Source organism: Shewanella sediminis HAW-EB3, assembly GCF_000018025.1.
In the GTDB taxonomy this organism is placed as follows: Bacteria; Pseudomonadota; Gammaproteobacteria; order Enterobacterales; family Shewanellaceae; genus Shewanella; species Shewanella sediminis.
The window spans coordinates 634,386-692,056 of record NC_009831.1 but is presented as its reverse complement, the minus strand read 5'-3'; the positions used below and the strand labels follow the sequence as shown (position 1 = coordinate 692,056).

Sequence of the window (57,671 nt, the reverse complement as noted above, 5' to 3'; positions counted from 1 at the left end):
AGGTAGTCATGCCGACTCTGAGATCGGGAATCGTCTTCACGGGACGAAGCTCCATCTCGAAGGTGCGCATATCGAAATCATGGCCGCTCTCGGTGGCACGCCAGGTGGCGAACTCTCCCATCACACTGATATGAGTTACCGAGAATTCGTACTCTCCTCCGAGGGCCGGGATAAAGATGAGATGTTTTTGACCCATCTTAAACTCTTTTAGCTGATCTTCACGCACCTGAAACACGGCCCAGGCATCATCCATATCGATGATACTTACCACTGGGAATCCACTTGGCGCGAGTTCACCAGGCTGTAGCAGCACTTCGCTTATCTCACCTGACTTAGGGGCGCGCATCTGGCTATCGGCCAATATTGCACTGACCTCATTCACCGCACCTTCCGCCATGCGGGCATTACCTGCAGCGGCAGCTTTTGTCTCTTCACGCGCACCTTCATTTGCCATCTCATACATGGCCAGGGCAGCTTGTTCCGTATACTTGGCAGCTTGCCATTGAGTGAACGCCTCATCGCGTTTCTGTCTTGCCAGCACACCTTCGACAAACAGAACTTCGACGCGGTCGTATGTGGTCTTGGCCAGTGTGGCCGCCGCTTTCGCCTTCAGCCACTGCTCTTTCGACGCCATCACCTGCTGCTTTCGGGCACCGGTATCGGCTTCAAGCTGCATCGCCTGAGCCGCATCTCTGCCACCTTCGGCCTGCATTAACTTTGCACTCAACTCGGGACTGTCGATGGCAAATAACAGATCGCCCGCTTCAACTTTATCCCCACGACGCACTAACACCTGCTCGACCCTACCCGGTACCTTTGAGGAGATATTGTATTCTCTCGCCTCAATCTGACCCTGTATGCGTTCATCCTGAGGTGTATAGGCCAGTTTTAAGCCGTACCCTAACGCTCCAACCAGGCCAATAATTGCCACAACCCCAATAATACGATTAGCCTGCATTGTTACTCTCCTGCATCGCGACATTAGTATGATGACTAACGCTGCGACCTAAAAATTCTTCCAATTGGCCACTGATGGCCATGAGTCTGGCATACGCCTGAATATAACGATATTTAGCACCCAGCTGCTGTGTTTCTACCGCAGTAAGCTTCAGTTCTGCATCGACCTTTTCGATCGAGGTCGATAGCCCCTGACGAAAAGCCAGGTCTCTCAGGCGCTTATTCTCTTGTGCCAAACTAAGAGAGGTCTCCAGCGATAATACCTCCTCTTGGGCTTGTAACAGCTGACGGTAACTTTGATCCAGTAGCAGGCTGAGATCTTGCCGGGTCTGTGCCTTGGTATATCTTGCCTGAAGCAATGCACTCTTAGCCGCCTGTACCTTGCCACTGCGTCCGTCTCGACTCAGTAACGGCACTTTAACTCCGACGCCCAGCATCCAATCAGGCTCCATCTTAGAAAACAGGCTATCGTCTTCATACAGGGTGTAATTACCATAGAGAAATACCGTAGGGTGATACTTACCTTTTTCCAGGTCGATCAATCCATTGGCCTGCTCCTCTTTCGCTTCGAGCAGTTTCAGCGCAGGATGTTGAACCAGAGTCAGTTGACTCAGGTGCGGCAGAGAGGGGGCGTCGGCGAGCATAAACAGCGCGGATGTGGTATCCACTTCATGTTCATGGAGCATACGTGATAGGGCGATAACTGCCATTTCAGCTTGACGCACGGCACTGGCAAAGTTCACCTTGGCATTTTCCAGTGCAACTTGCGCATTGAGCCGTTCGACTTTCGCTATCTGTCCCTGCTCTTCGAGTTTCTGTGCATGACTGGCATGCTCTTCGAGGGAGGAGACTAATTCACCACGGGTCTGCGCTAATGACTGAGTCACCGCAACGCCATAGTAGCGATCCACCAGTTGAATAAAGAGATCACGGGTAGAGAGCTGTAACTGCTGCTCCTTTTCTATCACATGTGCGGCATGGATCCCCTGAGCCGCAGAGATCTTGCCTCCCGTATAGATAGGCCACATCGCCTGGAGACTGGAACGAAAGATATCTTGTTCGGTAAATTGGGTGACAAACATAGAGCTTGGTATACCGGCAAGGGCACCACCGATAGACGGCGGGAGTGTGCTGGGATCCATAGAGGCGAGAGGGTTAAGATCGTTAAGATCTAACTCGATCGGCTTTTCGAGTCGTGTATAGCTTCCGTTGAGACTAATTGAGGGAAGATAAAGATCCTTTCCGGCTTCATGCTCGGCCTCGGCGCGGTTAACTTCCTGAGCACCGGCTTGCAACTTATCGCTTACCGTTAACAGCTGTTGCCAAGCTTGAGAGAACCCCATCTCTTTCGCCCCAGCCGTGAAAGGCCCTAGTGCCGCTAACGACAATAAGGCTATATGTGAAAACTTCATCCCCTTTCCTCTACACTCGACCTAGAGTGTTTACTCTAAATTCCATGCCGAATGTTAACATTTTTTGCACAGCAAGAGTAGGAGCCAGATCCTAAAAGCTACAACCTGGCACTTACATAGTGAGAAAGATTAAGCGGTTCCACCTACCGTCAGGCTATCGAGCTTCAATGAGGGTTGACCTACACCAACCGGAACGCTCTGACCATCTTTACCACAGACACCGACACCTTGATCTAATGCCAGATCGTTACCCACCATAGAGATCTGCCCCATAGCCTCTGGTCCATTTCCTATCAGGGTTGCTCCCTTAATCGCCTGAGTCACTTCACCATTTTCAATCAGGTAAGCTTCAGATGCAGAGAAGACAAACTTGCCCGAGGTAATATCCACCTGCCCTCCTCCGAAGTTAGGCGCATAGACCCCCTTCTTTACCGACTTAATAATGTCTTGAGGATCACTCTCTCCCGCTTCCATATAGGTGTTGGTCATTCTTGGCATAGGCAGGTGCGCATAGGATTCCCGGCGTCCGTTACCTGTGGGCAATTCACCCATCAAGCGTGCATTGAGCTTATCTTGCATATAGCCCTTTAAGATCCCATCTTCAATCAAGACCGTCTTTTGGGTTGCAACGCCTTCGTCATCGATGCTCAGAGAGCCGCGACGGTTTGGTATGGAGCCATCATCGACGACGGTGACTAATTTTGAGGCAACCTGCTGACCGACGAGCCCACTGAATGCACTGCTCCCTTTACGGTTAAAGTCAGCCTCCAGTCCGTGACCCACGGCCTCATGGAGCAAGACTCCGGGCCATCCAGCACCGAGAACAACCGGCATCTGTCCGGCAGGGGCATCGATTGCATGTAGATTTACCGATGCCTGACGGACCGCTTCACGGGCAAAAGAGAAACAAGCAGGCAAGCCGGTATCATCGTTATCCATCAAGACTTCATAACCATGGCGTCCACCACCACCACTGGCGCCACGCTCACGCTTATCATTTTCTTCTAAGATCACACTACAGTTGAATCGCACAAGAGGGCGAATATCGGCGGCAAGCGTGCCATCACTCGCCGCAATCAATATCTCTTCATGGACACCTGAGAGGCTGATAACCACTTGAATGATACGGCTATCGAGGCTACGTATATAAGCATCCGCCTCTTTCAGCAGCGCTATCTTTTTCACCTCTTCCATCGCCGCAATCGGATCTGCACTCTGGTAGAGCGCTTTCACCTCTTGTTGCTTCCAGGCTTGTACCGTTTCGCTCTTGCCTGCAACGGCAATGCTACGCGCCGCTTCGGCAGAGGCTTTGAGCGCCGCTGGGGTTATCTCATCGGCATAGGCAAACCCGGTTTTTTCACCGGTAATGGCACGCACGCCGACGCCACGTTCGATGTGGAAACTACCCTCTTTTACTATGCCATCTTCTAATACCCAAGATTCATGGCGGCTTCCCTGAAAATAGAGATCGGAAAAATCGACATTATGCTGATGAATGGAATTAAGGTAGCCCTGTAGATCATTCAGTGACTGTCCATCTTGCAGTAAGCTTGCTTCTACTTGAGTTAAAAATGGCATTAATAGTTCTCTCTTCTTGCTCATTTGAGCTTAATCACGCTTAATCTTTATAAAAATCTCTCAGGAATCTGGCCCTAAGATCTTATTTAATTTGTTGTAATTGTGGCGGTGAAAACCGGTTATGCTGCTCTACCGGCATCTGTTGTCTGATTTGTGCAAGTTCACTCTTGTCCAGTGACGCTTGAACCCAGCCACAACCTGTCATTTTTTCCGCCTTAATCCGTCCCCAGGGATCGACTATCATACTCTGCCCCCAAGTTTCCCGGCTGCCTTTGTTATGTTGCCCCCATTGAGCGGCGGCTAAAATAAAGCATTGTGTCTCTATCGCCCGGGCCTGAATCAAGGGCTGCCAATGTGCGGCGCCAGTCACCTTAGTAAAGGCGGCTGGTAGGGCGATTATCTCGGCTCCGGCCAGTCTCATCGCCCTAAACAGATCCGGAAAGCGCAGATCGTAACATATTGCTAATCCTAACTTACCAAAGGGAGTATCGATTACACTAATTTTCTCACCGGGACAGAAAGTATCGCTCTCACGATACTCCTTGGTGCCGTCGGAAACATCGACATCGAACAGATGCAGCTTATCGTATTCACCCAGGACTTTACCCGCACAGTCGAACAGATAAGTACGGCTATAAACCCGCTTATCGTCTGCAAGCACAGGGATAGTACCGGCGACAAGGTAGACATCAAATTTTCTGGCCAGATCCGACATCGCTGTTTTTAGCGGGTTCTCTTCTGAGCAAGAATTAAGTGCATACTCTCCTTGCTGACTCTCATGGCCACCAAACAGTAAGCAGCACTCGGGTAACACGACCAGTTGCTCCTCACCCGACACTCTGGGCAGAAGACTAAGCTGCGACTCGATAAACTGCAGGTTTTGGGCTATATCTCGACTGCTTTGGCACTGTAACAGGCTGATCTGCATCTATTGCTTCCTTCGGTGGGCTGATCTTATCTTCATTGCTGGCTGGGGGATAAGAGTTGGTCTCCCTAAAGTCTGGCATCTCAATCACTTTTGGTGCAAGAATTTCGACTCCGGATTCGTTAATTTTAGCAGGAGCAGAGGACTCCCGAGAATCGGCTCCTTGACTCTTCTCTTCTTGCTTCTCAACCCCTTGAGTCTCGGCCCCCTTTTTAGCAGGCTGTTTATTATCAGGCTGACCCTCTTTAGTGCGAGGCAGTGCAGACTCGGGGATCTCGATCTCTTTACTCTTGCGCTCTAACTCTTCGAGTTTAGGCTCTGACATGGTTCCCGTCAGCCTGAACCTTAGCTCGGTGATCACCTCGATGACAGGTTCGAGCACTTTCGTCAGGGCAAAAGCCCCGATCCCCAGCGTCCAACCGCCTGTGGTGAGCAGTACAACCGTAGGAACACTGGAGGCGAGTTGAGGTACGAAGCGAATATCGTAATTCAGGCTTTCGGTAACTAAGTCAGTGTAACCTCTGACCTTCATATTTCCCGCAACGGCATCCATCTCGGTATCACGGGTTTTAATGACACCGTTATCTATCTCCAGAGTACCGGTAAACGAATTAAAATAGAGGCCTTTGCCGAATACATCGGAGAAATCGAGTGAAAGTTTTCTTAGCAGGGAATCTAAGCTGAATAGCGAGAAAATTCTGGCTCCTTTATCACTGACTTCAGACAGGTGCCCTTTCCCCAGCTCGAAGTTTATCTTGCCATTGAGCGACTCGAGAGAGAACGCGTAGGGGGCTCCCTGCCAGGAGATATTGGCATCTATTTCAACCGGCGCATCTTTTAAGCCGGGATCCATATCGAGGATAGAGGATAATGCATCAAATTTTGTCGCATCTAACTTCACGTCAAACTCGGTGACATTTTCGCCCTCGCTGTTCTTCCATGCCCCCTTGCCGCTCAGTTTCACCTCGGGCGTGGTCAAAGAGAGAGTTTGTATCTGATAGTGCCCCTCTTTGGGCGTCCCCTGTAGTACCAGGTGGCCCAAAGGCTTTCCATATAGACGAAAGTCATCGACATCTAATGCCAGTGGCGGCAAATTATTCAGCACTGTACCGGACTTAAAATCAGCCTTAGCTTCCTCCTTTACCGCTGGTGCAATATGAAACTTTTTGGCGACCATCTTCAGACCCTGAGTCGACCAATCCGGGTAAAAATCTATCCTTCCATCAAACTCTTTAGACTGAGCCTCGAAGCGCCATAACTCCTCAAAAGGGGCCGCCGTCATGGTCAATTCAGAGAGGGTTTGTCCCATCAGATTCAGATCGCCAATATCAGCATCGATGCTGATAAGGGGAGGAAAGAAGCCCCTGGTTTGTTCTTGTTGCACCGATGCCTTCTCGCCTGGATTTAACTCAGGAGCAGACACTGCCTCAGTTTCAGGCACTGATTGAGGCTCGGGCACAATCGGGGCAAGGTTAATCTCAGAAGTGGCTGCCGAGGTGAAACTAGTAATAATGGGTAACCAAGGGGAAAACTCTGTTTGAGCAATATCTAACTGCAGATGCCCCTGGTCTCGTTTCAGTTGATCGCCCGGTTTAAACAGGCGTCCCAGCAGAAGATCGAAGTGGCTTAATTGATCACCCGACTCGAGATCGAATCCCCCCCAGAACTCCATCTGATTGCCCAGCTTGATCCCCAGCGAGGACTGTTTATTGTCACCGATGAGCTCGGCAGATAGCCTTCGCTTCTCATCTGTGGCTTTAGAAAATGGTGGAGGAAGCGTTAACTCGGTACCAAGCAGATCGCTATTGACCTGAGCCTGAATGCGGTAGCCCGTCTGATCGAAAATAAGTGTCATGGCACCATTCCAGTTTACCTCACCGGAATAGAAATCCATCAAGGGATTATCGAGCTCGGCCGGAAGCTCGTCGAGCTGCCAAACTCCCTTAAGATCCAGATTCAATCCATAATTGTCTCGTACCTGCTCGGTATCGAAAGTCAATGAAACTGGTTGTTGATATAACAGAGCGGAGATATCTTTACCCTTCACCACCTCGTTAACGAAGCTCACCTGCCCCGTCACGCCATCGAGCTGCACCCCAGGTTCGGTGATATATATAGGTGTGTTATCGAGATTCACTAAGCCACGGATCTGCTCCTCTTCACCATCATAAAGAGGAATTGAAAGATCCAAAGTGGCGGTAACGTCACCCTGCACCTGAACCACCGCCAACGTGGAACCGACAGACTCGGCCAGTGGTGAGGCTTGAATCACCTCTGTCGCTGCAACACCTTGGGTTGCCAGCTCGGCATCAATCTCCAGCAGGGAGCGCGCGCCCAATTCAGGAATACTGATACGAGCCCCATCGACGACGACATCTAAGAGATCACCGCTATCGATAGTGAGATCCATTCGAGCGTTCTCAAACAGAGCGGATAGCTCAAGAGAGGTTACCGCGGGCCAATCGGGCTGAAACTTGAACTCAGCATCACTCAGGGTGAAAGCCGCCTGAAAGATCCCGGAATGATCCTTGTATGGGTATTGATTTAATGGACCATGCCATACCACTCTAGCATCTTGGGTATTACCCGCAACGAGCCCGGCCTCAAGATAGTCGACTAACCCGGCATCCATACCATGTAGCGGAAAGTAATTACCCACATCGACGACATCATTGATCTTCACATCTGCAAGTAGCGCAAGATGAGTGTCACCTGCAAACCCCATTTTCACGGAAGCGTCTATGCCGATATCTTTATTGCTAAATTGAAGGCGAGGAAGCGTTAATTCACTATATTGGGTATTAAACCGGGCATCGAAAGCGGCGCCATTTAGCACGATAGGCGCCTTGAAAGCCGTACTAAAATCTAAGGTGTAGGCTTGCTCCGGGGCATTGAAATAGAGTGAATCATCATACCAGGCGACCTGCAAGTCTAATGCTTTACTGCCCGGGATACTCTCAAAGTTTCGCCATTGCAACTGATTAATATCCAGCGAAACTTGCGGGCCCAGATCTCCATTAAGAGAGAATTTGATATTATCCAGATAACCTTGGGGGTTTATCGACTGCCAGGTTTTCAGAGCAAGCAGATCGACCTTTGGCGCTAAGGGTAGCAGGGGTAACAGGGTACTGGTGTCTAATCGATTCAGATAGGCCGATAGCTGCTCGCCTCGTTGCTGTGCAACAAAGTTGAGCTCAGACCATGGTCGATCATTGGTTTCAAATTCAAGCGATCTGCTACTTAACTGCCAACCCTTATCAATCGGTAGCCACTCGAACTGCCCACCTTTGATTTCAAAATGTTGCACTTCTTCATTTAACTGCCACTCGAGCCAGCTAGGCTCAAACTGGATGAGTCCGGATTCGATCGACCGATTCCCCAGGCTCAACCAGGCCTGCAGATTCACTACACCTTCAAGAGGCAGTTTGCTTTTCTCATCATATGGATTCGCCTGTCTGGAGGCCCACTCGCCCAGATCCAAAGAGCTGGCCGCGAGATAAACTTGCCCTTTAAGGGTATCGGGCCTGAAACCATTACCATCAATCTCCAGCGACAGAGAGAGCTGCTCGACCTCAGAGGCTTTTTCATCGAGGTAGAGTTTTCCCTGGCCCTGATGTTTGTTGTTCCTGTTTTGCCATCTCAAGTCTTTGACATAGATAGGTCTGAAATCATGACTCTTGCTGAGTAACTGTAAGCTGGCCTCCGTTATCGAGAAGTGTTCTAACTGCTCTAGTAGTAGACGATATAGCCAGTCGGTATCGGTTTCTGCAGATACTGTTGAGGGGCCAGCCTGATTGAGTTTATCGAGATCGAGCCCAACCTGGACCCCTTCGAAAATAACATTTTCAATCTGGGGGCTGGTCGTCATCAAGCTCTCCCAGAAATCGAGCTTGACATGGACATCACGAATTATCAGGGTAAAAGGCAAGCGTTCCTGAGGGGGGAGTACTAAGTTTTTTACCGTTAAGGCGGGGCCAAAGGCCTGCCACTCGGCGTTGAGCTCTCCTACGTTAACCTGAACCTGATACTGCTCTTCGACATATTTGACCAGCTCTTGCCTTACCTCTGCGAGCTGAGGCAAGAGCCCCCGAAAGAGACTCACAGCCAAGGCAAACAGCACCAATATAATCGCTAATATTTGCCAGCAGAAACGGCTAAACTTAAAGGGACAGAATTGACGAGGCACTACATTATTACCACATCAAATTTATTTTGTGCATACATAGGTTCATTTTGAAAACGAACACGTTTTCCTATATACACACCCAACTCAGCAACCAAATGTCCCTCTTCCCCCGTCAGGCTGTTAAAGACGCCGGGAGCACAATAGACTAAGAATTCGTCGGCATCGTAGCTACGATCTAATCGAATGATCTCTCTGAATATTTCATAAGAGACTGTTTCAACGGTTTTCAAACTGCCGGTGCCATAACAGGCAGGGCACTCTCCACATAGCACGTGCTCTATACTCTCTCGAGTTCGTTTACGCGTCATCTCCACTAAGCCAAGACCTGAGAAACCACTAATATTGGTCTTAACCCTGTCGGCGGACAAGGCAAGTTCCAAACTGGCAAGGACACGCTTCTGGTGCTCAGATCTCAACATATCGATGAAGTCGATAATGATAATGCCACCCAGATTACGCAACCTGAGTTGACGCGCGATAGCCTGTGTCGCTTCGAGGTTGGTATTGAAGATAGTCTCTTCGAGATTTCTGTGACCCACGAAAGCACCGGTATTGATATCTACAGTGGTCATAGCTTCGGTTTGATCGATAATCAAATAACCACCGGATTTCAGCTCGACTTTTCTGCCAAGGGCGCGCTGGACTTCATTTTCAACATCATACAGGTCAAAGATGGGAACCGGGCCGTTGTAATGTTCTATCTTCTCGGCAATCTCAGGCATAAATTCTTCAGAAAATGCCTGTAACTCTTCGAATGTCTGACTCGAATCAACTTGGATCTGATCTAATTCTGTACCGACAAAATCACGCACGATACGAACAGGTAGTGCCAGGTCTTGGTAAAGCAGCGACACACCTTTGAGTTTACGACGCTCACTCACCCTTCCCCAAACACGACGTAAAAAAGCGGCATCCTGGACCAACTCCTGCTCGCCGGCGCTCTCCGCGGCGGTACGAATAATAAATCCACCATCTTCATCGACAAAGGGTTCTGTCAATCCCTTAAGACGAGAGCGCACCTCTTCAGATTCGATTCTCTGAGACACACCAACATGGCTTGAACCGGGCATAAAGACCAGGTAGCGAGATGGAAGCGTTATATCGGTTGTCAGTCGGGCGCCTTTGGTTCCCAGAGGGTCTTTCACCACCTGAACCATGATATCCTGCCCTTGACGCACTAACTCATTGATATCACGAACGATGAAGTTGCCTTTCTCTACATCGGCAACACATTCAGTATGAGGAACTATGTCTGAGGCATGCAAAAATGCCGCCTTATCCAGGCCAATATCGACAAACGCCGCCTGCATACCCGGCAGTACCCGGCTAACCTTTCCCTTATAGATATTGCCGACTAAGCCACGTTTCATCCGCCTTTCAATGTGGATTTCCTGCAGAACGCCATGTTCAACCAAAGCGACACGAGCTTCAGTCGGCGTCACATTGATCAATAGTTCAGAACCAATTTTTTTCTGTACTCTGTTTCTGACGATGCGACTCATATTCATACTCACTTTAAATTGGGTTCTAAGCTACGGACTTCGAGCTACAGATCAGTTCTCTTTACTCGCCACTTTCTTCGCAGTATCTTTAGCTCGCTGCTGCCGTTAACTAAATAATTTTCATCTCTTTGAGCAGTTCACGGGTCTCTACCAGAGGCAAGCCCACTACGGCAGAATAACTGCCCTCGATACGCTCAACAAAGCTTCCGCCTAATGCCTGGATCCCGTAGGCTCCCGCCTTATCCATAGGCTCACCGGTGGTGATATAGGCCAGGATATCTTGCTCATTGAGATCACAAAACTGTACTTTGGTCTCAACCAGACGCGTCAGTGTCTTCTTGCCATCGGTCAGAGCCACCGCCGTCATCACGCTGTGAATATGTCCCGACAGATCGGTTAACATCTTCAGCGCATCGGCTTCATCGACCGGCTTACCCAGTATCTGTTCACCTAATACAACTATAGTATCAGAACCTAATACCACGGGAGTTGTCAGGTTATCACACAGGGCTAATCCAGCCTCGGCTTTCTCTACCGCAAGGCGAGAAACAAACACTTGTGGCGATTCACCCGTCTGATGAGTTTCATCGATATCTGCAGACAGGGTATCAAAGCTAAATCCGGCCTTTGAAAAACCAAGCTGCGTCAGCAACTCTTTGCGGCGCGGAGAGGCTGATGCCAATACTAATCGAGCTGAACCATTCATTCTTATCTCACCTTATATAAACGCCTGACACGACGTAAGATCCAAAATACCCAAGGCCAGATAATGAGGCTGGAGATGGCGGGTAAAAATAGGCGCACATCAAATGTGGCCGTATCAACGACAAATTGAACCCAGAAGATGACCAGGTGATATAAGCATATCAAACTGGAGATCATCAGTGCCTGCTGCCACATGGGGAAGTTACGTAACCGCTGAAAATGCAGCACCACCACATAGACGACCAGAGAGATCGATAACGCTCGAATACCCAGATGTGCCCCAAGCATGATGTCGAGCAGCACGCCTAAGACCCAGGCCGATAAAATATTATATCGGTGGGGCAACGCCATGGCCCAATAGATGATAACCAGCAGTAACCAGTCCGGGCGCCACGGCTCGACAAGATCCGGCAGAGGCATTATCTGAAATAACATGGCGACCAGGAAACTCAACCATACCACCCAGCGTCCATTAGCAATATGCATACTCATTGGCTCACCTCAGCGGTTTGCTTTGTAGATTCTGAGGTATTTTCAATGTTCAAAAGCTCATCTTTACTCAAACTTTCATCCTGCTCATCGGGCCAGATCAGCAAAAGGTAACGAATTCTATCGAGCGCGGCTAACGGCTGGGCGATCACATTGGCATAGCTTTGCCCGTCATCTTTGACCACGCTCATCACACGGGCAACGGGATAACCTTCGGGAAAACGGTTTCCCAAACCCGAGGAGACCAAGAGATCGCCGACCCTGATATCTGTACTCTTAGACACATAACTGAGCTCGAGTTCATCGAGCACTCCCGTGCCTTTAACGACCAGACGCACGTCGTTACGCGTGACTCTTACCGGGATACCATGGGTTGCATCGGAGATCAGAAGTACCCTGCTGGTTAGCTCATTGACCTGCACCACCTGCCCTACTACGCCTTGGGCATCGACCACAGGCTGGCCGACAAACACGCCGCTCATGGCACCATGATTTAGTACCACATATTGATGATAGGGATCGCTGGCAACTTCCATCACCTCGGCAACGACCTTCTTCGAGTCCATATGCACGGGAGAGCCCAGTAGTGCACGTAACCGGTCATTTTCCTGCCTGAGGTGTTCGAAGCGCTGTAGTCGCTCGCTCATCAGAAGTTGCTGCCTCAATAGCTCCTTGTTCTGCTTTGTCAGCATATTTCGAGTCGCGAGACTCTCGGCCGACCAGTCTAAGAGTGCACCGGGAACATTAGCAACGTATTGAAGAGGACTTAGAACAGATGAGACAGATTTACGAACGGGGTCGAGTCGGTTGTTAGCCACGATGAGGATCACCGACAAAATAATTGCTAGTGTCAGCCTGAATTGGTTTGAAATACCACGTGCAAAAATGGGCTTCATAAAAAACTATAAAATGGTTTCGTAATGCTAATCAGCATTTAAAGGGGTGATAAAACAATATCAGGTCTTCACAACCTGCAACGATAATGAGGAATAGAAAAAAACAAGGCGGTTAAACACCGCCTTGTTCATACCAAATTAGCTTTCTTCGGAGAAGAGGTCACCACCATGCATGTCGATCATCTCCAGCGCCTTACCGCCGCCTCGAGCAACACAAGTTAATGGGTCATCGGCAACCATCACAGGAATGCCCGTCTCTTGCATCAACAGACGGTCCAGATCGCGAATTAATGCGCCACCACCGGTTAATACCATACCGCGCTCAGAGATATCTGACGCCAGCTCCGGTGGAGATTGCTCGAGTGCGACCATAACGGCACTGACAATACCCGATAACGGCTCTTGCAGCGCTTCGAGGATCTCGTTGCTGTTGAGTGTAAAGCTACGAGGGACACCTTCGGCTAAGTTACGGCCGCGCACTTCAATTTCAAGCACTTCGTCACCCGGATAAGCGGTACCAATAGTGTGCTTGATACGCTCGGCAGTCGCTTCACCGATCAGGCTGCCGTAGTTACGGCGGACATAGTTGATGATCGCATCATCGAACTTATCACCACCGATACGAACAGAAGATGAATACACCACACCGTTAAGTGAGATAATTGCCACTTCGGTAGTACCACCACCGATGTCGACAACCATAGAACCTGTCGCCTCAGATACAGGCAGACCCGCACCGATCGCAGCAGCCATTGGCTCTTCAATCAGGTAAACCTCACGAGCGCCGGCGCCCATTGCAGATTCACGAATTGCACGACGCTCGACCTGAGTTGCACCTACAGGCACACAAACCAGTACTCTGGGGCTTGGACGGAACACGCTGTTGTTGTGCACTTGCTTAATAAAGTGCTGCAGCATCTTCTCTGTCACGTAGAAGTCGGCGATAACACCGTCTTTCATCGGACGGATAGCCTGGATATTGCCCGGAGTACGACCCAACATCTGCTTAGCTTCTGTACCTACAGCCGCCACGGACTTCTGTCCGCCACTACCTCGTTCGCCACGAATTGCGACAACAGAAGGTTCGTTAAGTACGATCCCCTCTTCGCGAACGTAAATTAAGGTGTTAGCCGTACCCAAATCGATCGAAAGATCGTTAGAAAAAATGCCACGCAGCTTCTTGAACATGTAACCAGCCTGTCTCTGTGGAGTCGGAAAAAGAAAAATCAGGTAACTCTATCAACGACACCCTGATGACACAAGGGCGATGAGGTTAACATTTGCTAATGAAGCGTTTTTTTTTTAATTATCATGCCAAAGGAGAGATTTAATCACTCTTTTCACGAAATTCATCCCCAAAAGCAAATGGACATCCACAGTTCCTAGAACCTAGGTTCTAATTGACTTCATGCCAGTAGATCACCTTGTCGTGGCCGCGATAGGTACCGAAGAAGGCCGAAGCTCGCGGATCATAGAGAGCGTTAGGTTTGTTGCCATCATAATTCCAATACCACTTGAGCCAAGGCTCGACATGTTGCTTGAGCCGAACTTCCCCAGGCGTATTCGGAGCGGTAAAATAGATATGATTAACACCTTGTAAGGCAGTTCCGCTTTGCGAAGTTAATTCGTCATTACTGTGAGCCGTTATCGCCGGGAAACCTGCTGGCAAGGTCATATTCATCCCTGTTGTCACTGCCTCTGTGGTATCCGTCGAGGTTACCGTGTTATACACAGAGCAGCTATCATCACCGTTGGTTACCCAGGTCGGGACATTAGCCGCATCAACCGCGCTGACATACTCGGTTCGCAAAGGCAGACGCAGGCTTTCCGACTGAGGGCTATAACCGTTGTCCAACTGCAAACGGCCGTACCTTAGCTCAAATGAGGCGCCATCGGCAATATCTTCGAAAGAGAAAGGCTGGCAGCTACCGGACGAGTCGGCTTGATAGCAGATACCATCCTCATCGGTGAGATCTGTTACTGCTAACTTAAGATCAAATTTAGCATCGAACGGTACCATTGGGGTAGGCAAACGCACATACTCGACTTTAGCACCTGTTAATGTAGCTGTATTAGCGTTATTGGCGTAGCTCACACTGCCCGATAAACCCGGATATTCACTATCTTGAACTTGTAGCTCACCGGTTTTATCTTCATAACCTCTTCCAAGCCACTGATTTCTGCTTGCCTCCTCTTTATGCTTGTATCGCCACCAGTCACCAAGCTGATAGTTTCTTGCTTCACTATCATCACTGGCCATGCCTCTTACCTGAATGATTGGTTCTCCGCCTCCTGAAAAACCAAAGGGTTGATCTATATAGGTAAAGCTGCCGCAGCTATGAGTCAGTGAGGGAGAGTTTCCGGATATATCCAGATAAGCCGGAGTGAAACGGCCAAACAGTTCACTGCTGGCATTATCTTTTGAGATGGTGACCCCCAGATAGCTGATATCTTGAGTGAGTTTTGCCGTGAGAGTCCCCACTTCAGTCCAACTTTGACTGATAAGTTGTGAACTCTCACTACCCGATAAATTGAAATCTACCGCAGAAGTGCTAAAGCTGCCATTGGTGCCTCCATCGGCTAGCGATGGTGCCTCTACCGCTGCCTGTATCTGAATATTACTATGCTTAAAATTTTGCAGAACAGGGTTATCGCTGAAATCGCTGTCTTCGTCTGAGGTCCAGCCTGCGGCTTTCAGGCGCATATCGAAACTTTCTCCAGCCTTAGCTAGTACTTTGCAGTCTGCATCATAGGGATCGGAGCTGGCGCATCGATTGTTAGCTGATTCATTGAAAAAGTGGAAGCCTGCCGGTTTAGCGACGAAGCTATCTTGATGCTCGAGCACTAACTCCTCTGAGCCATTTGGTGTATTCACCGTATGGGTATGGGATGCCTTGAGTGTCACCTCGCCGGCTTCAGGGTAGTTCACCGTTAACAGTGCTTTTCCTTCTGCGTCAAATTTCACACTCACACTCTCGGTATCACCACCTGCAATTACTTTACTCTGAGTGGGCGCCGTCAGCATTAATGATGCGGGGTTATTCACCGGGTTTGGGTCTTTATAGTTAAACGAAAAATCTACAGACTTGGTTTGATTCTTAAAGAGAGACTCACACTTCTGAGTAACAGGGTCTTTGGTGGCAGCAAACAGTTCAAACTGACCGCTATCTTTATAAGATATCGTATCCGGTGCATCAAAATAGAAACCAGTGTCTTCAAAGGTTAATTGACAGTCGGCAATATTGGCGACTTCAAGGCCATCGATGAAGCAGCGATAAGGAGCTGACGGAGCGGTAGCTCCAAGACCAACTAAAACTGTTCCCCCGTCCGCATGCCAGAGCTCTGCAGCCGGAACTGTATGCCCTGCGAAGTTAACCGTACTGTATACGCCACCGTTTTTGGTCAAATCGACACTCGATAAAACTGATGTTTCCGTAGCACAATATTCATCAGCACAAGCACGAATAAGGATATCTTTTGCCTTACAGCTCAATGCCCCAGACGAAAACTCAAGACGGTAATGGTTTAAGTCTGGCTTAGGCCCAGGGATACACATACCACCAAAGTCGGCATTGTCGATAGCCTCTTCATCGAAGACGAAATCACCGTTACCACCCACTCCGGCACTGCCACCAGCCGCTAAGCCGCCCGTTACAGAGCCGTTTCCGGTTAGCGAAACATTTCCAACCACATAGATAATGCCATTAATGTGGTTGTGGCCGGCAATCGTAAGATCTTCACGTACATAGATAATTAAATCTTCGGCTTTACCATAGGTATTTAAGCTAACACCACTCAAAGACACCCGATCAAAATAGAGCCTAGCGGTGGTGCCGTTAGTGGTAATGTGATTGACGAGAGAAGGACCGCCTCCATGAAAATTTCCTTCACTAAAGCTGTAGTCTCCGGGTAAAAAATAGCCAGATGTGCTGTTGTCACAGCCCCTCTTTCTAGTACAGTTTAGATCCCCAAGAGGAGGACCGATATTGGCTGGCGGTGTTAAGCCATTTTCACCATGATCCCCTGTCGGTGGGTCGGTAAAGATATCACTACAATAGGGAACGGCTATCGCCAAGGCCGGGAACAGCAACGCGAGACTGAGCACTATTTTAAACATTCTAATCACGGGCTTCTACCTCCACCTGGCGATTGACTCGCAGGCAACTGCTGTCATTACCACTACAGTTTCCCGTCTCGCAGGTCGCCGTGCTGGTGATCCGGTAACTGTTTACGCTATCTACAGTATTAGTCACACAGGTCAAGACGACGCTGCAGCCATGGAAGCCCGGCACGCTCGGTAGGTTCTTCCACTCCTTCACATTGGTACAAGATGCTGCGCTAGCGTCGGTCGCCGTTAGCGGGAACAGTTGAGCGAGAGCACGATCGGCGCCGGAGTTGGCGGCAAAGAGGGCGCGGGTGCCCCACACCTCGAGACTAACTTGCTCATCGGCATCTTCAAGTACATTAATTAGCGCAGCCGACATCAGGAACATCACCGTGATGACGAAGATACCTATGACCAGCGCACTACCCTGCTGCTTCGCCCGGCAGTGAGAGAATCCTCGAAATGGCCTGTTAGCTCTGTGACTCATATTAGGGGACATTGACCACCTGCACCTGGTGCTGATATTGAAACTCCTGACCATTGACCATAAATGTCGGCGTTAACTGTACGACGGCGTTATTGGTTAAGCTGCCGGGAGTATAGTTGATTGGCCATGTGCCTGTGCCGGTAACCACACCCTCAGCCATCAACACCCCATCTCCCATATCCGCAGGAGCGGGTTGCGCCGTATTAAACATGCTATAGCCTTCATAGCGCCTGACATCACCATTGGTAAAGAAGCAGTAACTCACCGCGTTGTTTACCATAAAATAACGGTTTCTCGGAGACGCCTCGCTGATACGCACTGCCCGATCGAAAGTAACAGTATTACCTTCAACCTTCTCTATATCCAATAGACGTCCTTCTGATGAAGTAGGGTCAGCCTCGTAGATATGAGCCGGTGTCAGAGGGTAGACCAACATTCGGTGTGTATTGTTGATGCCCTGTGATGGCGTGATTATGCTACCGGTCTCGCTTGCCGCCTCTGGGGCGATAGGCAGATCGATATAGGAGGCACTGCCCTGAATTGGCATAAACTCCATACATTGATATGTTGCTGTATTGGTAACACGCAAACTGTTTGGTACGGCGTTTCGAATTTCGCGGGTCATACGTTCGATGGCGAAACGACTCTGACTGAGCACCTGATCCACCGAGGTTGATTCGACGAAGATGCGGGTGCCTATGATCACGAAGCTACTGACCCCCAGCACCAAGATGCCTAAGATGATGATCACCATTACCATCTCAACCAGAGTAAAACCGTCGCTCTTGCGTAGCTGTCTTAAGCCCGACATCAGTAGTTACTCCTGACCGCATTGTAGACGATCTGCTCGCCACTTGGCGTCGTCACAGTAACCGTTATCAGTTTACGGTTCAGATCTGAGGTATCGGGATAGGTCACCGCAACCGCCAGCAGGTAATTCGGGTAGCGACTGGCGTAGGTGTCAGCATTAACTCCTGTTGTTACTGCGGCATTCAACATCAAGCTGTTCTGATTGAGTCCATGGTAATCATCGACATCATTATAGCTGTTACGGTTCTCACCGGTATCCGGGCCAAGCGCTCCCGGCGCGGTACAAGCCAAGCCTGCAGGAAGACCCAGATCGGGTCTCGCTGCGGCGCCACATGCGGGGACACCACCATTGGGGTTGGTGTTTTGATCGTAGCGTTTACCCCAGATCTCATTCATCACCGAATGGGCCAGCTCGGCGGAGCGCACCCTGTGCAGGGTCTCGGCCGCGCGGTCGGCCTGGGGGAACAGCATGCTGGTCAGCATGACCAAGGCGATGCTCAGCACAACCATGCCGACCACGAGCTCGACTAAGGTAAAGCCCTTTGTTATCACAAGAGCACCTGTTCGCTTTGTTATCGAGAGTGAGTTAACGGCCATGAATATACCCCTGACTCTCAATACTGATGGTTAAGGTCTCATCGGCAATCACCTTGATACAGGCCCCGCTACAGCCTAAGCTAGCGATCCCCTGTCTGTCGAAATTAACCTTGAAGCTTTTTGAACTGTCACTATCTAATTCCAGGCTGGCGCGCCCTTCAAATGTCTGCTTAGTCTCGGTCAACTTAGCGGTACCTGTACAGCCAGTGTTATCAAATCCCTGCAGTTGATATCCCGTAGTATCTACGGCGATACGATAGCAATAGTCTCCATTATTCATCGCCAACAACTGAGCCTTGCGAAGCTCAGAGACAAATTCGTCTCGCAGGGTGAATGCACTGTAGCTGGAGCTTGTCATCAGGCGCGGTAACACCACCACAGAGAGAATGGCAATCAAGATGATGGTGGTAACCAGCTCTACCAAGGTAAAGCCGCTTTGTGGCAAGACTGTTCGCATTCAGTGTCCGGATAGATTCTTGAGTTTTAAGTTGTAAGCTCCTAGCTCCTAGCTCCTAGCTCCTAGCTCCTAGCTCCTAGCTCCTAGCTCCTAGCTCCTAGCTATAGTGTCCAACAACTTAATAAGTATGGCAAATAAATACTAAATTTAGATGTTTAGATACAAAAAAGGCCTGCTAGGCAGGCCTTTTTATTTGTTGGCACGGAGCTTAGCACTTATCCGCGTCAGGCATTACCGAGAAGCTTGGAGTGTCTGAAGCTGAATCTGCCTCTGTATAGGTAAATGTACAGGTAGAAGGCGCATCGGTCTGCGAAATGGTGATTACACCAGGTGTAGACTTTGCTGGCGGAACGCCTGCCACTCGGTCAGTAGTATCGTCAATGGTCCAATCACTCTCTGCAATCTCAAGCGCCAAAACCATATTCGCTTTAGTAGCCTGAAGATAGCCATAAGAAACAAGCACACCTTCAACTGTTACTGAGTCTTTCTTCTCATGAGAGCCTATTGCCGCTTTCGAATAATAGAGTGAGTTAGCCCCTTGGATGGCCGCTTTCATTCCCTGAAGCGTAGATACACGAGCATCACTTTGAAGGTTAATGAACTTAGGTGCAGCCGTTACAGCCAAAATACCTAGTATGATAATAACAACCACTAATTCGATTAGTGTAAAACCGCTTTGCTTATTCATTTACATATATCCAATATTTTTCAAGTAGAAATTGTGCTTACAATATTAACAGCCTGAAGCCGTTGGCATATCTGAAAACGATGGTGTTTTACCTACACCATCAGATTCGGTGTAAGTAAACTTACACGCTGCAGGTGCATCTGTTTGCCAAATTGTAGCTACACCAGACTTTACAAAAATAACCCAGTCAGCCTTGTTGTCAGTCTTTATTTTTGGGTCAGTAGCTGAAGTACCAACATTAAACTTCACATCAACAGCATTCTCTAACTCAACCTGTAAGCCCTGTAGGTAACCATACTGAGTTTTAGCCTTGTCTTCAGTTCCAATATCAACTCCATTATCACCAGTCCAATCGCCTTTAGCTTTTTTCTCATCTCCGGCTATTGCCGCTTTTGAGTAAACCAGAGAGTTTGCACCTTGAAGAGAAGCCTTCATACCTTCTAAAGCTGAAACTCGTGCATCGCTCTGCAGGTTGATAAATTTAGGTGCTGCCGTGACGGCTAAGATACCTAAGATGATGATAACGACCACTAATTCGATTAGTGTAAAACCATTTTGTTTTTTCACAGTCTTGACCTTTCTATTTACGAGTTCAGTAACGTTCTACTTAAGTGACTCTTTAACTTCATACCCATTCCCAGCTGCCGTGCGGCCGGACATTAATTATTTGTGAATGTAACTACGGTACCTGTACCGGCATTATATGCGATTCCGTTACCTTTATTTAAATCGAGTGTAGGAGTAGGTACCCCGCTACTGGTGTTCAGCGCCAGTGATGCGACCTGATGATAGACACATAGATCTAAGTTAGTCACAGTCGTACCGGTATTGGCTATGGCAGTTCCGCCAGAACCATCTAATACACGAAATGTGTATCTCGCCTTCCTTGCATCTGCGGTATAAATTACATTTTTAGGCGCGCTCTGAAGAACATATTTAAATACTTCCTGACACGACGCATCTGTCATAGCAGTCGCACTGGTATTTCCATTTCCAGTATCTGAACCACTAGTTACCATTCCCGTTGGATAACCGAAACGTGTATCCAAAGAAAGCGTTGTTCCGTCCAGCACTACGCTACTGTTACTTCGACCATCGACTTCCCACTGTGCTCTTACGAAGCCCACAGCCGTGGCCAAGCCGCCAGTAACACCTTCAAGGCTGGCATCTTCGGCATCATCGGTGACATTGAGAAAGCGCGGAATTGCGGTCGCGGCTAACAGGCCTAAGATCACAATCACAATCACAAGTTCAATTAACGAGAAACCTTGCTGCTTTCGACTTACTTGATTCAGCATTTGATTTTTTATCCTCATATGTCGCCCCATATCTAATTTTACAATTCTATCAGTTCGCCAAATTTTAGAAACCCATGAAATTGCTATATTTACTCTTTCGTCAAAAAAACAACGCGCCCCGTGGACAGTTGATAACTTAATCGATCCGAGTTATTAGCAATATAACTACAAACATCTCCCTCAGGATTGAGCTGCGTTACAACCTGTTGCTCAACCAGCTCTCTGCCTAACAATTGACGCCAAAGTTGCTTACAGCCAACTGAATCGGCTGTATCGAGCAGGGGCCAGCCACCATGACTCATTTTAACAAGTGTGTGCTCTTCACTATTTTCCCCTTCAATAATGAACGGTTCACTATCCTGAAAACCTGAAGTATCCCACTCCAGCCTCATCTCGGATGGACGGCCCTTGGCCAGCCACTGCCCCTTGACCATGGCCAGCACGTTGAGTAACTTGGAGTGGTCAAGGCGCAGCCCCTGGGCACTTATTTTGTCTACAGAGGCAAAATAACGAAACCCTAATATGCTAAGCAATGTGAGTAGCAAAACGATAGCTATCACCTTGCCAAACATCTGCACCAACTCACCGTCGGCTTGCTGTTGGCTCTGCATGGCTAGTTGTCTCCCTTATCTAGGTAGAGCATAACTAGCTGCCGCCTTTGACAACGTTGAGCATGTCCCACATAGGCAAATAAATACCCAATGCTAATATAAGCACGATCCCTGCCACAAATCCGATTAAGATAGGTTCCAGCTTGGCGGTGAGGTTTTTCAGGTCGTAATCGACCTCCCCTTCATAGAAGTCGGCGGCATCGTTGAGCAGCTGATCTATCTGCCCCGTCTCTTCGCCTACGGCAACCATCTGTAGTACCAGTGGCGTGAACAATTGACTCTGATTAGAGACCCTCAACATAGAGTCGCCGGACTCGATACCACGACGCATGCCCACTATTCGGTCATGCATATAGGCATTATCGACCGCATCGGCGACCAAACTGAGTGCCTGGGTCATGGGCACGCCAGCGCTCAGCATCATGGAGAAGCTTCTGCAATAGCGTGACAGGGTCGAGCGCTCGATGATGCTACCGACAGCCGGAATATGCAGTTTCCAACTGTCCCACTGTTTCTCCCCCTTCTCTGTGCTGTGCCAGTATCGGATACCGATAAAGGTAGCGACGAGACCAACAAGCATGGCGGGCCAATAGTTAACAAACAGGTTAGAGGTTCCGATAAGTACCTTGGTCGCCCAGGGAAGATCGGCGCCGAAACGGGAGAACATTTCGGCAAATTTGGGGATCACCATGATATTGAGGATCACCATGGCCAGAGCTATGGCAATGAGTACGAAGATGGGATATCGCATCGCCGCCTTGATCCGTCGGCGGGTCTCCTGCTCACGCTCGATATAACCCGCGAGTTGAATAAAGGCATCTTCCAGCTTACCGGTATTCTCTCCGACATGGACCATAGAGACAAAAAGCGCATCGAACACATCGGGGTGATGATTCATCGCCGATGAAAGTGGACGTCCCGAGGTGAGCTGTTCAGAGATATCGTTAAGCGCATCCCGCATTCGTTGTGAATGTGTCGTTTCTGAAAGACCTGCGATCGCTCTGAGGATTGGGATCCCCGAACGAGTCAGGGAATACATCTGCCTGGAGAAGATCTGCAGCTCATCGAGTGACACTTTGCCCTTAAACAGAGAAGCCAGAGAAAACTCTCGCTTCTCCTTGGCCTCATCGAGTTCTAATGGGATCACAGCGCGAGACATCAACTGATCGGCGGCCGCACTTTCTGAGGCCGCATCGACCAATCCGGTCACCTGCTGTCCCTGTGCATCCCGCCCACGATATTTATAGGTCGCCATTAGCTTTTACCATGTTCAATTGCTCTCTGTTACTCTCAGTCACTGCTTCGATGATCATAAATCCGTTGTCTCTAACGGCGGCCATCAATTAAAACTCAGTTCCTTGTTGCTGCCTTATAGACAGAGGAGACTCGGTCTCATTGACATCCTCTACCAGTTTAGCCACCTCTTCTATGGTAGTCATACCCTCGGCTAAATACTTAAAAGCTGACACGGCCAACGGAATAAAGTTAGGGCTTAAGTATGCTGCTCGGGCAAAATCCTGGGGATTGCCTGTACGCATGGCATCGATCATCGCCTCATCGAGCTCGAGTATCTCAAATATGCCTATTCGTCCCCGGTAACCACTGCCGTTACAACTTTGACAGCCCGATCCAATTCTGAATTTAGCCTGAGAAAAATCTTGCTGACTGGTACTGTTGAGCCAGGCCTTATCCTGAGCCGTCAGTTCATACTCTCTGGCACAGTTTTGACATACTCGCCTCACCAGACGCTGGGCAATAATCACCCTCAACGCACTGGCAACCAGATAACTCGCCGCCCCCATATCCAGCAGACGTAACGCACTGGTCACCGCATCATTGGTGTGCAGGGTCGACAGTACGAAGTGGCCCGTCAAGGCGCCTCTGAGTCCGATCTCTACGGTCTCTTGGTCACGCATCTCACCGACCATGATGATATCCGGATCCTGACGCAAGGTCGTTCTCAGTACGTTAGAGAAGTCTAAGCCAATCTTATGGTTAACTTGTACCTGGTTAATTCTGGGAAGTTGATATTCCACCGGGTCTTCGACCGTGATAATTTTACGATCTGCGGTGTTGAGCTCACTCAACACACCATACAAGGTGGTGGTTTTACCGCTACCCGTTGGCCCGGTTACCAGCAACATGCCATGGGGACGTTTAATCTGCTTGCGCACCCTTTCCAGGATCTCGGGTGGCATACCAGTTTCGTTCAGGGTCAACAGGCCCGCGGATTGATCCAGCAGACGCATCACCACCGACTCACCGTGGTAAATAGGCATAGTCGACATACGAACATCTATCTGATGGCCTTTAATCTCCATATGAAACCGGCCATCCTGCGGCAAACGCTTCTCAGAGATATCCAGACCTGCCATCAACTTTAGCCTTAACACTAAGGCCGCGGCGATACTCGCCTCCGGCAGGATATTTTCATGCAGTTGGCCATCGATACGCTGTCTGATGCGCAGCACCTTGTCACCGGGTTCGATATGAATATCGGACGCTCGCATCTGCACCGCATCTTCGAATATCGACTGCAGCAATCTAACAACTGTGGTCTCGTTATCGCTGTCGCTGTCGGTTAAGCTCGCGAGATCGAATTGATCGTCGGCGGCATATTCCTCTTCGAGCTTTCCGGCAATTTGAGCAATTTCATCAGTTCGGCGATAGATATTATCGAAGGCATCGAGCAGCTGCCCCTCGGTAACAACCGCGATCTCTAATCTTTTAGGGGTGAGCAGTACTTCGAGATTATCCATCGCCTGAAGATCAGCGGGATCGCTCATGGCCACCAAGGCACTATCGCCGTTATCTTCTACGACAAGCGCACGGAAACGACGCGCCTGAACCTCGGGTAACAGGTTAACAACCTCCGGAGGAATAGGTCGCTTACTGATATCGATAAAAGGGATGTGCAGCTGTTGAGACAGAAACCTGAGTAGCTGCTCTTCGGAGATACTGTTGAGATCGATCAGGGTGCGTCCCAGCTTCTTGCCGGTACTTCGCTGCTCGGTCAAAGCCTCCATTAACTGAGGCTCGCTGATGATCTGCTCTTGAACGAGGAGATCACCCAGACGCATCTTTAACTTTGGTTTCACTCAATCTCTCCTAACTGCGTCAATCTGTTTTCAATATAGTCAAATGCCTGAGCCGACAAGCCCTTCCCAGGCACCGATTTGTATAAGACAGCCTGCTTGTAGGCATCCTTAGCGGCGCTATACTTTGCCTGTGCATCCAGTGAATAGGCTAATCCCATCCACCATCTGGCCTGATTGGCCTCCACACCGAGTAAGTTGCGATAACCCTGCTCGGCTAATACAAAATCACTGACCTCTTGTGCCAGACTACTCTGCTCGACCCACTTCTGTCTTGCCAACAAGCTGCTATCGGGGATCTGACTAAGGGTGGATAAGGCTTGCGCCTTGTTACCCGATGCCAGCTGAACGCGAGCGAGTAGCAAAACATAGTCAAACTCTGCAGGAAACAGGCTGATCCCTTGCCTCAAGAGATCGGTGGCAAGATCCAGCCGACCTTTGCCATAATATAGCGCGGCAAGCTGCTTTCTTGCCTGATGTAGTTTGGGGTTGAGTGTGAGAGCTTCATTGTAATAAACAATGGCATCATTTTGCCCTCCCTGCTGCTCCGCCTCGCTCGCCAACATGAGTCTCTTCTGCGCTAACTGATCATCAGACAGCTTCACCTCAGTCACGGCCATTGAACCATTATTGCTTGATCGAACCACGGGGGCTTCGGCTTTAACAGACTGAGATACAGGCGTCGAAGTCGTCCTTTGTTTTTTACTGGTTATGACCGGGAGCGCTTCTTCGGCCGCCACTTGTTGCTCTTTGATGATTGGTTTGGCAGCAGCTTTTACTCCACTCTCAGACGAGCGTTTTTGCTCGGGAATGGCAGGCAATTGGGTTAGTCGCTGCTCACTTTTAACAGTAACACCAGCATCTGGCTTACCCTCAGGGGCCACCCGATTATCGGCACCAATCGAAGGTGCAGCCACCGATGTAAGCCCTGGCTCATCTAGTGCACCGGCCTTATTCTCAGTTGCCATGTTTTCAGCAAGCTTGATATCAACGGCCTTGTTTTCAGTAGACTTGCTATCGACTGAGAGTACCGCTTCATCGTCAGACACCTTAGCGGTTAATCGATCCCAACTGAAAACGATACCTGACACTAAGACAAGGGAGACGAGGCCCAATAACATCCAGGGAAGCTTTGAAGGCGTGGAGCTTTGATATTGCACCGGCGCCACATGTAAATTCTCCAGTTCGTGAGACTGTTGGCGCTTATCCAGATCTTTAAGCATGGTATTGATCACGCTCATGATACGCCTCCATAAAACAGATGAAGGCCAGCACCCGCTAACATTGACATCATGCCAAATCCCATGAACCATAACCAGTTAGTTTGAAAACCCAGTTTCGTATCCTCTGTATCTACAATTGCAGCCTTCACGTGTCGATATTCGATCTGGTGTGACCCCTCTCCGAAGCTGAGCAATAGTGCTTTATGAGCCAAAATATTAATCAATCTTGGGATCCCTTTAGATGCCTTAGCCAGCAGGCGTGTGTCCCTATGGGAAAACAAGGGCTTACCCACTCTTCCGGCAACCGACAGGCGGTGCTGCACATAGGCTTCGGCTTCATCTAAGGTCAAGGCTCTCAGGCAGTAACTAAACGTAATTCTTTGTCTTAGTTGTCGGAAGTTGTGCAAGCTCAGCCTCTGATCTAACTCAGGCTGGGCAAACAGCACCACCTGCAATAGCTTGCGGCTCTCGGTCTCTAAGTTGGTAAAGAGGCGCAATGCCTCGAGACTCTCATCGGGCAGGGCTTGCGCTTCATCGAGCACTAATACGATGGAGTGACCATGGGCACACAGAGCCAATAACTGTTGCTGTATCAGCCCGGTAAGTTGCATCTGGTCGATATCGGCAGAATATTTAAGCCCCAATTCGAGGGCTACTGCCCATCTGAGTTCTGCAGGAGAGAGATAGGGGTTGGGCAGATAGGCACAATGAAATCGTTTGGGAAGTTCATTGATTAATTTTCGACAGATGAGGGTTTTACCCGTCCCCACCTCACCGGTAACTTTAATGAAGCCTTCACCGGTTTGCAGTGCAGTTTGAAGAACCTGTAACGCCTCAACATGAGGCGCTAATCCGAAGAAAAATTCGGTATTGGGCGTCAGCGAAAACGGGGTTTCCGCCAGCCCGAAGTGTTGCAGATACAAAACTTACTGCCCTTGTCCGTTTTCATCTTCTTCCGGATACCAACGATCCAATAGTGCCTTGGATTTTTGTAACTCTTTTCTCCAGGTATCGGCGCCGACAACGGTTGGCTTAAGTAAGATCACAAGTTCCGTTTTCTTAAGTGATTTTGACCTATTGGTGAACAGTTCGCCAACCAGAGGAATATCACCAAGGAGTGGCACCTTAGATTCAACCTCTATGTTCTCGCTCTTCATCAGACCGCCGATAACCACCACATCACCGGTTTTGGCTTTAATCACAGTGTCAGATTCACGAATATCACTCTGAGCCAAAGGTAGCTCAAGAGAACTGCCCGATATTTTAATCACCTTCGTCTGCTCTTTGATATCGATAACCGAGGGGTGGATATGCAATAAGATATTACCTTCACCATCAATTTGTGGGGTCACATCCAGTGCAATGCCAGAGAAAAATGGTGTTAATTCAACCTCAGGTGTCGTCACCGGAGTGGTACCGGCAACGGTCGTCGATGACACATCAGTCACGAAGTATTCATCTGTACCGACTTTTATCACCGCTTTTTGGTTATTTGAAGCCGTTACCCTGGGGCTCGAAAGTACATCGACATCGCCCTGAGTATCGAGCAGGTTGATCATAGTATTGAAGTTTGAACCCTTAACGCTTAATGAGGTCACACCGCCGATGGCATTGGTGATTAAATCGCCCAGCCCTTCAGTGTTCTCGCTTGTGCCGAAGGTGATATCGGTACTCCCCACATGACCGAGAACGTTATCCCATTGGATCCCTTGTTGATAACCATCAGAAAGCGTCACCTCTAAAATCTTCGCTTCCAGGATGACCTGACGCTGAAGATGAGTTTCAGCCGTTTGTAGGAAGGTACGCACCTGTCTTAATTCGTTAGGATAACCACGAACCGTCACTAAGCCAGCTTGCGGCGTTACCACCACCTGACGTCCGCCACCAGTGCTGCCCACAATAGAGACCAGAGTTTTCTCTAACTCTCCCCAGAAGTCGGTCTTTGTCGTAGAGCGAATGAATGTGCCGTTGGTCGTATCATTACTACTATTATTGCCATTCGAGTCGGAGTTATTATTCGAGGAGTTACTGTTGCTGTTATTGCTACTGTTATTGCTATTGTTGCTGCCACTCGAATTTGAGTCGTTACTATCGGATATACGACCCGAGTTGACCGAGGTCAACGACAGTCCCTGACGCTCCATATACAGGTAGTTTAGCGGAAATGTTTCGGTGCGCATGCCCGATGGGAAAATGCGTAAAATTCGGCCTTCGCGGCTGACTTCGTAGCCATAGATATCTTCCACTACCTGAAGCGCCTCACTGAGCGTGACCCCCTTCAACGAGAGTGAAATCGTCCCGGACACGCCCGGGTGAACGGCAACACTCAAGGGAGAACCTTGCACCAGACTTGGGAAAAAGACCTTTGCATCGACATCATTAGCCGATACATCGAAACGACGTTCGGTTCTCAATACCGGAGACAAACCACTGAGTAGCTCTTTCGATGCCAACTCTTTTTGAATCGCATCGGGCATAACAGCAGGAGGTGGTGTCGTGGTTCTGTTCTGCTCAGCTTGTACCGAATCAGACAAAACTTGCTTCGATTCTATCGGCTGTGGCCTGTCCGTTGTTTGGCAGGCTGCCAACAAAAGCGCTATCAGAGGCGTAATAATGTTAATCGCTCTCATTTGAATTTATTTCCCTTTGTCTCTGTTATTGCTTGGTACATTTTCAATTTACGTCCATCGGCCAAGGACACCGAACTTGAGTCTATTCTAACTATTTTCACACCCTGCACCCTATCACCTAAGACAAAGATCTTATTGTTGATCACAGCGTGGGATGAGGTTTCACCCTTCAATACGCTATTGAGTACCAAAGCGTTGGCATGGCCAGACGCTCTGGCATCTGTGATAACAGCGCCTCTGCCCGGCCGTGTCGGGTCACGTAATGTTTCAGCATGGAGAGTGCTCGTCACTAGCACCAGCAGTGACACGAATACTGAAAAGAGTGAGCTCGCCTTAATTTGCAACACTGATGAAGTCCTTATTGACACTTATGGTGTAAAGTTCCAAAACGACATTAGCGCCAGGATACTCTTCAACCTTGTAATCCATCTGTTTCCAGTAGAGCTTATTGGGCATACTTTCAACGGCTTCGATAAACTTTAGCAATGAGAAATAATCCCCCTCTAATGTGAGGCGGATACCATGGCTATATAGATTCGTTTTCTTCTCATCATCGAGAGCCAGGAGCGGAGTCGGTGCAATAGACTTAAACTCCTGCAACTTTATACCAGTTACCTTGCCTAACAACTGACTCAACAGGGTAGGCATATGATCCGCAGGGATCATATCGACCATCTGAAATGACAGCTGATCGTCGAGATCTGCACTCTGCTGCTTGAGAACCTGAAGGCGGTTATTGTACTCATCATTGGGATCTTGAGCTAAGCGTTGCTCATATAGCTCGATCTGTTGCAGCGATATTTTATTTTCGGCAGTGATCGCCGTTATCTGTTTAGAGAGGGCGTTATATTTCAGTAATAGAGACTCGAGCGGCAGGTAGCAAAGCATACCGATTACGACGACAGCAGCCGTTGCTACCATCACCCTTTCACGTTGACTCAACAGATCGAAGCGCTCACCTAATGCTTGCCATCTCTGCTTCATTGATTATTCTCCACACTATCGCCCGCTTTGCTGGTCAGGGTAAATGCTAATGGCTTGCCCTCTCCACGACTCATCGTCATCGAAGCAAATGCATGCCCCTTGAGCGTGTCAGTTAATTTCAGGCGATCGACCCAAAGTGGTACGCTGTGAGGCGCGGAGCTAAAACCTTCGAAAATAAAGCTATTATTATCGACCTGGATTCTGCTGAGCCAAATATTGCTATTGGCAACGCGAGCGAGATCTTTCATCAGAGGCGAATAACCATGACTGGTCAATGCTTCTCTTTGACTCAACTCTCCGAGTAGCATACGTTTCAGCTCCACCTGTTGAGACAGAAGATCGACTTCATCGACAAGGGCCGAATCCGGTGCCCGATTGGCCAGCGCAGTCTCAAGATCTTGCTTCTGATTGTCCAGGTTACGCTTTTGCTTATTCAACTCTGCTTTGTCGGTTTCCAGAGCCGAGACTAACGCATAACTTCCGCCTATGGCTATGGTGAACAGGCCAACCAAAACCAACAACACCAGAGTAAGGTGATTGAATGATAACCTCAGCTCCGGTGGCAAAAGTGAAGCAGAAAAGAGGTTAACCCTGGTCTTCATCGTCATGAATTCATACCTCGTTCTGCCGACTCATCTCGATTAAACTCATCCAAGGCCAGAGCAGCCATCTTAGCCTCAACAGAGTCAACTTCAATCGCATTAACCTTTTGGTTAAAGTTAGCGCTAACCAGCTCGGCAAGCTTTCCGACATGACCATTAATCAATAGCTCGATCGATGCCACGGGAGCCTGACGCAATTGGCTCTCAAAATAATCCATGGATCTCTGTAGTTCCAGGCTTAGGTTATCGGCCAGGCCAAATGCAAGATCTTCAGCACTCACACTATCGAGCTGATTAAATCCCCTCACACGTCGCTGCATAAATAACTCACCCTGCCTGACGACAGTCAACAGCAACTCCTGACCGGAGGTATGACTCAATACCAGTCGCGCCTGAGCCTCTTCGGTGAATAGGTTAGTCACAGCCATCTCTTCAATATTAATTCCCACGACTTCCATATCGTGATCTTTCGCGGCTAACACTAAGGCACTCAAGCTGGCCTTTTCGACAACCACAACATTTAATTTGGTATGACCCGGTAATGGAGGCTCGAAGTAATCCAGGTGAATATCGGTGACAGGCTGGCTTACCATATCTTTAACAGACCAGAGCAAGGCCTGCGTCATCTCTTCAGATTCGACATTGGGCTTATCGACTAGCAGGAGCTGATAAAAAGCGGAGCACAAGGTTATCTGAATCTGGGCAGGCGCAAATTGCTTTGCTATCAGTGCAAAGACCCCTGACCAATCGGTGCCATCGAACACAAACTCATAGGTAGCTTTAAGCTCATCCGAATTTTCGGAATCATCAATGGCCCGATAAACAATAAGCTTATCAGGGCAGACATAGATGCCTATTTTGATTTTTGAATTAGATTTCTGCCAGAAAGCCAACCTGCTAAAAAGACTCTTTCCCATCAAAGAATGCCTATAATCCCTTTACCCACTTACCCGATGTGTATCTTAAGTTGAGATAGTCCGGAAACAATTGCAACTAATCTGCCTACACAAATAGCTCCCCTTGTATTAAACATACACGGCGAGCGTCAATTTTCTTACGCTCATTGTAACGACTAATCTTATAATTTTATAGAAAAAACACCGACAGATTAACTGGTATATAGATTTAAAGTAGGCTTGTTATTGAGAGATCACAAGCCATGCACATGCAATAAACCAGATAGCAACGCAAATAGAACCAAAACAACAGTCCGATTTACGCAAATTAAATGCAGCTTTACGGACACAGTCGTCAGGTTTTGAATCAAACTAGACCTCTTCAATAGGGTCGCTGAAGATGCTCCCTTGCCCCGCGCTCACCCCCAGGATTTTCAAGGTTTGCCACTCCTCAAATGATTCGATGCCATCGGCAAAAACCTGAACATCGGTGCGGTATAACCCTCCAATCAGACTACGAACAAACAGTTGATTTTCTTGCCTTAAATGAATCTGACGAACGATTGAACGATGAAGTTTGATCAGGTCGAAATGACACTCTTTGATATATTGAGTGCTCACCACCTCTTGCCCTACCCGATCGACACAGAGGCTTGCCCCCATCTTTCTGATCATATCCAGACGATCTTTTAGCTGCTCTCTATGATGAACGACGATGTCTTCATTGACTTCGAATATCAGTCTGGAGGTCAGGTGTCGATATTCCAGCAAGGTGGTTTTAAGCCAGCGGATAAAGGCGCGGCTTAGCAAGGTATCCAGACTCAAATTCACACTGTATCTTGTGGTGGTGTCGCTGCGGTCACTGAGCAGATCAAACAGCACGGTCTCGATCACCTGCCTCTCAAACTGAGGCGTTAGACCACACTTAATAGCCATAGGAATATAGAGGGTCGCCCTGATTAGGTTGTCTTGATTATCACGGATACGACTCGAAATTTCGAGATGATGCGTCTCCATATCACTATCAACTACTGGCTGAGAAAAAACGACCAGCCGCCGATTAACCAGGGCATATTCGAGGAAGCTTCGCCAACGAACGGAGCCCTTGGCAAACTCTTCGTCCACGGCCCCTTTATCATACATAAACCAACCACTGGCTCCTTGAAATTGAGCCGCTCTCAGTGCCCGCTCAGACTCATCCAGCAACTGCTCTTTAGTCTCACCCACCTTAAAATAGGCGACACCAATATGATAGAAATCATCACTATTTTGTGTTGCCGGTAATGCTTGACTCAAACATACCTTAAGCAGTTTTACCGCTAATTTCTCGGCGTCTTTCAAGGAGATCTGTGGCACAACAATGGCGAACTGATTATATGAGCGTCGGGCAAATATACTGTTAGCCTGAGTATCTAATATCTGATTAATATCATTGATGGTCTGTAGCAGCAGAGCCTCTATCGACTCGTCGGCTAACTCCTGCTGCAGGAGATCGAGATCTTCCATCTCCAAAAGAAACATCACTCCGGGAGCCATCATTCCACGAGCATTACTCAGTGCGTCTAAGCGATTCTTCAAAAATAGTCGGTTACCAATTCCGGTTTCAGGATCGAGAAACGTATTTGAACGAATAAACTGATCGAACCTCGCCCGCTGCTTTTGGGCATCATCGAGTTCGAGCAGCATATGAGTCAAGGCTCGGTTAATCATCCTGGGCTTACCATGCCCTTTCTCGGCGAGTGCCTGCTCATATTCATTGTTCAAAATAAGCTTACTTCGAGCCGCCAGATCTTCGATCCCCACGAGCTGAACTGACAACCATTGATGTCCAAATCGAACAAAAAATGCCACCGATATGATGCCGCCAGACAGGATAAGGAGTTCATACCAACTTAAATCATACATTTGAAACGGCTGTGGGAGCGTCATGGAGAGCTTAAGATGCCGCTCTTCGATCAGCACGCTCTCGTAAGTAACATGGCCTTTACCAGCATCATCAGTTTGATACTCATATATAGGTTGACCATTTTCCAGCAGTTGAAATTTTGATGCCTTATAGGCAGTCAAAATAGAGGGAAGCCAGGAGGATAGAGCGCTGTTACTGTCGTGCTCGTAATGATGCACAAGCATAGACTCAATCTCTGACACTTTTTGTTGCTGAAACTTATAGGTCAGCTGTGTAAAACTGACCAAGGCGGTAAGCAGGAATATAAAAGCCACTGCGGCAAGAGACAGTAGCCAAAACCCCGTGAGTTTTCTGGTTAAAATTTGTGTTAGTTTCATTATCCGCTTTCCTGCAGAATTTATTATTATTAATGTCAGAAATCTGGATTAAGTTGGTCATAATACCAATCGGTATAAGACCTGAGCTAACGTTAACTTTTCGTTAACGCTTAAAATCCCACAATACAAACAATTCTTGCTCTTCACAACGATAATTATCTGCCGTGGTTCGGCTGCCAAAATTAAAGATTACGACCAACGGAATGATAAACCATGTATTAAAGAATATTTTCAGAGAGTTAACAGCTGTAAATAGAAAAACAAAAAGGGGCCCAAAGGCCCCTTTCAATCTCGAACGGAAAAATTAAAGCATGTAATTATCCGGCAAAGTTTCGATGGCAGCGACACCGGAATCGATAGCAGCCTGGGCCACAGCTTTAGCGACATTAGACAGCAAGCGTGGATCCATTGGTTTAGGGATCACATAATCTGGACCAAAGCTTAATTCACTGACATTCGGATAAGCCGCTAAGACCGAAGCCGGGACTTCCTCTCTGGCGAGTGCCGCAATGGCATTAACCGCTGCAATCTTCATCTCATCGTTAATTCTCGAAGCCCTAACATCTAAAGCACCACGGAAAATGAATGGGAAACAAAGTACATTGTTGACTTGGTTAGGGTAATCGCTACGACCTGTGCCCATGATCAAGTCCTTACGAACATCATGTGCTATCTCGGGTCTAATCTCAGGATCCGGATTTGAACAAGCAAAGATAACCGGTTTATCCGCCATTAAAGCAACATCTTCGGCAGCAAGCACATCCGGGCCCGACAGGCCTAAGAACGCATCGGCGCCTTTAATGACTTCTTGCAGGGTACGCTTATCAGTATTGTTGGCAAACAATGCCTTATATTCATTGATATCTTCACGACGGGTGTGAATAACCCCTTTCCTGTCAAGCATATAGACATTTTCACGCTGAACGCCACACTTAACCAGCATTGTCATACACGCGATAGCCGCAGCCCCGGCCCCCATACAGACAAAGATTGCCTTATCTATCTCTTTGCCTTGGATTTCAAGCGCGTTGATCATACCCGCCGCGGTAACGATGGCCGTACCGTGTTGATCATCGTGGAACACAGGTACATTGCAACGCTCGATCAAAGCCTTCTCAATTTCGAAACACTCAGGGGCTTTGATATCTTCAAGGTTAATACCACCAAATGTATCGGCAATGGCTTCAACGGTATTAATAAACTCTTCGGCTGTACGATGTTTAACTTCGATGTCAGTCGCATCAATATTAGCAAAATGCTTAAATAGCAACGCCTTGCCTTCCATAACCGGCTTAGAAGCTAATGGCCCCAGATTGCCTAGTCCCAAAATGGCGGTACCATTTGAGATAACAGCGACGGTATTGCCCTTCGCCGTATAACGATAAGCATCATCAGGATTAGCAGCGATTTCACGTACAGGCTCTGCAACACCCGGGCTATACGCAAGTGCGAGATCCATACTGGTTTCTGCTGGTTTAGTCAGGCAAACAGCGGTTTTACCTGCTACTGGGAATTCATGATAATCGAGGGCTTGTTGACGAAGATCTGACATTTTTTTAATCCTGAAAATGCGACGAGTTAACTTTTCATAGAGGTCTGCAATCTCCCGACTCTTTAGGCATTAAAAGATGAAGGGGACTGATTGGGCTAAGATACTCGAAATGACACACTTTTTAAACATAAGATTAGGAAAATTCAGCAGAAGTTCGAAAGTATTGCTCTAAGGTCTATTTTGCAAACTTATCTGCGAGGGATGACTACTGATCAACTGCCACTTTTTGTAGGAATAATACAACGAACCACGGACAATTACTGGGCTTTCAAGCAGGTTAAGGTTCAAAATGTTGCTAAATTTACCAGATTCGGCTCTAGGTATACCAACATAGAACTTTTCATCTAAAATGAGCCACAAATACTGGCCTTTTCTTTCATATCCGGTAACGACCCCTTTGACCTCACCCCATCGATTACGGTCGCTCCTGCCTAACTCGTCAACCGTTTTGGCGCGATAGTCTGGATGTGACCATAACCCCAGTTCCTTATCTCTGGCAGTTAACTCGACTTGGTTTAAACACTGCCAAAAATAATCATTCTGATAAACACGAGTCTTAGCGAAACCTTGGCTTAATAGAAGCTCCTGAAGATGCTCGCCGTTTTCAGTATAAACATAGGCCAAAGTACGACCATAGGGATCCAGCCTCTTTTGATCGAAGGACAAGTTTAATATCTGACCAGGTTTGAGCTCTTTCTGTAAAAAATGTCGCGCTTCTTTTGCGTATGGTTCTGACAGTTCAGGTGATTTAAAATCGAGCTCCGGCGAATCGACACCAATCAGCCGTACCAGACGCCCATCTTTCAGGGTGATGGTATCGCCATCATTAACGTATTTAAGCTCAACCTGCTCATCATAATGCGTGGGAGCACATAAGGCGGACGTCACCCCGTCATTTAGCACTTGGCCCTCTTGTTGAGTTATCTTTGCTTGCGCAGCTTGAGTCGTCGGTAGAATAGTGAGGGCAAGGGTCAGAAAAAAAAGATTAGTCAGTAGCATTGAGGAAGACGGCAATTGAAATGTATTCATGTGACCTCCTTGTGGCTAGGTTAGATATTCAATGAAATTGCTTTTAAACATCTACTTTGGACAATAATTGAACCTTAAAACGAGGATAACAAAAAAGGCGCCATAAAGGCGCCTTTTCAAAATTCATTGTAGAAATACTTTTAAAGTAAAAGTTACTTCTTACCAAGAGCACCGAAGCGCTTGTTGAACTTGTCGATACGTCCACCAGTGTCCACAATTTTCTGTGTACCAGTGTAGAATGGGTGACATGCACCACATACGTCCAAGTGCAGAGCTTTACCTGCAGTTGAATTTACTTTAATTACGTTACCACAAGTACAAGTTGCAGTGATTTCTGCATATGCTGGATGGATATCTGCTTTCATTGGGATTACCTCTAGTTGAAGGCCATGTCGCTCTCCCAACCCGAAGTCGGACACCACATGAAGTTAATAAAATATTAGGCGCGAAATACTACAGGATATGGAAAAGAGATACAAGAGAAAAGCAGGGCAAAGATTCAACGAAAAGGAGACACCGAATAGATCACAGTTGTGATCATCCCTTGCGCCTCCATATAGCTCCACTCCCTCGAGATGAGACTTATAACTTTAACTATTCACTCAACTATTCATTAACTATGGCCTATAACTTTTCGTAGATTCTTTTTGCCATCTGATTATCTCTGTATTTTTCTTTGAGCGGCACAGATGGACAGAGCAATGCGACATCGGCTCTCAGGCCACTAATTTCGCCCTTATTGAAGGCCTTAGGGTTGGCCTCGAAGATAGCAAGCATGGCACCATAAGTCCCCATCTCCCACTCTTGACTATATTGAGTGCCAATTCGCCACAGAGTCTGATTGCCATCGTACTCGAGTACGCAATTATCTTGCGTCAACTCCGCGACAGTAGAGGTGTTGCTTGTCTGCGCTGCGAGCAAGGCGGCCGAGGCCGGTTTCGAATTTTGAGTACTTTTAGTACTAACGGCAACACCTGACTCAACTTCGACTTTTTGCTTAACCTGCTTCTGCTTTGCCTTAGGCTTAGGCTTAGGTTGAGTTTTAGCACTAAATCCCTTTGCAATTTGCTCATCAGTGAACAGGGCTAAGGTTTTAATCAGGTGCCACTGATTAACCCGGTACTCCTTGACGATTAACTGCGCTGAGGGATCGACCACATCGTCGACTCCCGTCAGAAGCAACATAAAGTTATTGATTGGTTTAACCATTAAACGCTCATCGCCGCTGGTTTGGCGAACAATAAACTGCACCTTATCCAGGTTTTCATGCCCGGAGACAATGTTTACCCTTAACTTAGGGTAGTCACCTAAACCGAACAGTTGCTGATTAATACTCACATGGGTCATTTGAGCGTTAGCATAGCTAGCACCCAGGAACTGGACGCTTATCAAGAAAAATGAAAACAGTGCGATTTGAATTATTCTTGCCATTGGATCTCTCCGCCTATAGATAAGAGTAGCCCTTGACCGACAGGCTGGGTACACTTGCTGGTATCCATTGATCAATCTTGTCACCCTATGCCCTTGTTTGTCGAGGTTGCCTTGCCTGTGCCTATGCGGCAAGCCTTCAGTTATAAAGTACCAGATTCCATTTCAACCCTTCCTAAAAAAGGGATGAGAGTTAAAGTACCCTTTGGTCGTCAGCAATTAATCGGTTTGGTCACGGGCATTTCCGATACCTGTAACTTAGCACCTCAGCAGATAAAATCTATCTTTGAGCTGTTAGATGATGAACCACTACTACCTGATTCACTTTATAAACTAACCGCTTGGGCTGCAAGATATTACTTTTGTAGCTTAGGTCAAATGCTCTCGCAAGCCATCCCGGTCGCTTTGCGTAAGGGAGCAGAGATCTCATCAAACACCACCACTTTCTGGCATCTGACCCAGTCTGGCAGATCTGCATCACTCGATACCTTGAAGCGCGCTCCCGCACAGAAAAAAGTCATGGAGCACCTGCTCAAGGGCGAGCTAACTCAAGATGAAATATCCAGCTTAGCCCTGAGTAAGTCGGCGTTAAAAGCCCTTAATGAGAGAGCGTGGATAACCCAGGATGAACGGGTCAACTCTATCGATCTTTCCTGGCGAGAGAAACTCGAGCTCGATGAAGACCCCTTAACGCTAAATCCGGAACAAGCCATTGCAGTGGCCACGCTCAACCAACAAACCGGTTATCACTGCACTTTACTCGAAGGTATTACAGGTTCGGGTAAGACAGAGGTCTACCTGGCCCTGCTGGAGTCGGTTCTCAGCAAGGGGAAACAGGCACTGATCTTAGTACCCGAGATAGGCTTAACGCCACAAACGATCAGCCGCTTCAAGAGCCGATTCAAGGTGCAGGTCGCCGTTATTCATTCAGGACTAACCGATAATCAAAGATTAGCGGCATGGCAACAGGCAAAAACCGGCGAGGCGGCGATCATTATCGGCACACGCTCGGCCCTGTTTACGCCTATGGCTTTTCCGGGAGTGATAATCCTGGATGAAGAGCATGACTCCAGCTTCAAGCAACAGGAGGGCGTCGGTTACCATGCCCGGGATCTCGCAGTGATGCGGGGTCATTTAGAAAAAATCCCTGTGCTACTCGGTACGGCGACCCCCTCCCTCGAAAGCCTGCAAAATGCACTCAGCGGCCGTTACAAACACTTAGAGCTGGGGCAAAGAGCAGGTAATGCTGAGAAAGTGCGCCAGGGCATCATAGATATCAGCAATCAGCCCCTGAATACCGGGCTTTCCCATGCGCTGCTGAACGAGATGCGTATTCATCTCGACGCGGGTAACCAGGTACTCCTGTTTCTGAACCGAAGAGGCTTCGCTCCGGCACTACTCTGTCACGAGTGTGGTCACCTCCATGAGTGTGACCGATGTGATGCTTTTTTCACTGTACATCAGTCACTGGGCGAGATCCGTTGCCATCACTGCGGTAATCATTACGCCATTCCAAAACAGTGCCATAACTGTGGCAGTACCATGTTGATGGGACAAGGCGTTGGCACAGAGCAACTGGCTAATATTCTGGAGAAAGAGTTCCCGAAATATCCTGTGGTTCGAATCGATCGCGATACCACAAGTAGAAAGGGCGCCCTCGAAGCACATCTCAACGCTATCCATAAAGGCGAGTATAAGATCCTGGTCGGCACGCAAATGCTGGCAAAAGGGCATCACTTCCCCGATGTGACTCTGGTCGGTTTATTAGATGTCGATGGCGCCCTGTTCAGTGCCGACTTCAGGGCACCCGAACGATTCGGCCAACTTTATACCCAGGTATCGGGCCGTGCGGGAAGAGCCAGAAAACCGGGTACCGTGCTGATGCAAACTCATCAAGCCGATAACCCTGTATTACGGGAACTAATGCATAAAGGCTATGGCGAATTTGCCCGTGGTCAACTCAATGAACGTAAGCAAGCCTTGCTGCCACCGGCCTGGCATATGCTGCTTATCCGCGCCGAGGCACATCAGGCCTTAGATGCCGATAACTTTTTATCCCAAGTCGCCGAACTCTTACCGCAGAACGAGGAGAGTGAAGTCATTGGTCCTATGCCCGCTCCTATGGATAAAAAAGCGGGTAAATACCGCCGACATCTTATTTTTCAGACCAAGTCGCGCAATCAATTACAGCATGCATTCGAACATGCCTTGCCACAGATAGAGTCTCTGCCTTTGGCGAAACGCTGTCGATGGAGCTTAGATAGAGACCCACAAGATCTGCTCTAATCGAATGCTTTACCGATTTTTGCAAAGACAATGATGGTCAATTGGTCACTTTTAGGGAAAAAAAAGCATAAAAGTGATTTCGAAGATAGCAATTGACCATCACTAACGGCTAAAATGTGCGGTTATCCCTAAATCTTTTTATCATTAGTAAGTGTCAATTACCGCCAATGAAATCACATATTCAATCTTTACTCATCCAAGCCCTAGACGCCCTTAAACAACAGGGTGTTATCCCAACTGATTTTGAAGCTCGCGTTCAGGTGGACCGAACTAAAGATAAGACTCACGGTGATTTTGCGACTAACCTGGCGATGATGCTCACTAAAGTCGCCCGTAAGAATCCAAGAGAACTCGCACAGCTGATCATCGATAGCCTGCCACAAGATAGCCAGGTGGCAAAAGTTGAAATAGCCGGACCTGGTTTTATTAACTTTTTCATTGATGAGAATGCTCTTGCTTCTCAGCTAATGGCTGCATTAAATGATGACCATTTAGGCATTCAATTGCCAGAGCCTCAAACCGTGGTTGTCGATTACTCCTCACCAAACTTAGCCAAAGAGATGCACGTAGGTCACCTGCGTTCAACGATTATTGGTGACAGTGTGGTGCGTGCACTCGAATTTCAGGGCCACAATGTCATTCGTCAAAATCACGTAGGCGACTGGGGTACTCAATTTGGTATGCTACTGGCTTACATGGAAGAGTTACGTGCCGAAAATGGTGAGCAGGCACAGATGGAACTCTCCGATCTGGAAACCTTCTACCGCGCCGCAAAAGTACGTTTCGACGAATCAGAAGACTTTGCTATCCGTGCTCGTAAGCTTGTGGTTTCACTGCAATCAGGCGATGAGTATTGCAACAAACTTTGGCGTGAGTTCAACGACATTTCTCTCAGCCATTGTCATGACGTCTATGAGCGCTTAGGGGTTAGCCTGACACGCAAAGATGTCCGTGGTGAAAGTACCTATAATGACGATCTGGAACAGGTGGTTAAAGATCTCGATGCTAAAGGCCTGTTATCAGAGAGTAATGGCGCTAAAGTCGTGTTTCAGGATGAATTCAAAACCAAAGATGGTGACCCTCTACCTGTCATCATCCAAAAAGCAGACGGCGGCTACCTCTACGCCACCAGTGATTTGGCAGCGATGCGTTACCGCTCAAATGTTTTAAAAGCCGACCGCGCACTCTATTTTGTCGATCTTCGTCAGGGGCTACATTTCCAACAGGTATTTAAACTCGCCCGAACTGCAGAATTTATTAACCCGGATATGAGTCTGGAGCACATGGGCTTCGGCACCATGAATGGCGATGATGGCCGTCCGTTTAAAACCCGTTCGGGTGGTGTTGTAAAGCTGGTTGACCTGCTAACAGAAGCCGACACTCGAGCACTCGAGCTGGTTCGTAGCAAGAACCCGGATATGGATCAGGCCGAACTGGAAAAAATTGCCAAAGTGGTGGGTATCAGCTCGGTAAAATATGCCGATCTTTCCAAGAACCGCGCCAGCGATTACATCTTCAGCTTCGAGCAGATGCTGAGCTTTGAAGGCAATACAGCACCTTACCTCTTGTACGCTTACACGCGAGTCGCGGGCATCTTTAAACGCGCCACAGATATCGACCTTAGCGATGCGAAAATGCAGCTGGATCATGATAAAGAGAAGGATCTGGGCAACAAGTTAGCTCAGTTCGGTGAAGTCCTGTCTCGCATGGTCACTAAAGGTCAGCCCCACGCGTTATGTGGTTACCTGTTCGAATTGGCGGGTGCTTTCTCTAGCTTCTATGAGGCTTGCCCGGTACTTGCGGCAGAGTCTGAAGAGCAGAAGAAGAGCCGTTTACTCCTGTCTCAGCTCACGGCGAAGACACTCAAGCAGGGCTTAGATCTGCTTGGTATCGAAACGCTGGAACGCATGTAATCTAACTTTTGTAACCTAAACAATACCGGGGCTATCTTAAATTAAGATCGCCCCTCGGCATTGAAGCTAAAAACAGATCAGAAATAACGGTATTACAATTCAATGAAAAATCGCGACTACGCCAATAGAAAGCCGGCCAAAGGTAAAGGTAAAACAGCACGAAGAGGCAAGCAAGCGCCCGCACCCAGACGCTTTCCTGTTCTTTTATTGCTTATTACCGTCAGCCTGCTCGGTGGATTTGGATACTTCCTATGGAGCATCAACGACAGCGCAGAAACAACGAGTCCTGACGTAGTAGAACAGCCCAAGAAGACCGTCGTGAAAAAGGATCCCAACGCACTTCCTCCTAAGCCAAAAGAGGAATGGACCTATCAGCGAGAGCTGGAAAATAAGCAAGTCGAAGTCGATATACCGGAGCAAACGGCACCAACTCGACCTTATCAGATGCAGTGTGGTTCATTCAGAACTCAGTCTCAGGCTGAACAGATGAAAGCGGTTATTGCCTTTCAAGGCTTATCTGCCAATGTGCGTAAAGTTAAAGGCACAACAGGCGATTGGTATAAAGTCAGCTTAGGCCCGTACGATCGTAAGCGACTGGCGGAGAAACATCGTCATATCTTGCAAGGTGCAGGCATTAACGGTTGTATCATTTTATACTGGGAAGGATGATCCCAACCAGATTTACTTGGGTTGGGCACGCTACTGCGTAGCTGATTGACGCTACGCTTTCAGGCAAAGACGATGCCCTGTGGGCTAACAGGTAAAGCTCTCCCCGAAAAAACCATCGATGTTTTCCTCTTTTACACTCTTGTTCCTTGATATTTAACTAACGCCCCCCCATATATCTTCTATCACCCACTGACGAGTATCTACTCGACAGTTTGAGAAGAGGAAACATCGTGACCACAATCGTATCAGTTCGCCGTAATAACCAGGTCGTAATCGCTGGAGATGGCCAAGTATCACTTGGTAATACCGTGATGAAAGGTAACGCCAGAAAAGTTCGTCGCCTTTATCACAATAAAGTCCTGGCCGGTTTTGCTGGCGGCACCGCCGATGCTTTTACCCTATTCGAACGTTTCGAAGCGAAATTAGAGATGCATCAGGGGCATCTGATGAAAGCCGCCGTTGAGATGGCAAAAGACTGGCGTAGCGATAAGATGCTACGCAAGCTTGAAGCCTTGCTTGCGGTTGCCGATGACACATGCTCATTAATCATTACCGGTAACGGAGATGTCGTCCAGCCAGAAAACGATCTTATCTCTATCGGCTCCGGAGGCAACTTTGCCCAATCGGCCGCTACGGCACTACTCGAAAATACTGAACTTAGCGCGTTAGAGATTGCTGAAAAGTCGCTAACCATTGCCGGTGATATCTGTGTGTTCACCAACCAGTTCAAAACAATCGAAGAATTAAATTACTGATCGAGTGCCGCTTAACTTGAACCACAAGCAGCGGCGCACGCTCAACACTGATGCTAATGCATGAGGAAAGAATATGTCTGAAATGACCCCACGTGAGATAGTCCATGAGTTAGACACTCACATTATTGGCCAACATGATGCGAAACGTTCGGTGGCTATCGCCCTGCGTAACCGCTGGCGTCGTATGCAACTCGATGTCGATTTCCGTCAGGAAGTGACCCCAAAGAATATCTTAATGATAGGTCCTACCGGCGTCGGTAAAACAGAGATCGCCCGCCGCCTGGCTAAACTGGCAAAGGCGCCGTTTATCAAGGTCGAAGCCACTAAGTTCACCGAAGTGGGCTATGTCGGCAAAGAAGTGGAACAGATCATTCGCGATCTTACCGATTCTGCGATTAAGATGACCCGTGAAGATCAGATGAAGAAGTGCAAATTCAAAGCCGAAGAGGCCGCTGAAGAACGCATTCTCGATGCACTTCTACCTAAGCCTAAAGAGGATTGGGACAACGAAAAGCCCGATGATTCGGCGACTCGCCAGATCTTCCGTAAGAAGCTTCGTGAAGGTCAACTTGACGACAAAGAGATCGAAATTGACGTTGCTGCACCTCAGGTCGGCATCGAAATCATGTCTCCTCCAGGCATGGAAGAGATGACAAACCAGCTACAAAGCATGTTCCAGAATATGGGGCCCGGCGACAGCAAGCGTCGTAAGATGCCAATCAAAGAAGCTTACAAGCTTATGATTGAAGAGGAAGCTGCAAAACTCGTCAATCAAGATGACATGAAAGAGCAGGCTATCGAACTGGTTGAGCAGCACGGTATCGTCTTCTTAGATGAGATCGATAAGATCTGTAAGCGTGGTGAATCTTCAGGTCCGGATGTATCCCGTGAAGGTGTACAGCGTGACCTGCTGCCTTTAGTTGAAGGTTGCACGGTCAACACCAAACACGGCATGGTTAAAACCGACCATATCCTGTTTATCGCCTCAGGTGCATTCCAGATGTCTAAGCCGTCAGACTTGATCCCGGAACTACAGGGTCGTCTGCCCATTCGTGTCGAGCTCAGCGCCCTGACTGCCGATGACTTCAAGCGCATCTTAACCGAGCCTCATGCCTCACTCACTGAGCAACACGTTGCTATGATGGGCACCGAAGATGTGAAAATTGAGTTCACCGAAGATGGCATCGAGAGCATCGCTCAAGCTGCATGGCAGGTAAACGAGCGTACCGAAAATATCGGTGCCCGTCGTCTGCACACAGTGATGGAGCGTCTGATGGAAGATCTATCCTATGACGCGTCTGACAAGTCCGGTAACACCTTCGTTATCGATGCTGAATATGTCAGCAGCCACTTAGATGATTTAGTGCAAGACGAAGATCTAAGCCGCTTTATTCTATAAGACAGCTATTACTCGCTATAAGCTAAAGAGTCACGAGCCGAAGCACAAACACTTTGCTCGTGACTTATTATCTACAACTCAATAGCCCTCGCTAAATCATCAGCTCTCCCCTACATCAGTTCAAGTGGTCAAAATTTAATCCAGATCAATTTAACCATGCAAAATGTAAGTGAACTCTATCTGCTCAACTATAATTTAGCTCAGTGACAATGTATCAGTGCGTCTGACGGATTAGGGACTGTTTATGGATGCCATCTTGAATTTGACCGTAAGGCTCAAATTACTACTGGGTTTTGGCTTAGTTATCGCAATTTTCATCATAAGCTCGAGCATAGTTTATACGCAGCTGCAAGACATCAACACCACACAAAGTCGGCTGTTAGAACTCAGGACGCCCACAGTACAGGCCGGAATGAATCTTGAGGCCGCAATAACTCAAACTTTATCAGGCCTGAGGGGCTACCTTATTCTTGGCGGCGATCCAAGCAAGGCTAAGCTATTCAAGGACGAACGAGCCCAGGGCTGGGATAAATTAGAGCAATCCCTCATGACTCTGGAGGGTTTTGCCAAAAATTGGACCGTCCCCAGAAACATAGAGCGGCTCAATGAGATGAAAATGATTATCCGCCAGTTTAAGCAGGCACAGCAGCAGATTGAGGATATCGCTCATACAGATAAAAACATCCCCTCTTTCGATATTCTCCTCACTAAAGCAGCACCAACGGCGGCCAGAACCCTGACCGCACTAACCGCTATCATAGAGAGTGAAATGGCTAATCCAAGTGATATCGAACATAAGCGATTCCTCAAAACCTTAGCCGACAGCCGGGCTGCATTTGCCATGGGTTTAGCAAATATTCGGGCATACTTACTTTCCGGCGAGCTTAAGTTCAAGAACAACTACTTAGAACTAAAGGGCAGAAGCGATAGCTTAATGCTGGATCTCGAAAGTTCAATTGACTTGATGTCGGTAGAACAAAGAGAACAATGGGATAGTTTTAAGCTGGCCAGAAGCGAGTTTGCCCCCTATGTAATACAGATGTTTGGTTCTCGCTCCAGCGCCGAATGGAACCAGGCTAACCATTGGCTAGGTACATTAGCGGCACCTAGAGCCCGTAAGATAAAGAGTATCCTGGAAGAGATGCGAACCTCCCAGGCAAACCTATTTAAAGCCGATCAGCGGAGCCTGACCGAAGCGAGTGACACATTGAACTTTGTCTTACTCCTTTCTGGCGTGCTAACGATCATATTCGGTGCTGTTATCGCAGTTGCTATCAGTCAATCTGTCACCCGGCCACTGGGTGGTGAACCGGCTGAAATGGTCAACATTGCCAACAGCATAGCCGAAGGAGACCTGACCTTACGCTTTACCCATGCCGCCAATGCGAAAGGCTTGTATCTGTCTATGTATAAGATGCACGCCAAGCTAAAAGAGTTGGTCAGCAACATAGCCGGTGCTGCCGAACAGTTAACCGATACCGCCGTTCAAACTTCGGGGATGTCTGAGCAGACCAATAACAATGTTCAAGATCAGTTCCAGCAGACAGAGTTGGTCGCCACCGCAGTTGAGGAGATGACAGTCACAGTCAACGAAGTTAGCCTCAACGCCTCTAACTGCCTCAGCGTGATACAGGAATCTGAAACAACCATTAAAGAGGGGCAGGAAAATGTCCTGCAAACGGTTGGTAATGTTGAAAAGCTTGCAAGCGATATCAACGACGCCACAGGGGTAATACTATCTCTGCAGGAGAAGAGCGCCGAAATAAACTCGGTCTCCGAGGTGATAGGCAGCATAGCCGAGCAGACTAACCTGCTGGCCTTAAATGCCGCCATCGAAGCTGCAAGGGCTGGAGAGCAGGGACGAGGGTTTGCCGTGGTCGCTGATGAGGTCAGAGCCCTCGCCTCCAAGACTCAGGAGTCGATATCGAGTATTAACTCCGTTATTCTGTCGCTCCAGCAAAGTGCTGATGAAGCTGCCACGGCGATGCAGTCGAGCCAAAACAGTGCTGAAAATACTATATCTGAAGCGAGGAGCTCCGGTGAGTCACTCTCAAAAATAGCCGAGTCGAGCCGGCAGATTGTCGATATGGCGAGTCAAATATCCGTAGCGTCAGAGGAGCAGGCAAGCGTGACCTTAGATATCAGTCAAAACGTACAGATGATCAGAAGCGGAGCGGAGCAGACATCGATTGGTGCATCCGAGATGGTTAAGACCAGTGAACAGCTGTCGACCCAGGCTAACAGCTTAAAATCTATGGTCGCCTCATTTCGTTATTAATATGACGTGGAATCACACTAATCCGGCCTCATGCCGGATTAGTGTTATCGATACCCAAATGAGCATTTTGAAAAGGCTTGGGTATATTGATCAAAATTCAGGACTTTTTACCTTGAAAGCGCTACCCTGTCAGCACGTTTAATTTGAAGCCACGACGACAACTGCAACTATGACGAATCCTGAATCACCTATGGTTACCGCCCTTAAGCTTAAACGTAAATCACGCCAGCTTGAGATCACCTTCGATACGGGTGAAACGTTTCAGATCAGCTGTGAGATGCTACGTGTCTACTCCCCTTCGGCGGAGGTACATGGGCATGGCAATCCGGTATTAGTCACCCACAAGAAAAATGTCAACATTAAGGAGCTGACTCCTGTTGGCAACTATGCGGTGAAAATCACCTTCGACGATGGTCACGATACGGGCCTGTTCTCATGGCAGATTTTACACGGACTCGCGACGAACCAAGTCGAACTATGGGAAAATTATCTCGCCAGACTGCGCGCAGCTAAAGCCAGCCGCGAGCCGTTAATTGATATGGCGGTTAAATACTATAAATAGTGCAGGGGCCAGCCCTCGACTAAGCAGATAAGGCTCTGATGTTTAATAGATACAGAGCCTTATAGACAAACACAACCTAAGACTCACCAGCTCCTTCTCCCTTTCTTTTGTTGATTTGTCTAATTGGCTACTCCCTGGTTAACCGCAATACATTTCACTCACATCATACTCGCCCCCACATTGAGTTAATCCACCTTCTTCCTTATTTGTAAGACATAGCAAAACTCTTCACAGAGAGAAATCGCCATACCCATATGGCAAAAAACAGATGAAAAAACGCTTCTAAAGGGATCTTAATCACAGCGAGTTTCGACACTGTTATTTCTACTAGTGATGGCGACCAGATACACCTCCTATTCTTATCGGACTTATTAGAACAACAAGGAATAGATGATGAAACGCAATTCCATTATAGCGGTGTTAGCCCTTAGTTTTGCCCTCGGTGGCTGTGGCAGCGATGACTCCCCCACCCCGGAGCCACCGATCCCGCCGGAGCCGCCGATTGTAAAGCCAGATTATGTTTTTGGTGGCCCTACTGAAGATGAGCAAAAGCTAAACAAGGTGATTCAGTTTGCTATTGTAAAAGGATTCAGCCCACTCGATGATTCTGACGAAGCCAAGAAGAGCAAGGCCAAGAGTTACTCCAGTGGTCATGAGATAGAAGGTGTGCTCGAGTCTAAAATGGTTGCAGATGCGGCAAAATTGGGACTCAAGGTTGATTACCTGCTGCCACCCACGGCCATCAACATGTCAGGTGTAAAGATCGACTCTATCCGCCCAGATATCTTTCAGGATGGCCGTGGTTCTGTGATGGATCTGCTACTTTGGGCTGCCAAGAAATATAACCTCGACATCGAATATGAAAAAGATGAAAACCTCAAGACTCACTTTATCACCTCGATCGAAGGCATAACCGGCCTGCCGGAAGTGGTAGATCAAGATAATCTGGGTAAAACCGAGGGCCAAGGCTGGAAGTACCTTGTAGGACCTAGTATTTGGGAGCATAAGAAAGAGGGTAGCTACGAAACTGAAAGTTACTACTACAAGGAGGAGGAGATCTATTTCCGTATGGATCACCACCCACTTAAGAACGAGATGAGTATCGTTCTGGTTGCCGCACAGCCTGGTGAGATGGATATTCGTAAGAAGAAATACCAGAAAGAGATGGACCGTTTAGCCGAGAATGGTGGCAAGGTGATCATCCCCGAGATCGTCATCGACTTTAAACCAGCTAAAACCACGGAAACAGGCGAAATCCTTATTCCGAATCAACGCGCGGTATTTAAAGATATCGAGGTCACTCCCCATAACCTCAGATCCGACATCTATAAAGAGGGAACCATAACCGAGCTTGATGCCTGGCTATCTCTGGTCGAACAGCGTCCCGATCTGAAGATCGATTGGTCCTACTGGCCACGTTTGAGTACCAATTCAAATGTTCAGGGCTATGTTGCGACGGCGATCAGCTTTAACGGCCGCGATGATGTGGGCAATATTGTTAACGAACGATATACTAACAACGGCTCTTGCGGATTCGTTCACCACACGGGTGAGTGGGAAAACTACATGGACTCAGGAGCCCAAAATGGTCTCTATCAATGGGTAATGTGTTCGGCCAGAACAGATATGGGCGGCGATGAATATCGTAAAGCCTGTTATGGCCAGATCCCCGGGATCCTTGGCTATCGTGCCCGCAACTATGGTGAAGGTGAGCAATTTGAGAACCATAACCCTAAGGGGCGTGGTTATATGAAGTTTGGTTTGCCTTTCGGTGGTAACGACCCTCACCTGACGGGTGATGCCATGATCATCTATGGCCCTGAATACATCAACTATATTGGTGCAGCATTCGGAAATGGTTATGGTAACCAAGAGTCGACTTCAGGTTGTGATGCCGAAGCTCCTGAGATCGATCCGACTCGCATCAAAGATATCAGCCAAGCCAGAGCCCCGTTAACACCGTCTCACTTTGGTTGGAAAATACCGGATTGTACCACCTGTCACAATGCCGCCAACAGCCATGTGGTTCAAGATATGGCGCCATGGGAATGTGCTGAATGTCATGGAAATAATGGTGCACCTGACAGTCATGGTGAGTTACTGACCTGTGGTTTCTGTCATGCCAAGACATTAGCCAAACACGGCGATGCTTACTCAACCAAAGATGATTACTACAGTGAGCAAACCAACTTTAAAGAGCCTGAAAGCTGCTTGACTTGTCATGTAGAAAAACAGGAAGGCACTCAGTAATTCATTTATAAATCAGAGGAAGGGAACTCCTTCCTCTATATAGTCGGGGAGTCATTATGTCTGCGCAACAGAGTGGAATGGTCTGTAACAGGATCATCGAGAGCTTTCTCGAAAAACTGGCACCCTTCGGTATTAAACGGTTTTACTATTGCATTATTCCGGATGAACTATCCAATGTTTGTATTGTGACCGATGACCAAGCCAATATTCTAAACAGCGACGGTAACGAAGAACTTCACATCGCTAAGATGATCGATCTGAAGAAGATGCGTTTTGCCGTCGCCTCAGATCCGGAGATCTTAAAGTTCCGCGAGGAGTTTCTACATCGTTTTGCCAGAAATGATGAAGGCTACCAACTCTCAGGCCCCTCAATCCGGAAAAAATATAACCCCTATATATGGCCGGAAAACACCATGCCGGAGCGACGAAAACGGAGCTTCGAGCAACTACTAAATCTATACCAAATACGAACCAGAATTAGCTTTTATCACCCGGTAAAAGATAAAAAAGGCTGGATAGGGATCTGTAACCTTTTCTCATCCGATAAGCGAGGTCAAGTTATCGATAACATCTCATCGACACCAGATGAATTGGAGACGCTTCTCAGGGAGTTTGCCGAAACATTTAATGCCTTAGCGTTTAAGACCATCAACCCCATCTCTAATTTCAGAGTACTATCCCCTACCTGCGTAGAGATACTCTCATTAGTCGCTCAGGGGTGTTCGAGTGAAGAGGTAGGTAAACAACTCTATATGAGCGAACGGGGTGTCAACTATCACCTGGACAGAGCAAGAGTTATTCTAACGGCCAGAAACCGGACAAACCTAGTCAGTAAGGCCTATCAGAGTGGGTTATTATAGTTCCACATCCGGTAACACTTAGCCAATAGCGACAGGATAGAACCCGGGATAACGACTCAATTTTCTCGTATCAAACACGCTCATCCAGACGTGTTTCAATAAGCTATTTAAACTTAATTGAGTTCTGAACCTGGGTATTCACCTCGAGAGTAAAGATATCGGGTCTGGAATAGTGCCCCGCCACATCCAGTGCTCTTTTGGATGTTGCCACGGCCACAGAATCGACTTCGGCGTACAGTATGCCCTTCTCTCTTCTCATAGGCCCAGCGACAATCTCTCCACCCGGAGCGACCACGACTGAGTCACCCGGGTTGATCCACTCTTCACTATCCGGGTAGAGCTTCTCTTTATCGGGAAAGTCATCGGGTAGATCGCTATGCTCAAGGACGACCCCACTGCATATGACCCAGCAACGTCCCTCTCTCGCAATATGCTGCATCGTGCCTATCCAGCCGTCACCGCTGTCATAAGTGGGCGCGACATAGATTTCAACTCCCTGGGAATAGAGGGTATACCTGGCCAGAGGCATGTAGTTTTCCCAGCATAGCAGAGTCGAAATCCTGCCAACGTGAGAGTCGACCACTTTCAGGCTGGAACCATCTCCAAATCCCCATACCATACGTTCAGGATTAGTAGGCATCAGCTTTCGATGGCGATTGAGTATCAGGCCATCACTACCAATAATCACCACGGTATTATATAAGGTCGCCCGACTCTGCAGTCCATCACGTTCGTTCATGCCGCAAATCACCGTGACCTGATTTGCCCGTGCGGCACTACAAAGCGGAACGAGTTCACCGGCCTCGATATCGACGGAACTGTGGAATAATCTGGCATGCAGGGCTTCACTGGTCCCCCAATCTCCACCGGGGCGTAGGCGCCAGATCCAGGCAGGATATCCGGCGATAAACGCCTCGGGAAATACCACTAACTCGGCGCCCGCTGATGCAGCCTCTTCAATCAATGTCACCGCTTTTTCGATGGTGGCATCACGATCCAGCAATATCGGAGACTCTTGAACGATGGCGATTTTAGGCATAGTCACAACCTTCTTCATTCAGATGATTTCACGACTCGGCGTGCTTCTATCTCATGATCTAGTAGTCTCAAAGCATAGAAAACAAACCTCTCTTAAAACTAGTTGAACTGTAATAGAACGCCAGAATTTAGCGAGTGCTGAAAAAGTCCCGGGCAGATAGAGGCCCAGTTTTTTATCCCGAGATTAATTCCGTGATCGATTCAGAAATGATTAATTCAGAAATGATTGATCCAAATTATGTTAATCACCTGTTACCGGTTAAATAAAAACTCTGCCATGTGTCATACTGTCAACAGCTATCTAATAGTGGAGTCAAGGATGCTATTCAATAACGGACTAAAACAAGAGAATGCGGCATTAAAACAGCAGCTTCAGGAATTGAAAGATAAGCATGATCAAGAGATAAAGGAGCTTGTCGAAGAGTTAAAAAGAAAGGATTTCGAACATAATAAATTACATCAGGAGCAACAGCTCGACGCCACTCTGATAACGAGTAACCTTAGGGGCGGAAGAATGCTGGAAACCATCCGCACAGGACTCGCGAATAGCGCTGAAGAGCTGATCCATGAAAATGAAGAGCTCAAGCAACTCGATGAGATGTTTGCCCAAACCCATACAGCACTCAGCCAACTTGAAGCCCGCGCTCAAAAAATAAGTGAACAAACCGATAGCACGATGAACTCAGCGACGGCCTTAGATGAGACGGCTAAATCAATAGGCCAGCTTATCGTCGCGATACAGGACATTTCTTCGCAGACTAACCTGCTTGCGCTTAATGCCGCCATTGAGGCCGCACGTGCCGGCGAAGCCGGACGAGGCTTTGCCGTGGTTGCCGATGAGGTGCGCACCCTCGCGGGGAATGCCCACGAGGCCAGTGACAAGATAGAGAGACTGGTCAATCGAGTTTTAGGGCAAACTCATGAGATAAAAACATCAATTAGTGAAAACCAATTGTATGCAGCTGATATATCGGCATCTTCTGAACAGATAGATGTTATCGTCAAAGAAGTATTATCCAAGTCTCAACATATGCAGAAAGTTATCCACTTAGCGACTGCTCGCTCGTTCCTCGATACCGTCAAACTAGACCATGCGGTATGGAAAAATAACGTCTATAGCCATCTGCAAGAGCGAGACTATCAAGCCCAAGTGAATAAGCATACCGAATGCCGTTTAGGTAAGTGGTATTTCGAGGGCGCGGGAGCCGAGCAGTACAGCCACCTGGCAAGCTTCAATGGCTTAAATCAGCCTCATCAGCTGGTTCATGACTCCGGGCATCATGCAATTCAAGCGGGTCAGAGTGGTGATCAACATGCATTGATTAAACATGTTGAAGCGATGGAGGATGCCAGTGAGGGCGTAGTTCACTCTATCGATCGCCTGCTCGGCGAAGTCACCAGTGAGCAACGCAGGGCTTTATAAGGTGAGCGATTAGGTACAACCACTGACGAGTCATTATTGAATCTAAACGGCCATGTTATAAACGGTCAGTACAATGATACTAGCCGTTTTGGTCACCGTTTAATGACAGCCACTTATATTCATAGCCGTTTATTAAAACGGCTATGAGCCATCCACAAAGCGCTGACAACTAATCTTGCTTCTCAATGGTTATCTCAAACCGCTTGGTATCACCTGCAAACCACTTTTGTACGTAAACCGTGCCCATGATCGGCGCCTGGCCAGATTCTGGGACCTCTTGATATCGCACACTATTCTTGGTCTCTTTTTCATACTCAAACTTTACGGTTTTCTTAGTCACTGCTTTCTCTCACTGTTGACGCATACTTATCTGAAGATTTTGATAAACTATCATGCCAACAACTCAAATGCAGCCATCATGTCCAAACTCAAACCTGACGTTAACGTTATCCATAGCGGGATTTTCACTAAGTGGAACGACCAAAGTGACAAGCTGCCAAATACCAATTGCACTAAGTATCTGACCATTCAGCGGGAGCTCAAAGCCCTGTAGACAAGGCGGGGGATTGAAGCTAATAGTTATTCTATATCTAAATCCCCCAACGCAGTATAAATGGCTTTGAGACCCGCACGAAGTGAGCTCCTCAGGATTTCCACTTCTGCTTTGCATTGCCTAAAAAGGGGGAAACCATTTCTTCGACAATGCGCCTTGAATTGAAAACCCTGAGGTGCTCTGAATTGATTACATACTTAATGCAATTGGTATTACCAAAGCTACGGTCCATGTTCCCGCCGAGATAGACATAGAGTTTGGTTTTATCGCGCAGATCAAGAAAGCCAAAAATCAGAAACTCAGATACTGCATCTACCATCCAGATATCCCCGATGAAAACGGTAATACCAATCAGTATAAAGATGTGATCGCTCAGCGAGAATTTAGCGCTTCAGAGGCAAGGCAACGAGTGAAGAACATAGTTGTTCTACGTTAAAGCTCGTTAACACCGCATCAGAAGCGCTAAAACTCGCCTGTTAGGCGTGTTTTTGGCTGCCTACTTCTGCGTTGAATGGCCTCACAATGGAACAACCATTCCATCATCCATTCGCCTTGAATTAGTTGCCAAAAAACACGCTGAGTAGATCACTTTCTTATACTGATTGGTATAACATCAGGCCACCATTCGATGGTGAGGTTTACGTCAAAGAGAATGACTGGAAATTCTATCTCGGCGATACCATCTGGGCGCCGGAGCACAACAAGGTCGGCAAGTGGCGCATGACACTAGAACTGAAGGGGAAAGTCATTGCCGAGAAGACCTTCAAAGTTCATCTGAACGATGAGCTTCCACGGCAAACCAATAAGAGTATTCAAATGGATGATGACGCAGAGAAGATTGCATCATTTTGGAAAAGAAGAGGCTGTTAGCCACTCTTAGAATCGCTCAGATTCAGGCTCGAAAAAAGGCAGAGGGATAATATCCTTGCTCTTACCTTTTAACAACAAGAGGTAGCCCTAAATATTCATGCCACAAACCAATTATTTAGACCTAACAATTTAGCTAAATCCAGGGTCAACCAAATAGCAATAAGCGGAGTGATTAACACTCTAATAAGCGGTTCTGAGTCAACAGAAACCTTTTCTACAGTTAATTCAAAGTGGAACTTACTAAAGATTTAATGGCATCTACTAACCATGGTAGATTTGGTTTTTGATTATTTCTATTATAAACGAGGTACAGTGTTGGAATGCTTAAGTTAGTATAAAAATGCTCTACCTCTACTTTCGATAGTCTGCAAGCATGAAAATCTGGCATGCTATTAATTACATTATAAATAGAACTAAATGGCAGTAGTGTTACGGCATTTCTTTCACGCAAGCAATCAAATAAGCTATATGCCCCACACACTTCAACCTCCACATCTAACTGCATAGTATTTTGTTTACAGTATTCCTGAAATTGGCTCCGACTCTGGACTATAGAGCCAATATTACAATCAACGTATGGATAGTTTGCAATTGAATTAAGATTGATATTTTTCTTTAACAATGGATGATTATGGTCACAAATCAAGTATAGTGAGTCAAGTTTAGCAAGTGGTATCGATATCAAGTTTTTGTCAGAAGAACCAACCACATCATCACTATCACTACTGCATATCCCAAAGTCTGTTTTTCCGGATATTACGTCATCTATAGAAGAGCGTCCCCATTGAGAAATATTGAAGCTTATATTTTCCTTTTCACTATGAATCATAGACAAGAGCAACTTTGGAAAGGGAAATGAGATAATGTCTGGAGCGGAAATCTCAAAGTGACAAAGATCATCATTTGTTACTCCGCAGTTGATTTTTTGCAGTTCTGAGCAGCATACTAATATTTTCTTTGCTACAGGGTAAACCTTATCAGCAAATTCATTGGGGATTAACCCATGCTTCTTCCTAATAAAAAGCTCGTTACCTAACACCTCTCTAGTATGTTTAAGGCATCGACTCACCTTAGGGGCAGAAATATTTAGTTTGATAGAAACCTTTGTGACAGACTTCTTTTCATAAAGATTGACAAGAATATTTATACTTAACAAATCCAGGTTACTAAAGGAAATACTATTCATAAGGTGTCCAGCAATAGAAAATAACAATTCAATATTACATCTATTTAAAGTTACTTTCCTAAAAAATATAACAAAACAACGATCTCATCACATCACCAAGATTCTCGCAATATGCATAGCAGTTATTTACATATCGCATCCACCTATTATCAACACCTGTTTCACAAATACAATTACAACTGTAAAAACATATAGATAAGTAAGAAACAGCAATATACCTCAATCGATTTATCATCACATCAATTAATGTATTCTAAGCTTTGTCAAACCTCAAATAATAGTAATTCAATATTTGCATTAAGTATTTGTAGGCCGTGCATTTGTAAAATACGTATTTTACAAATATGTCAGGCATTACAGATAACAGTCTCCACTCTTCTTCAAAATGGCAACATTGATCTAAATCAATGTGAACAATTGAAACGAAGTGAATAATCCACTCGCTAAACAAGCAACCACACTTTAATTTGGAGGTTTACATTATGAACGCAACAGTAATATTTAACTATGCTTTCATGTACTTTGTACTATTTCTAGTTGTCCCATCTGTCATCATTGTATTTGCAATGACATGCATTAAGTTTTTTAAGTCTGAAAAAATACAAACTGAAGGAGTAATTATTGAATTGACTCCGGAGAAAACAAAAGCAAAGTTTTCAGCACTTACAGCAAGGCTAAATGAAATAGCAAGAGGTAAGTACAATGTGTTATACGGAGCATCTTTGGGTAGCATTCTCGATGTAAAAAGTGACAACAATCATCATACATATGAAAACATTAAAAATTGTCAGTTAGATTATGTAATACTAGACGAACAATCATCAGTAAAGCTGGTCATTACAGATCCTGAACATAACACACCGGAAAATAGTGACTTTATAGATTCATCTCTAGCTAAAGTTGGTGTAAATGTTATCCACATATCGGATAACAAGCAATGTGACGACTTATTAGTAAGAGAGTTGTTGGTTGCCTGATATTAAGCGGTACTAAACACCATTGATTTAGTACTGTTATTTAATGTTTTTAAATAGCCAACTCATGCAATGAGATCTTATTATGTCTAGTTTTAAAAAAGTTTTCACCCTCTCTATACTGACTTTGACTACATTTATTTCAACGCCACTTTCTATTTCTTATGCAAACACGCTTGAGTTAACAATCAACACCAACAAGCAATGCATCATGTGCCATAAGAAAAATGGGAAAATGTTCGGCATTCATTCTAGCAACTCATTAGAGTTACGTTGCCAAAATTGCCACAGAGAAAAAGAAGGTCACCCAAGGAAAAAATCAAGCCTAATAAAATTTAGTGACCATTCACTCAACACAGCTGAAGAGCAAACCGCAGTTTGCACTACATGCCATAACTCCGATGATTTAACCGAAGTAGATTGGACTCATGCAGTTCACTCAAACAAAGTTAATTGTGCTAAGTGCCATCAATTACATACTGAGACAGATCCAGTTATTGCAATTTCAACAGGTGAGCGCCGTCAGCTATGCGTTAACTGCCATGAAAGCCGATAACCAGGGGGATATATGGAAAATAAAAGAAGACTCTTTTTAAAATGTGCTTGTGCCACAGCGGTCGGAGCGGTTGGATCAACAAAGCTTATAGCAGCCCAATCAGATACTAAAACAGATGATACCGAAGCCGAGGTCAATTACGCACTCATTCATGATGAAACTAAGTGCATTGGTTGCGAAGTGTGTGTTGATGCCTGTCGTGAAACGAACAATGTACCCGAAGGTGTAAGCAGATTAGAGATTGTTAAAACTGGCCCATTTGGTGAGTATCCTGATCAGTACTTTAGCTTCTCTCGCAAATCATGTCAGCAATGTGATGGAACTCCCTGTGTCAATGTCTGCCCAACAGGGGCTGCGTACAAAGATCCTAAAACAGGCATTGTCTCAGTAGACAGTTGGAAATGTGTTGGGTGTATGTACTGCATTGCCGCATGTCCATATCAGGTCCGATTTATCAACCCTGTTACCAAAGCCGCTGATAAATGTGATTTCTGTAAAGAAACTCGTCTTAAAGAAGGAAAGTCACCTGCTTGTGTCGCTGCTTGCCCAACAAAAGCGCTTGTCTTTGGCAACCTAAAAGATCCTGATTCTGAAATCGTTAAGGTTCTAAAAACGACACCAAATTATCGAAGTAAAACAGATCTGGGAACTCGTCCAAAACTATTCCGTATTGC

At 47.3% G+C, this 57,671-nt stretch carries 53 protein-coding genes (2 of these 53 cut by a window edge); 16 read left to right on the top strand and 37 right to left on the bottom strand.

What is annotated here, in order from left to right:
• The 33 genes from SSED_RS02960 to SSED_RS02800 form a co-directional block, all read right to left on the bottom strand.
• A protein-coding gene (locus SSED_RS02960; protein ID WP_012140916.1) for an HlyD family secretion protein crosses the window boundary here: on the bottom strand, positions 1-958 show its 5' portion. The gene continues 14 nt to the left of window position 1, outside the view; 958 of the gene's 972 nt are visible here — the first part of the coding sequence; the start codon lies at positions 956-958; its stop codon lies beyond the left edge, outside the window.
• Positions 948-2,369: a TolC family protein gene (locus tag SSED_RS02955; RefSeq protein WP_012140915.1), complete on the bottom strand. Its 1,422-nt coding sequence runs from the start codon at positions 2,367-2,369 to the stop codon at positions 948-950. The genes SSED_RS02960 and SSED_RS02955 overlap by 11 nt, the downstream gene beginning before the upstream one ends.
• Before the next feature lie 129 nt (positions 2,370-2,498).
• A complete protein-coding gene (tldD, locus tag SSED_RS02950) occupies positions 2,499-3,947 on the bottom strand; it encodes a metalloprotease TldD (RefSeq protein WP_041421512.1) in 1,449 nt (482 codons plus the stop codon).
• An 82-nt stretch (positions 3,948-4,029) separates the two neighbouring features.
• A complete protein-coding gene (locus SSED_RS02945; protein ID WP_012140913.1) occupies positions 4,030-4,875 on the bottom strand; it encodes a carbon-nitrogen hydrolase family protein in 846 nt (281 codons plus the stop codon).
• Positions 4,799-9,058: a YhdP family protein gene (locus tag SSED_RS02940; RefSeq protein ID WP_012140912.1), complete on the bottom strand. Its 4,260-nt coding sequence runs from the start codon at positions 9,056-9,058 to the stop codon at positions 4,799-4,801. The genes SSED_RS02945 and SSED_RS02940 overlap by 77 nt, the downstream gene beginning before the upstream one ends.
• Positions 9,058-10,566, bottom strand: coding sequence for a ribonuclease G (gene rng / locus SSED_RS02935; RefSeq protein ID WP_086022443.1), 1,509 nt, complete (start codon positions 10,564-10,566; stop codon positions 9,058-9,060). The genes SSED_RS02940 and rng overlap by 1 nt, the downstream gene beginning before the upstream one ends.
• Positions 10,567-10,669: 103 nt before the next feature.
• Positions 10,670-11,266: a Maf family protein gene (locus tag SSED_RS02930; protein WP_012140910.1), complete on the bottom strand. Its 597-nt coding sequence runs from the start codon at positions 11,264-11,266 to the stop codon at positions 10,670-10,672.
• A gap of 2 nt (positions 11,267-11,268) precedes the next feature.
• The gene (mreD, locus tag SSED_RS02925) at positions 11,269-11,757 is read right to left on the bottom strand and encodes a rod shape-determining protein MreD (protein WP_012140909.1); all 489 of its coding nucleotides are present in this window, start codon (positions 11,755-11,757) and stop codon (positions 11,269-11,271) included.
• Positions 11,754-12,650, bottom strand: coding sequence for a rod shape-determining protein MreC (mreC, locus tag SSED_RS02920; protein ID WP_012140908.1), 897 nt, complete (start codon positions 12,648-12,650; stop codon positions 11,754-11,756). Before mreC ends, mreD begins: the two co-directional genes overlap by 4 nt.
• Positions 12,651-12,788: 138 nt before the next feature.
• The gene (locus tag SSED_RS02915) at positions 12,789-13,838 is read right to left on the bottom strand and encodes a rod shape-determining protein (RefSeq protein ID WP_012140907.1); all 1,050 of its coding nucleotides are present in this window, start codon (positions 13,836-13,838) and stop codon (positions 12,789-12,791) included.
• A 208-nt stretch (positions 13,839-14,046) separates the two neighbouring features.
• Positions 14,047-16,767, bottom strand: a complete 2,721-nt coding sequence (locus SSED_RS02910) for a DUF8470 domain-containing protein (protein WP_012140906.1) — start codon at positions 16,765-16,767, stop codon at positions 14,047-14,049.
• A gap of 1 nt (position 16,768) precedes the next feature.
• Positions 16,769-17,254 (bottom strand): hypothetical protein, encoded by a 486-nt coding sequence (locus SSED_RS02905; RefSeq protein ID WP_012140905.1) that lies wholly within the window; start codon positions 17,252-17,254, stop codon positions 16,769-16,771.
• Positions 17,244-18,053 carry a PilW family protein gene (locus SSED_RS02900; protein WP_012140904.1) on the bottom strand — a complete coding sequence of 270 codons (810 nt, stop codon included), beginning with the start codon at positions 18,051-18,053 and terminating at the stop codon, positions 17,244-17,246. The genes SSED_RS02905 and SSED_RS02900 overlap by 11 nt, the downstream gene beginning before the upstream one ends.
• A complete protein-coding gene (locus SSED_RS02895; RefSeq protein ID WP_012140903.1) occupies positions 18,053-18,649 on the bottom strand; it encodes a prepilin-type N-terminal cleavage/methylation domain-containing protein in 597 nt (198 codons plus the stop codon). The genes SSED_RS02900 and SSED_RS02895 overlap by 1 nt, the downstream gene beginning before the upstream one ends.
• Entirely contained in the window at positions 18,639-19,106 is a 468-nt protein-coding gene (locus SSED_RS02890) for a pilus assembly FimT family protein (protein ID WP_012140902.1), read from the bottom strand. Before SSED_RS02890 ends, SSED_RS02895 begins: the two co-directional genes overlap by 11 nt.
• Positions 19,107-19,314: 208 nt before the next feature.
• A complete protein-coding gene (locus SSED_RS02885; RefSeq protein ID WP_012140901.1) occupies positions 19,315-19,794 on the bottom strand; it encodes a type II secretion system protein in 480 nt (159 codons plus the stop codon).
• A 45-nt stretch (positions 19,795-19,839) separates the two neighbouring features.
• Positions 19,840-20,361 carry a type II secretion system protein gene (locus tag SSED_RS02880; RefSeq protein WP_012140900.1) on the bottom strand — a complete coding sequence of 174 codons (522 nt, stop codon included), beginning with the start codon at positions 20,359-20,361 and terminating at the stop codon, positions 19,840-19,842.
• Positions 20,362-20,453: 92 nt separating this feature from the next.
• The gene (locus tag SSED_RS02875) at positions 20,454-21,092 is read right to left on the bottom strand and encodes a type II secretion system protein (RefSeq protein WP_041421934.1); all 639 of its coding nucleotides are present in this window, start codon (positions 21,090-21,092) and stop codon (positions 20,454-20,456) included.
• A gap of 89 nt (positions 21,093-21,181) precedes the next feature.
• A complete protein-coding gene (locus SSED_RS02870) occupies positions 21,182-21,703 on the bottom strand; it encodes a hypothetical protein (protein WP_012140898.1) in 522 nt (173 codons plus the stop codon).
• A 34-nt stretch (positions 21,704-21,737) separates the two neighbouring features.
• Positions 21,738-22,958 (bottom strand): type II secretion system F family protein, encoded by a 1,221-nt coding sequence (locus tag SSED_RS02865; RefSeq protein WP_012140897.1) that lies wholly within the window; start codon positions 22,956-22,958, stop codon positions 21,738-21,740.
• Between the two features lie 88 nt (positions 22,959-23,046).
• Positions 23,047-24,801: a GspE/PulE family protein gene (locus SSED_RS02860; protein WP_012140896.1), complete on the bottom strand. Its 1,755-nt coding sequence runs from the start codon at positions 24,799-24,801 to the stop codon at positions 23,047-23,049.
• On the bottom strand, positions 24,798-26,039 hold the full coding sequence (locus SSED_RS02855) for a tetratricopeptide repeat protein (RefSeq protein WP_012140895.1): 1,242 nt from the start codon (positions 26,037-26,039) through the stop codon (positions 24,798-24,800). The genes SSED_RS02860 and SSED_RS02855 overlap by 4 nt, the downstream gene beginning before the upstream one ends.
• Positions 26,036-26,944: an ExeA family protein gene (locus tag SSED_RS02850; RefSeq protein ID WP_012140894.1), complete on the bottom strand. Its 909-nt coding sequence runs from the start codon at positions 26,942-26,944 to the stop codon at positions 26,036-26,038. The genes SSED_RS02855 and SSED_RS02850 overlap by 4 nt, the downstream gene beginning before the upstream one ends.
• A gap of 3 nt (positions 26,945-26,947) precedes the next feature.
• A complete protein-coding gene (gene mshL, locus SSED_RS02845; RefSeq protein WP_012140893.1) occupies positions 26,948-28,651 on the bottom strand; it encodes a pilus (MSHA type) biogenesis protein MshL in 1,704 nt (567 codons plus the stop codon).
• Complete coding sequence (locus tag SSED_RS02840) at positions 28,648-28,998, bottom strand: hypothetical protein (protein WP_012140892.1); 351 nt, start codon at positions 28,996-28,998, stop codon at positions 28,648-28,650. Before SSED_RS02840 ends, mshL begins: the two co-directional genes overlap by 4 nt.
• Positions 28,985-29,635 carry a type IV pilus inner membrane component PilO gene (locus tag SSED_RS02835; RefSeq protein ID WP_012140891.1) on the bottom strand — a complete coding sequence of 217 codons (651 nt, stop codon included), beginning with the start codon at positions 29,633-29,635 and terminating at the stop codon, positions 28,985-28,987. Before SSED_RS02835 ends, SSED_RS02840 begins: the two co-directional genes overlap by 14 nt.
• Positions 29,632-30,243, bottom strand: a complete 612-nt coding sequence (locus tag SSED_RS02830; RefSeq protein WP_012140890.1) for a PilN domain-containing protein — start codon at positions 30,241-30,243, stop codon at positions 29,632-29,634. The genes SSED_RS02835 and SSED_RS02830 overlap by 4 nt, the downstream gene beginning before the upstream one ends.
• On the bottom strand, positions 30,240-31,154 hold the full coding sequence (locus SSED_RS02825) for a hypothetical protein (RefSeq protein ID WP_012140889.1): 915 nt from the start codon (positions 31,152-31,154) through the stop codon (positions 30,240-30,242). Before SSED_RS02825 ends, SSED_RS02830 begins: the two co-directional genes overlap by 4 nt.
• Before the next feature lie 351 nt (positions 31,155-31,505).
• Positions 31,506-33,416, bottom strand: a complete 1,911-nt coding sequence (gene csrD, locus SSED_RS02820) for an RNase E specificity factor CsrD (protein WP_012140888.1) — start codon at positions 33,414-33,416, stop codon at positions 31,506-31,508.
• Positions 33,417-33,720: 304 nt separating this feature from the next.
• A complete protein-coding gene (locus SSED_RS02815) occupies positions 33,721-34,968 on the bottom strand; it encodes a malic enzyme-like NAD(P)-binding protein (RefSeq protein WP_012140887.1) in 1,248 nt (415 codons plus the stop codon).
• Between the two features lie 168 nt (positions 34,969-35,136).
• Positions 35,137-35,997, bottom strand: coding sequence for a thermonuclease family protein (locus SSED_RS02810; RefSeq protein ID WP_012140886.1), 861 nt, complete (start codon positions 35,995-35,997; stop codon positions 35,137-35,139).
• A gap of 152 nt (positions 35,998-36,149) precedes the next feature.
• The gene (gene rpmE, locus SSED_RS02805) at positions 36,150-36,362 is read right to left on the bottom strand and encodes a 50S ribosomal protein L31 (protein WP_012140885.1); all 213 of its coding nucleotides are present in this window, start codon (positions 36,360-36,362) and stop codon (positions 36,150-36,152) included.
• A 259-nt stretch (positions 36,363-36,621) separates the two neighbouring features.
• Complete coding sequence (locus SSED_RS02800; protein WP_012140884.1) at positions 36,622-37,428, bottom strand: LysM peptidoglycan-binding domain-containing protein; 807 nt, start codon at positions 37,426-37,428, stop codon at positions 36,622-36,624.
• Between the two features lie 87 nt (positions 37,429-37,515).
• On the opposite strand from SSED_RS02800, the gene priA reads away from it, so the two are divergent.
• From priA to SSED_RS23575, 9 genes are all read left to right on the top strand, one after another.
• Positions 37,516-39,711, top strand: a complete 2,196-nt coding sequence (gene priA / locus SSED_RS02795) for a primosomal protein N' (RefSeq protein WP_041421931.1) — start codon at positions 37,516-37,518, stop codon at positions 39,709-39,711.
• A 167-nt stretch (positions 39,712-39,878) separates the two neighbouring features.
• Entirely contained in the window at positions 39,879-41,624 is a 1,746-nt protein-coding gene (argS, locus tag SSED_RS02790; protein WP_012140882.1) for an arginine--tRNA ligase, read from the top strand.
• Positions 41,625-41,726: 102 nt separating this feature from the next.
• Positions 41,727-42,293, top strand: coding sequence for an SPOR domain-containing protein (locus SSED_RS02785; protein WP_012140881.1), 567 nt, complete (start codon positions 41,727-41,729; stop codon positions 42,291-42,293).
• Positions 42,294-42,523: 230 nt separating this feature from the next.
• Positions 42,524-43,048 (top strand): ATP-dependent protease subunit HslV, encoded by a 525-nt coding sequence (gene hslV / locus SSED_RS02780; protein ID WP_012140880.1) that lies wholly within the window; start codon positions 42,524-42,526, stop codon positions 43,046-43,048.
• Positions 43,049-43,121: 73 nt separating this feature from the next.
• The gene (gene hslU / locus SSED_RS02775; protein ID WP_012140879.1) at positions 43,122-44,447 is read left to right on the top strand and encodes an ATP-dependent protease ATPase subunit HslU; all 1,326 of its coding nucleotides are present in this window, start codon (positions 43,122-43,124) and stop codon (positions 44,445-44,447) included.
• Positions 44,448-44,691: 244 nt separating this feature from the next.
• Positions 44,692-46,725 (top strand): methyl-accepting chemotaxis protein, encoded by a 2,034-nt coding sequence (locus tag SSED_RS02770; protein ID WP_012140878.1) that lies wholly within the window; start codon positions 44,692-44,694, stop codon positions 46,723-46,725.
• Positions 46,726-46,894: 169 nt separating this feature from the next.
• On the top strand, positions 46,895-47,287 hold the full coding sequence (locus SSED_RS02765; protein WP_012140877.1) for a gamma-butyrobetaine hydroxylase family protein: 393 nt from the start codon (positions 46,895-46,897) through the stop codon (positions 47,285-47,287).
• Between the two features lie 390 nt (positions 47,288-47,677).
• Positions 47,678-49,537, top strand: coding sequence for a cytochrome c3 family protein (locus SSED_RS02760; protein ID WP_012140876.1), 1,860 nt, complete (start codon positions 47,678-47,680; stop codon positions 49,535-49,537).
• Positions 49,538-49,593: 56 nt separating this feature from the next.
• Complete coding sequence (locus tag SSED_RS23575; protein WP_012140875.1) at positions 49,594-50,397, top strand: response regulator transcription factor; 804 nt, start codon at positions 49,594-49,596, stop codon at positions 50,395-50,397.
• A gap of 103 nt (positions 50,398-50,500) precedes the next feature.
• Here the strand turns inward: SSED_RS23575 and SSED_RS02750 are convergent, their stop codons facing one another.
• Entirely contained in the window at positions 50,501-51,436 is a 936-nt protein-coding gene (locus SSED_RS02750; RefSeq protein WP_041421929.1) for a carbon-nitrogen hydrolase family protein, read from the bottom strand.
• A 318-nt stretch (positions 51,437-51,754) separates the two neighbouring features.
• Between SSED_RS02750 and SSED_RS02745 the strand changes: the two genes are divergently transcribed.
• Positions 51,755-52,858: a methyl-accepting chemotaxis protein gene (locus tag SSED_RS02745; protein ID WP_012140873.1), complete on the top strand. Its 1,104-nt coding sequence runs from the start codon at positions 51,755-51,757 to the stop codon at positions 52,856-52,858.
• 169 nt (positions 52,859-53,027) lie between these two features.
• On the opposite strand, the gene SSED_RS24765 is transcribed toward SSED_RS02745, so the two are convergent.
• On the bottom strand, positions 53,028-53,198 hold the full coding sequence (locus SSED_RS24765; protein WP_012140872.1) for a hypothetical protein: 171 nt from the start codon (positions 53,196-53,198) through the stop codon (positions 53,028-53,030).
• Between the two features lie 78 nt (positions 53,199-53,276).
• On the opposite strand from SSED_RS24765, the gene SSED_RS25035 reads away from it, so the two are divergent.
• On the top strand, positions 53,277-53,411 hold the full coding sequence (locus SSED_RS25035) for a hypothetical protein (protein WP_263053378.1): 135 nt from the start codon (positions 53,277-53,279) through the stop codon (positions 53,409-53,411).
• 91 nt (positions 53,412-53,502) lie between these two features.
• Here the strand turns inward: SSED_RS25035 and SSED_RS25125 are convergent, their stop codons facing one another.
• Positions 53,503-53,730 carry a hypothetical protein gene (locus SSED_RS25125; protein ID WP_041421509.1) on the bottom strand — a complete coding sequence of 76 codons (228 nt, stop codon included), beginning with the start codon at positions 53,728-53,730 and terminating at the stop codon, positions 53,503-53,505.
• Here SSED_RS25125 and SSED_RS25120 point away from each other — a divergent pair.
• Together SSED_RS25120 and SSED_RS02735 are read left to right on the top strand one after the other, a co-directional pair.
• On the top strand, positions 53,623-53,847 hold the full coding sequence (locus SSED_RS25120; RefSeq protein ID WP_398355920.1) for a DUF3859 domain-containing protein: 225 nt from the start codon (positions 53,623-53,625) through the stop codon (positions 53,845-53,847). The two genes, SSED_RS25125 and SSED_RS25120, sit on opposite strands and share 108 nt — an antisense overlap.
• A 125-nt stretch (positions 53,848-53,972) precedes the next feature.
• Positions 53,973-54,281: a DUF3859 domain-containing protein gene (locus SSED_RS02735; protein ID WP_012140871.1), complete on the top strand. Its 309-nt coding sequence runs from the start codon at positions 53,973-53,975 to the stop codon at positions 54,279-54,281.
• A gap of 220 nt (positions 54,282-54,501) precedes the next feature.
• Here SSED_RS02735 and SSED_RS02730 read toward each other — a convergent pair whose 3' ends face one another.
• Complete coding sequence (locus tag SSED_RS02730) at positions 54,502-55,467, bottom strand: LysR family transcriptional regulator (protein WP_012140870.1); 966 nt, start codon at positions 55,465-55,467, stop codon at positions 54,502-54,504.
• A gap of 482 nt (positions 55,468-55,949) precedes the next feature.
• On the opposite strand from SSED_RS02730, the gene SSED_RS02725 reads away from it, so the two are divergent.
• From SSED_RS02725 to SSED_RS02720, 3 genes are all read left to right on the top strand, one after another.
• Entirely contained in the window at positions 55,950-56,444 is a 495-nt protein-coding gene (locus tag SSED_RS02725; RefSeq protein WP_012140869.1) for a DUF2726 domain-containing protein, read from the top strand.
• An 82-nt stretch (positions 56,445-56,526) separates the two neighbouring features.
• Entirely contained in the window at positions 56,527-56,997 is a 471-nt protein-coding gene (locus SSED_RS23850) for a cytochrome c3 family protein (RefSeq protein WP_012140868.1), read from the top strand.
• Between the two features lie 12 nt (positions 56,998-57,009).
• Positions 57,010-57,671, top strand: the 5' portion of a protein-coding gene (locus SSED_RS02720; protein WP_012140867.1) for a 4Fe-4S dicluster domain-containing protein. Its footprint extends 28 nt past the window's final position; 662 of the gene's 690 nt are visible here — the first part of the coding sequence; its start codon is at positions 57,010-57,012; its stop codon lies off the right edge, out of view.

Bases quoted from the DNA above. Each gene is read 5' to 3' on its own strand.
- SSED_RS02810 (WP_012140886.1), bottom strand. From the start codon at position 35,997: ATGAATACATTTCAATTGCCGTCTTCCTCAATGCTACTGACTAATCTT.
- SSED_RS02770 (WP_012140878.1), top strand. From the start codon at position 44,692: ATGGATGCCATCTTGAATTTGACCGTAAGGCTCAAATTACTACTGGGT.
- SSED_RS02945 (WP_012140913.1), bottom strand. From the start codon at position 4,875: ATGCAGATCAGCCTGTTACAGTGCCAAAGCAGTCGAGATATAGCCCAA.
- SSED_RS02900 (WP_012140904.1), bottom strand. From the start codon at position 18,053: ATGTCGGGCTTAAGACAGCTACGCAAGAGCGACGGTTTTACTCTGGTT.
- SSED_RS02815 (WP_012140887.1), bottom strand. From the start codon at position 34,968: ATGTCAGATCTTCGTCAACAAGCCCTCGATTATCATGAATTCCCAGTA.
- SSED_RS02750 (WP_041421929.1), bottom strand. From the start codon at position 51,436: ATGCCTAAAATCGCCATCGTTCAAGAGTCTCCGATATTGCTGGATCGT.
- hslU (WP_012140879.1), top strand. From the start codon at position 43,122: ATGTCTGAAATGACCCCACGTGAGATAGTCCATGAGTTAGACACTCAC.
- SSED_RS02725 (WP_012140869.1), top strand. From the start codon at position 55,950: ATGAACGCAACAGTAATATTTAACTATGCTTTCATGTACTTTGTACTA.
- SSED_RS23575 (WP_012140875.1), top strand. From the start codon at position 49,594: ATGTCTGCGCAACAGAGTGGAATGGTCTGTAACAGGATCATCGAGAGC.
- tldD (WP_041421512.1), bottom strand. From the start codon at position 3,947: ATGCCATTTTTAACTCAAGTAGAAGCAAGCTTACTGCAAGATGGACAG.
- SSED_RS02865 (WP_012140897.1), bottom strand. From the start codon at position 22,958: ATGGCGACCTATAAATATCGTGGGCGGGATGCACAGGGACAGCAGGTG.
- SSED_RS02800 (WP_012140884.1), bottom strand. From the start codon at position 37,428: ATGGCAAGAATAATTCAAATCGCACTGTTTTCATTTTTCTTGATAAGC.
- SSED_RS02930 (WP_012140910.1), bottom strand. From the start codon at position 11,266: ATGAATGGTTCAGCTCGATTAGTATTGGCATCAGCCTCTCCGCGCCGC.
- SSED_RS02835 (WP_012140891.1), bottom strand. From the start codon at position 29,635: ATGAAGCAGAGATGGCAAGCATTAGGTGAGCGCTTCGATCTGTTGAGT.
- SSED_RS02825 (WP_012140889.1), bottom strand. From the start codon at position 31,154: ATGGGAAAGAGTCTTTTTAGCAGGTTGGCTTTCTGGCAGAAATCTAAT.
- SSED_RS02765 (WP_012140877.1), top strand. From the start codon at position 46,895: ATGACGAATCCTGAATCACCTATGGTTACCGCCCTTAAGCTTAAACGT.
- SSED_RS02955 (WP_012140915.1), bottom strand. From the start codon at position 2,369: ATGAAGTTTTCACATATAGCCTTATTGTCGTTAGCGGCACTAGGGCCT.
- SSED_RS02910 (WP_012140906.1), bottom strand. From the start codon at position 16,767: ATGTTTAAAATAGTGCTCAGTCTCGCGTTGCTGTTCCCGGCCTTGGCG.
- SSED_RS23850 (WP_012140868.1), top strand. From the start codon at position 56,527: ATGTCTAGTTTTAAAAAAGTTTTCACCCTCTCTATACTGACTTTGACT.
- rpmE (WP_012140885.1), bottom strand. From the start codon at position 36,362: ATGAAAGCAGATATCCATCCAGCATATGCAGAAATCACTGCAACTTGT.
- rng (WP_086022443.1), bottom strand. From the start codon at position 10,566: ATGAATATGAGTCGCATCGTCAGAAACAGAGTACAGAAAAAAATTGGT.
- mshL (WP_012140893.1), bottom strand. From the start codon at position 28,651: ATGAGAGCGATTAACATTATTACGCCTCTGATAGCGCTTTTGTTGGCA.
- SSED_RS02830 (WP_012140890.1), bottom strand. From the start codon at position 30,243: ATGACGATGAAGACCAGGGTTAACCTCTTTTCTGCTTCACTTTTGCCA.
- SSED_RS25125 (WP_041421509.1), bottom strand. From the start codon at position 53,730: ATGGTAGATGCAGTATCTGAGTTTCTGATTTTTGGCTTTCTTGATCTG.
- SSED_RS02870 (WP_012140898.1), bottom strand. From the start codon at position 21,703: ATGCAGAGCCAACAGCAAGCCGACGGTGAGTTGGTGCAGATGTTTGGC.
- csrD (WP_012140888.1), bottom strand. From the start codon at position 33,416: ATGAAACTAACACAAATTTTAACCAGAAAACTCACGGGGTTTTGGCTA.
- SSED_RS02905 (WP_012140905.1), bottom strand. From the start codon at position 17,254: ATGTCCCCTAATATGAGTCACAGAGCTAACAGGCCATTTCGAGGATTC.
- mreC (WP_012140908.1), bottom strand. From the start codon at position 12,650: ATGAAGCCCATTTTTGCACGTGGTATTTCAAACCAATTCAGGCTGACA.
- SSED_RS02745 (WP_012140873.1), top strand. From the start codon at position 51,755: ATGCTATTCAATAACGGACTAAAACAAGAGAATGCGGCATTAAAACAG.
- SSED_RS02855 (WP_012140895.1), bottom strand. From the start codon at position 26,039: ATGAGCGTGATCAATACCATGCTTAAAGATCTGGATAAGCGCCAACAG.
- SSED_RS02730 (WP_012140870.1), bottom strand. From the start codon at position 55,467: ATGAATAGTATTTCCTTTAGTAACCTGGATTTGTTAAGTATAAATATT.
- mreD (WP_012140909.1), bottom strand. From the start codon at position 11,757: ATGAGTATGCATATTGCTAATGGACGCTGGGTGGTATGGTTGAGTTTC.
- argS (WP_012140882.1), top strand. From the start codon at position 39,879: ATGAAATCACATATTCAATCTTTACTCATCCAAGCCCTAGACGCCCTT.
- SSED_RS02760 (WP_012140876.1), top strand. From the start codon at position 47,678: ATGATGAAACGCAATTCCATTATAGCGGTGTTAGCCCTTAGTTTTGCC.
- SSED_RS02895 (WP_012140903.1), bottom strand. From the start codon at position 18,649: ATGGCCGTTAACTCACTCTCGATAACAAAGCGAACAGGTGCTCTTGTG.
- priA (WP_041421931.1), top strand. From the start codon at position 37,516: ATGCCCTTGTTTGTCGAGGTTGCCTTGCCTGTGCCTATGCGGCAAGCC.
- SSED_RS02915 (WP_012140907.1), bottom strand. From the start codon at position 13,838: ATGTTCAAGAAGCTGCGTGGCATTTTTTCTAACGATCTTTCGATCGAT.
- SSED_RS02875 (WP_041421934.1), bottom strand. From the start codon at position 21,092: ATGCTGAATCAAGTAAGTCGAAAGCAGCAAGGTTTCTCGTTAATTGAA.
- SSED_RS02885 (WP_012140901.1), bottom strand. From the start codon at position 19,794: ATGAATAAGCAAAGCGGTTTTACACTAATCGAATTAGTGGTTGTTATT.
- SSED_RS02785 (WP_012140881.1), top strand. From the start codon at position 41,727: ATGAAAAATCGCGACTACGCCAATAGAAAGCCGGCCAAAGGTAAAGGT.
- SSED_RS25035 (WP_263053378.1), top strand. From the start codon at position 53,277: ATGTCCAAACTCAAACCTGACGTTAACGTTATCCATAGCGGGATTTTC.
- SSED_RS02890 (WP_012140902.1), bottom strand. From the start codon at position 19,106: ATGCGAACAGTCTTGCCACAAAGCGGCTTTACCTTGGTAGAGCTGGTT.